The organism is Skermanella aerolata KACC 11604 (assembly GCF_000936425.1).
In the GTDB taxonomy this organism is placed as follows: domain Bacteria; phylum Pseudomonadota; class Alphaproteobacteria; order Azospirillales; family Azospirillaceae; genus Skermanella; species Skermanella aerolata.
In genome coordinates, this window is the sequence record NZ_AVFK01000037.1 from 1 (window position 1) to 57,671 (window position 57,671).

Consider the following 57,671-nt stretch of genomic DNA (forward strand, 5'->3'; position numbering starts at 1 on the left):
TCGCAACCAGGCCATGGGCAAAGGTCAATGTTTAATGCCGTTGGTATAATGCGTCCGTTGCATGGTAACACCTATCAGGTTATGCCAAGATGAAAGACTGGAAGCTGGCAGACTAGCTTCCGCGCCTGTCCGGATTTCATCTTGTAGGTGGAATTTCGGCAACCGATAAACACCTAGGGCCGCAGTCTTCCCTCAGCCGATTGATTTGATCTTGGATCGGCTAGGAATGTTGCGACACCTGGATAAGTAAGGAGGAGACGCAATGTTCTGGAAAAAGAATAATAACAACGCAAATGCAGCCCCGGCGAGCAAGGCACCGAGCTACAGTTCTGTCAAGATCCACCCCTCGGTCGACCAGGGTGTCGTCGCCGGTGCGCCGAATTTTGCCGGCGGGACTTTGCACTGCAAATGCGCCAGCAACCCTGTCGAGGTGAAGATCACGGGCAACTCCGCCCACAATCATGTCTGCGGCTGCACCAAGTGCTGGAAGCCGACGGGAGCCTTGTTCTCCATGGTCGCCGTGGTGCCGCGCGACAACTTGAAAGTGACGGCAAATGCCGACAAGCTTCAGGTAGTCGACTCGTCGGCGGCGATCCAGCGGCATGCCTGCAAGGAGTGCGGCGTGCACATGTACGGCAGGATCGAGAACACGGGCCATCCGTTCTACGGCCTGGACTTCATCCATACCGAACTGTCCGACCAGAAGGGCTGGAGCGCTCCGGAATTCGCGGCTTTCGTATCGTCGGTCATCGAATCCGGCGCCAAGCCCGACCAGATGGGCGCGGTGCGTGGCCGGCTGAAGGAACTGGGCCTGGAGCCCTATGACGCTCTTTCGCCGCCGCTGATGGACCTGATCGCGACCCATATCGCGAAGAGCAAGGGCGTTCTGGCGGCCTGAGGCCAGGCGCAGCGACCGGATCCAGGCATTGGTCTGGGGCGGGGGAGAAAATCCTTCCCCCGCCCCGGCTCCATGTCCGGACTGACTTCGCTCCGGTCTATTTTTCAGCGGCAATCGCGTCGAGCAGATCCATACCGTATTTGTCGGCGAAGGACTTGCGCAAGGGCTCCTCGACGACCTGACGAAGCTGTGTGGTGTCGATCTCCTCGATCACTTCCATGCCGGCCGCCTTGAGCCCGGTGAGGATTTCGGCAACCTGCTTTGCATTGAGGTCGCGCTGGTAGGTCGCCGTCTCACGCGCCGCCTCCACGAGGATCGTCTGGTACTCCGGCGACAGCTTGTCGAACTTCGGCTTGTTCATCACGAGGATGAGGGGCGAGTAGGCATGATGCGTGAGGGTAAGGTGTTTCTGCACCTCGTAGAACTTGGCTGCCCATAGCACCGGCAGCGGATGTTCCTGCGCATCGACCGCACCGGTCTCAAGCGCTGGGTAGAGTTCCGCATAGGCCATCGGCACCGGGTTCGCGCCCAGAAGCTGGAATGCCTGGATATGGAATGGATTCGGAGTGGTCCGGATCTTCAGGCCCTTGATGTCCTCGTGCGAGCGAATCGGATGCCTGCTGTTGGTCATCTCACGCCAGCCGTTCTCCAGGAACGCGAGCCCCTGGATACCGTGCGGGGCCAGCTTGTCGAGCAGGCCTTGGCCAACCTTGCCGTCGAGCACGTGATAGGCGTGCTCGGCATCGCGGAACAGGAACGGCAGTTCCAGCGCCGTCGTCTCCCCCACGACGCCGTTGAAGGTGGTCGATCCCGACTGAATGATCTCGATGCTTCCGCCCCGCAGCAGATTGAGCGCCTGCTGGGCCGGACCAAGCCCGCTGTTCGGAAAGATGCTGATCTCGATGTTGCCGTTGGTCCGCTCCTTGACCAGCTTGGCGAACCGGGTCGCCGCGAGATGCTGGGTGGAATCGACCGCGACCTCATGGGCAAGCTTGAACTTGTACTCGGCACCGAAGGCGGTGCCGGCGGCCAGCATGGCCATGGAGCCGATCATCAATGCCAGAAACTTCAAACCCTTTTCCTCCCTGTCGATGCGCCCGCCTGTTGCCGGCGGGTTTGGATGATTATACGCATGGTAGCATACGGTGAAATGGTTCCGCCGGGATCGGCTCAGGCGGCGGTCAGGACGACCTTGACGCTCTGCGAGCGGTCGAGGGCGAGCAGAAAGGCGGCGGGCGCTTCGCTGAGCGGGCGCTCGGCGGTCACCAGCTTCATCACGTCTACATTGCCCGACACGATCAGGGAAACCGCTTCCTCGTACTCCCTGCCGAAGCGGAAGGTGCCCTTGAGGTCCAGTTCCTTAGCCATGACGGCGTTGGCGGGGACCGGCATGGCACCGCCGGGCAAGTTGCCGATCTGAACCACGGTGCCGCCGCGCCGGACCGTGCCGATGGCCGATGCCAGGCCGGCGGCGGTGCCGGAGACTTCGAATGCGACTTCGTAGCCGCGCTCGGCCGCCAGGGCTGTCAACGGTTCGTCTCCGCCCGAGATATCGACGACGTTGTCGGCGCCGAGTCGTTCCGCGAAGGCGAGCGGGGCCGGCGCCACGTCGACGACAGCGACTTCCGAGGCGCCGGCAAGGCGCGCGGCCAGCATGGTCAACAGGCCGATCGGGCCGGCTCCGAAGATGATGGCCTTGCGGCCTTCGATGGCTCCGGCGCGGGCGACGGCGTGCAGGCACACTGCCAGCGGTTCGGCCAGGGCGGCGGCAGACCAGGACAGTTCCTTGGGGACCTTGATGCACTGGGCGGAGGTCGCATCGAACAGGGAGGCGAAGCCGCCCTGCATGTGCGGCGTCTTGGACGCGGACCCCATGAAGTAGATGTTCTCGCACAGGTTCTCGCGGCCTTCCCGGCAGCGGGTGCAGTGGCCGCACCAGCGGGACGGGTTGACCGCGACATGGTCGCCGACGTCGAGGCCGGTGACGCCGGAGCCCAATTCCACGATCTCGCCGGCGACCTCGTGGCCCAGCACTAAGGGGGAGGTCACGACGAAGTCTCCCGTGCGAGCATGCCGGAAGTAGTGCATGTCGGAGCCGCAGATGCCGCCGGCGCCGAAGCGGATGCGGACCATGCCGGGTTCAAGCGTGCCAAGCGGACGTTCGACCATCCGCAGGTCCTCCGCTCCAAAGAGCGTTGCGGCCAATGCAGTGTCGGTCATCGGATCATTCCCATGGTTTGAGGAAGCCACAAGGTCAGGATCGGGACGAAGGTGATCAGGATCAGGGCCACGAAGAGGGGGATCAGCCAGGGCAGGATCGCCATCGTGGTGCGCTCGACCGACAGCTTGGCGATGCGGGACAGGACGAACAGGACCATCCCCAACGGCGGGTGCAGCAGGCCGATCATCAGGTTGAGCGTGATGATGACGCCGAAATGGACCGGATCGATGCCGAACTTCAGGACGATCGGCAGCAGGATCGGGACCAGGATGGTGATCGCGGCGATGGTGTCCAGGAAGCAGCCGACGAACAGGACCAGCAGGTTGACCAGGATCAGGAAGACCCACTTGTTGTCGGTGATTCCCAGGATCAGGTCCGACAGGGTCTGCGCCGCCTGACCGACCGTCAGCAGCCACGCGAAGATCGAGGCAGCCGTAACGATGAACAGGACGGACGCCGTCGTCTCGATCGTGTCGAACGCCGCCTTGGCGAGCGTGCGCATGGTCATGGAGCGGTAGCGCACCAGTCCCAGGAACAGCGACCACATCACGGCGGCAACAGCCGCTTCGGTCGGGGTGAACCAGCCCATCGTCATGCCGCCGATCAGGATGATCGGGGTCATCAGCGCCATCACGGCGGACCAGTCGAAGTACCAGTCCAGCGCGATCAGGACGGCGAAGGAGATCCCCAGGGCGACGTTGAGCGACAGCCCGGCCCAGACCAGGCCGTAGACGATCAGCGGGAAGCCCAGGACGATGCCGACTTCCATCGACGCCTCGGCGATCCGCTTCCACTCGAACCCGGTATCGGCGCCCCAGCCGCGCTTGTAGGCGATCAGGGCCACGGTGCCCATCATCAGCACGGTCATGACGACGCCGGGCAGGATGCCGGCCAGGAACAGCGCTCCGATCGAGACGTTGGCCATCATGCCGTAGATGACGAAGGGCAGCGATGGCGGGAAGATCGGGCCGAGGGTGGCGGAGGCGGCGGTGACGCCGACGGCGGCCTCGACCGGATAGCCATGGTCCTTCATGGCCTTGATCTCGATCGTCCCGATGCCGGCGGCATCGGCCAGCGCCGTGCCGGACATGCCGGAGAAGATCACGGAGCCGATGATGTTGACCTGCGCCAGTCCGCCCTTCATCCAGCCGACCAATGCGACGGCGAAGGTGTAGATGCGGCCGGTGACGCCGGCGATGTTCATCAGGTTGCCGGCCAGGATGAAGAACGGCACGGCGAGCAGCGGGAAGCTTTCCACCCCGGCGATCATGCGCTGCGCCAGGATCACGTCGGGCGCCACGTCGTAGACCAGCAGGTAGAGCAGCGACGCCACGGCCATCGACACGGCGACGGGGATGCCGACGACCATGAGGACGAGGAAGGAGACGATCAGCAGGGTCATGGCGTCAGTCTCCAACTTCCATGAAGGCTTCGGGATGTTCGAGCACGGAGTAGCCGCGCCGCATGTTCTCGACCATCACCTGGATGGCGCGGACGCACATCAGGGCAAAGGCCACGACCACCGTGTAGAAGACGATGGATTTGGGCAGGTCGATCATTGTCATGCGTTCGTGGCTGATCAGCTCGGAGTATTCCCAGACCAGAAATGCCGCGTAGCCGAAGAAGACGATCCGGACGACATCGACCAGCAGCGAGAGCGCGCGGGCGAGCGGGGCGGGGATGTAGTGGTAGAGGACATCGACCTGGATGTGGCGCGACATGCGCACGCACATGATCGATCCGAAGAAGACCACGCCCACCAGCAGGTTGATCGCGGCTTCCTCGGTCCAGGCGAGGCTGTCGTTCAGCACGTAGCGGGTGAAGAACTGGACGAAGACGGCCAGCGTCATGGCCCAGAACATGGCCTGGGTAATCCAGTCCTCGATCGAATAGCGCGACAGATCGACCGCTTCCACCTGATCTTCGAAGGCGTGGGCGATTTCTTCGGCGGTGACGGCGGGGGGAGACGGCGGGTGCTGCGACACGGCCTGACCTTGCATGGTTTGGGGGCGGGGTCTGAGGGGCGGGTCTTGTGGGCTGAGGCGACGATGCCGGGAGGTCCCCGGTGATCCCATAGGCGCTGACTCAATACGTTCCTGCGCGTCACGCGGGCATTACGCTCCACTCTGCCGTCATGCCAAGACTTGATCTTGGCATCTCCTGGCGAAAGCGGACGTAAGGACTTCAACTCGAAGTCCGGATGTCACCCGCTCAGCTCCTGACGGGAGATACCAAGATCAAGTCTTGGTATGACGAAAACGGGGGAACGGCGTTAAGCCAAGTGCATGGGACTTGATCCGGGGACCTCCTCTCATCGACGCTCCAGTACGCGGCTGCTTACTTCACCGCACGGATGCGGTCGTAGTCTTCCTGCTTGTAACCGAAGTCGGAAAGCGGAACCTTGGCCAGCACGACTTTCTCGAACTCGGCCTTGTCGACTTCCTGAACGTTCAGGCCCTTGTCCTTGAAGGTCTGGACCAGGGCCGCTTCGCGTTCCTGCACGATCTTGGTGCCCCGAGTGGCCGCTTCCTGGGTGACTTCGGTGAAGATCTTCTTGTCCTCGTCCGACAGCTTGGCCCAGCGCCGGCCGGCGATGGTCGTGTTTACGTGGTCGGTGATGTGGCCGGTCAGGACGATGTTCTTCTGGACCTCGAAGAACTTCTTGGCCTCGATCGTCGTCAGCGGATTTTCCTGGGCGTCCACGGTGCCGTTCTGGAGGGCGAGGTAAACCTCCGCGAAGGCGATTGGGGCGGTGTTGGCGCCGCAGGCCTTGGGCATGGCGAGGTAGGCCGGGACGTCGGGCACGCGCATCTTGACGCCGCGCAGGTCTTCGCAGGTCTTGATCGGCTTGTTGGAGGTCGTGTGCCGGGTGCCGTAGTAGGTCACCGCCGTGATGTGGTGGCCGGAAGCCTTTTCATAGCCGGCCGCGAGTTCCTTGAAGATATCGCTCTTGGTATAGGCGATCAGGTGGTCGGGGCTGCGGAAGATGTAGGGGTAATAGGTGACGCCCATCGGCGGGTAGCTGCGCGCCGCGAAGCTGGAGCCCGAGGTGATGATGTCGACCGCGCCAAGGGTCAGGCCCTGGTTGAGGTCGTTTTCCTTGCCGAGCTGGGAAGCGGGGAAGACGGTGATCTTATAGCGGCCCTGGGTGCGCTTCTCGATCTCTTCGGAGGCCCACAAGGCTTCGGTGTGGAACGGCTCCGACGTCTCGTAGGCGTGGCCCCATTTCAGGGCGGTCTGGGCATTGGCCGGGGCGTTGACGGCCAGGGCGATGACTGCCGTGAAGACGGCGGTGGTGAGCTTAAGCACTTCTTTATACCTCCCTTTTACCTGACTTGCTTGAATGCGTCTTGTTTCGGTTCAGACGGGCAGTTGCCGCATGCTGGCGACGGCGGTCATCACGCCGCGTATCTCGGCCAGCCCACGCAGCCGCCCGATTGCCGGGTAGCCGGGGTGAGTTGCCTTACCCACGTCGTCCAACAGTTCGTGGCCGTGATCGGGCCGGAACGGAATGCGCCAATCTTCGGCACCGGTGTCGTGGCGGCGCTTCTGTTCTTCCAGCACCGTCGTCACGACCGAGACCATATCGACGTCGCCGCCGAGATGATCGGCTTCCATGAAGGAGCCGTCCGGCTCCTTCGAAACGTTCCGCAGATGGGCGAACTTGATGTGGCCGGCGAAGCGCTGGGCCAGGGCCGGGACGTCGTTATCGACGCCGGCGCCGAGCGATCCGGTACAGAAAGTCAGGCCGTTGGCTTCCGACGGGACCGCATCGATGATGAAGTCCAGGTCGTCGGCGCTGCCGACGATGCGCGGCAGGCCCAGCAGCGGGCGCGGCGGATCGTCGGGATGGATGCACAGGACGATACCGGATTCCTCGGCGGTCGGGACGACCTCGCGCAGGAAACGGGCGAGGTTCTCGCGCAGCGTCTCGCGCGTCATGCCCTTGTAGCGGTCGAGCATCCGGCGAAGTCCGGGGGCGTCGTAGCGATCGAAGGCGCCGGGCAACCCCGCCATGATGTTGGAGAGAAGCTGGCGCTTGTCGTCTTCCGACGCCTTGTCGAACCATGCCTTGGCACGGGCGATCACGGCGGGGTCGTGCTCGTCCTCGGCACCCGGCCGCTCCAGCATGAAGCAGTCGAAGGCGGCGTATTCATGTGCGTTGAAGCGGAGCGCGCGGGCGCCGCCGGGGAGCGGGTGCGCCAGTTCGGTCCGCGTCCAGTCGAGCACCGGCATGAAGTTGTAGCAGACGGTGGTGACGCCGCAGGCGGCAAGATTGCGGAGCGACTGGCGGTAGTTGTCGAACAGCGGCTCCAGGTCGCCCTCGCCCAGCTTGATCGGCTCGGAAACCGGCAGGCTTTCGACCACGCTCCAGCGCAAGCCCAGCGACGGGTCGGCGGCGATCAGGGCCTTCCGCTTCTCGATCTCCTCGACCGACCAGACGATGCCGTAGGGAATGTGATGCAGGGCGGTGACGATGCCGGTTGCTCCGGCCTGCCGGATCTGGGGCAGGCGAACGACATCCTCGGGACCGAACCAGCGCCAAGTCTGTTCCATGGTTTCAACTCACCGGGTCAGGAATTGGGGTCGAGGGATCGCACCGCGTCGCGGGCACCTGTCGCCTTCAGGCGGGCCAGGGCTTCGGTGACGACGGCGGCGAAAGTGGGATTTTTGGGCAGATCGTCGCCGAAGACTTCGCGGACACCGAGCAGGGATGCCGCATCCGGCAGTGTCTTCAGGCGGTCGGCCAGGGGATCGCGGACATCGATCGGCCGGCCCTTTTCATCGACGCCGCCGACATAGCGCATCCAGGCGGCGACGCCGAGGGCGAGGCGATCGAAGGGCTGGCCGGCGGCAAGCCGGTCGCGGATCGTGCCGAGCAGGCGTTGCGGCAGCTTCTGCGAGCCGTCCATGGCGATCTGCCATGTCCTGTGCTTCAGCGCGGGGTTGGCGAAGCGTTCCAGCAAGGCCGCCTTGTAGCGGGTCAGGTCGGCGCCGGGCGGCACGTCCAGCGTCGGCGTCACTTCATCGTCCATCAGGGCACGGACGAAGCCGGCGAACACGGGATCGGCCATGGCGTCGGAAACGGTCTGGTGGCCGGCGAGGTAGCCGAGATAGGCGATGCAGGAGTGGCTGCCGTTGAGCAGGCGCAGCTTCATCAGCTCATAAGGGCGGACGTCGCTTACCAGTTCGGCGCCTTCCAGTTCCCAGGCCGGGCGGCCGGCGGGGAAGTGGTCTTCGATCACCCACTGGCTGAACGGCTCGGTCATGACCGGCCAGGCGTCGGTGACGCCGAGCGCCATCGCCACGGTCTCGCGGTCCTCGTCGGTGGTGGCGGGGACGATGCGGTCGACCATGCTGCTCGGGCAGGCGACGGTGTCGGCGATCCACCGGCCAAGTGCGGGATCGCGCAACTCGGCGAACTGGCGGAGGATGCCGGCGGTGACCCGGCCGTTGTCCGGCAGATTGTCGCAGGACAGCACCGTGAAGGGGGGAGTGCCGGCCTTGCGGCGGCGGTCCAGCGCTTCGACCAGGAAGCCGGCGAGCGTCTGCGGCTGGCCGGGATTTGCCAGGTCGTGGCGGATGCCGGGATGGTCGCCGTTGAGCGCGCCGGTCGCCGGTTCGTGGCAGTAGCCCTTCTCCGTCACGGTGATCGTGACGATGCGGGTAGCGGGGCGGGTGAGGCGGTCCAGGACGGCGGCGGGATCTTCCGGCGCCACCAGCGTTTCGGTGATCGAGCCGACGACGCGGAGCCGGTCGCCGGACGCGTCGCGGACCGCCACGGTGTACAAGCAATCCTGCGGGGCAAGCGCATCGCGGGTGTCGGGGCTGCGCAGCGAGACGCCGCAGATGCCCCACGGGCCGGGGGAGCGGTTGAGACAATCGTCGGTGTAGACGGCCTGATGAGCACGATGGAATGCGCCAAGGCCGATATGGACGATGCCGGTTTCCAGGCCGGCGCCGGCTCCCGAAGCGCGCGGCTTCGCGATGGCCGGTGCAAGCGCTATCATCGTCCGCGCGTTCAGGCGCTGGCCGGTGGTCGTGGTGGATGCCACGGCGTTTCCTCCCCTTCCCTTGAACCCTGGGGACTGGCCCTGGGATCCCTGGCCCGCTTCGCGGTGCCTTCTTGCTCATTGACTGGTATGGTAGTATGTAAGAAACGGCTTGGCAAGAGTTGTTGCGCCGACTAGCTCCAAAGGAGCAAAAACGAAAAATGGATAACAAACGTGCGGGGGAGGCCGGTGATGCTCGACAGGATTGAGGTCAATTCGCACGAACCCGTGGCACGTCGTGTCTTCCGTGAGTTGCGCAACGCCATCGTCACGATGGGCATCCGTCCTGGGCAGGCGCTGTCGGAGCAGGAGATCGCGACGCGCCTGGGCGTCAGCCGCCAACCGGTGCGGGAAGCCTTCATCAAGCTGAGCGAGGCCGGTCTGCTGAAGGTTCGCCCTCAGCGCGGCACCTTCATCGTCAAGATCTCGATGAAGCAGGTGTTCGACGCCCGCTTCGTCCGGGAAGCGGTGGAACTGGCCGTGGTCCGCCGCGCCTGTGCCGAAATGACGGCATCCGGCATGGAGGCGCTGCGCGCCAACCTGGACGCCCAGCGGAAGGCCGCCACCGAGCTTGACCCCGTCCGCTTCATGGACCTGGACGAGAGCTTCCACCGCGACATCGCCCTGGGTATCGGCTGCGAATACGCGTGGCGGGTGGTCGAGGAAACCAAGGCGCAGATGGACCGAGTGCGCTATCTGAGCATCCCGCACGCGACCCCGGTCGAGCGGCTGATCGGCCAGCATCAGGCCGTCGTGGACGCCATCGCGGCGCAGGACGCCGACGCGGCGGAAGCGGCGATGCGCCGGCATCTGCGGGAGATCCTGACATCGCTGCCGGAACTGGCGGAACGCTTCCCAGATTTCTTCGAGCGGGATCTTGGTCCGGAAAGCGATCCGGCTGCGGCGACGACGCAGTAGCAGTCCCGGTCAGTCCCCGGGCTTGGTCGTGCGCGCCTTCGCGCGGGCGGCCTTCACCTGTGCCTCGAGGAAACGCACCAATCGCCTGATGCACGGGTCGTCGATAGGCTCGCTGACGATCAGCGTATGGCACCGCTCGCCCTTTTCGATCGTGATGGTGTATTGCCGGTAGTCGGCAGCCCCGGGGGCGGAGTTGCACTCCACCCGCTCAGGCCGTTCGAAGAACCCGCTGTCGGTCACCAGACCGTCCAGTTCGCTCGCGTCCTCCCTGGGAAGCTCGTCTGCCTCGATCGTGACCGGACGAGCGAGACCGGGGAAGTAAGCGATACCTCCACTGGTGGCGAATAGCACATGCATGCTATCAGGTCCTGTTCGTGTCATGCCGCATGCCTCGACAGCGTGATTTTCCGCCCATGCTATGCGCCGCCCGATCTTTGTTCAAACCATCTGTTTCTGAAGGATGCCGACTTCCATCCAGGCCTCGGTCACCGCGCGCTGCTCATCGCTTCCGATACCGTAAAGCCGTCCCGCCAGGGAAGCGCTGAGGGACGCGAACTCCACGAACTTCGCTTCGGACGTCAACCGGGGATCGCGTAAGGTCTCGTACCAGATCCGGCCCGCTTTCTCCCAGGCATAACCGCCGAGCGACGTCGCCGCCAGATAGAACGCCCTGTTCGGGATGCCGGAGTTGAGGTGGACGCCGCCGTTATCCTGCATTGTCTCGACGAACCGGTCCATATGGTCCGGCTGAGGGTCCTTGCCGAGAACCGGGTCGTCGTAGGCGGTGCCGGGCGCCTTCATTGAACGCAAGGCTTCCCCGACGACCTCCTGCGCAAGCAGGCCGGCACCGACCAGCCAGTCGGCCTGATCGGCCGTCTGGCCCAGTGCCTTCTGCTTGACCAGACTGCCGAAGACATCCGACAGATGCTCGTTGAGAGCGCCCGGCTGAAACATGTAGACAAGGGCGGCCTCGTCCTCGGTCACGCCATGCGCCAGTTCGTGGCCGATCACGTCGAGCGCCACAGTGAAGCGGTTGAACAATTCGCCGTCTCCGTCGCCGAACACCATCCGTTCGCCGTTCCAGAAGGCGTTGTTGTACTCCTGCCCGTAATGCACCGTCGCATTGAGCGGCAGGCCCTCGTCGTCGATGGAGTTCCGCCCAAAGACTTCCTGAAAGAAGTCGAAGGTATGGCCGAGGCCGTCATACGCCTCGTCGACCGCAGGGTCGGTGGTCGGCGCTCCTCCTTCGGCGCGGATGACCTTTCCGGGCAGCGTTTCGATGTTTTCGGCCGTGTAGATCGTCCGCTGCTTGACGGGCTTGAGGCCAAGGACCCGCCGGCGCCGGGCCGCTGGCGGCATCTGACCGCTCAGACTGATGCGCAACGTCCGAAAGGTCCCGTCCGAGGCCAGCGTCTGGGTGGCCGCCGCGCGCTGCGCTGGCGATCCGTGCTGCGAAATTTCAAGCAGCAGGTAAGGCGGCAGGATGCAGAAGATCGAGTGACGATGGTGCGGATAACGATTTTGACACATGGTTCGAATCTCCGGCCAAGTTCGGCGGTGGGCTCGGCGCCACACCGGCCATGTCGGTTTTCGGACTGCCTTGTCCTTCTCGGGACCGAGGCGCCAACCAGTTCAAGTCGAACATTTCCTGAGCGCCGATTGTTGCGGTAGCGGGATCGCGCAGAGTTCGAACCGGCCGGAGAATGTTGAAATCAAGTGCTCCTAAAAATTAATTTCTTACACTGTTTGTTTTTTTATTTTCCTATAGCCAAATAATTATAAAAGAGGGATGATGCGGCGTATCATAATCCCGGACTTTCCAGCCTTCGATAGACGACGTTGATACGACGTCGAAAGAGCTATTTCCGCCATCGGGCGCACGACGCCGAATCTGGAGAATTTTCATGGCCAAGGGTCAGAAGAAAAGCAATCGCGAGACCAAGAAGCCGAAGAAGGACAAGGCCGTATCGACCGCCCAGACATCCATCGTTCCAACGTCGGGCCGTCTGGTTCCGCCGAAGACTTCGGGACGCGTTTCCGGCTGAACAGCCTGCGGCCCTCTGGCCCGCGGACATCCGGGAAGAGAGCTTCATGCGCTCTTTTCCCTTGTCGCCGGGGCTGTGGAATGCGATTCGGCATTCACGAGGATGTTCCACCCTGGCAGATCGGTAATTCCCTGTCTTGAATACTGGTACGCCCCCGGCGTCTTCGCGGCTGATGACGGTCCGGCACATCACCAAATACCGCTACGCCACCCCGGTCAAGCTGGGCGAGCATCAGATGATGTTCCGCCCGCGCGAGAGCCATGACCTGCGGCTGGTCCGGACGCGCCTGACCATCTCTCCCGAACCGAAGACCCTGCGCTGGCTCCACGACGTCTTCGACAATTCGCTGGCGATCGCGACATTCGAAGGCCCGACATCGGAACTGGTGTTCGACAGCGAAGTCACGCTGGAGCACATCGAGGCGCCGCATCCCGACTATGCCCTCGCAACGGAGGCGCAGGTCTTTCCCTTCGCCTATTCCCGCGAGGAGCGGCTGGATCTTGTCCGAGCGCTGGAGCGCCACCATCCGGCGGGAGAGGTCGATCGCTGGGCCGCCGGCTTCCTGCCCAAGGACGGCAGGATCGGGACGATGGCGCTGCTGCGGAAGATCACGCTGGGCATCCGGGAGCAACTGACCTATTCGCGGCGTTACGAACGGGGCGTCCAAACGCCCGCCGAGACGCTGGCGAAGGGCACGGGGACGTGCCGCGACTACGCGTTCCTGATGATGGAAGGCGTGCGCTCGCTCGGCCTCGCCGCCCGTTTCGTAAGCGGCTACATCTTCGTGCCCGGTGCGGGCGACGCGCCGGTCAGGGGCGGCGGCGCCACGCATGCGTGGCTTCAGGTCTACCTGCCGGGCGCCGGCTGGGTGGATTTCGACCCGACCAACAGCATCATCGGCAATCGCAACCTGATCCGCGTGGCGGTCGCCTGGGCTCCGGCCCAGGCCTTGCCGCTATGGGGAACCTATACCGGGCCGGCATCGTCGTTCCTCGGAATGGACGTCAGCGTAAGCGTCCTGGACGAACCGGAGCCGGAACCATGACCACAATTGCCGCGTTGGCATGGATATCGCAAGAAGCCATAATAATAGCTGGAATGGCTGGTCAGAATTGACAACCCGGGATACGCCAGCAAAAACAACAAGGAGCCAGACCATGCGAATCAAGGTAGGATACGAGCTGGTCTACGAATGTCCTCAGCCGACGCCGATGCTGCTGATGCTGAACATTCATTATTCACGCGCGTCGGACATCGTGGTCCCGGACCACTTGGTGACCGACCCGCCCCTGCCGATCACCGCTTATCGCGACGGTTTCGGTAATTGGTGCAGCAGGATTGTGGCTCCCAAGGGCGTAACAAGGATCAGCACGTCCGCCGTGGTCCGCGACAGCGGCAAGCCCGACGTGGTCGTGCCGACAGCTCGGCAGCATACCCTGGAAGAACTCCCCGAAGAGGCGCTGGTCTTTCTGCTGGCAAGCCGCTACTGCGAAACGGAACTGCTCAGCGACGTCGCCTGGGAGTTGTTCAGCAAGACCGAACCCGGCTGGAACCGCGTGCAGGCGATCTGCGACTTCGTCCACAACCACATCAAGTTCGACTACATGCAGGCCCGGGCGACCCGGACGGCGTTCGAGGCCTACACTGAAAAAGTAGGCGTTTGCCGGGATTATGCCCATCTGGCGCTCACTTTCTGCCGCTGCATGAACATCCCCGCGCGCTACTGCACCGGCTATCTCGGCGATATCGGCGTGCCGCCGCCCTATGGCGTGATGGACTTCGCCGGCTGGTTCGAAGTCTATCTGGGCGGCCAGTGGTATACCTTCGATGCCCGCAACAATACTCCACGCATCGGCAGGGTCCTGATCGCGCGCGGCCGCGACGCGGTGGACGTGGCGCTCAGCACGACCTTCGGGCCGAACACGCTGACCGGGTTCACGGTGATCACCGACGAAATGCCGGACGCGGCGTGACTTTAACGGAGGCCGCGCCGTCCCATTAGGGACTGCCACTTCTGGCAAATTGTTTGTTCCTCGAACTGCTCCTTATCCTTCGTCGGGCACTCGGTATCGTGCTGAAACGAAAAGAGAAGAGCAGTCCTCGGGGGGAGAACGATCGCTATGGGAAGAATGGCAGCTACGGTCGCATCGACGCTTTGCCTGCTGATCGGCATGGCGCCGGTTGCGATGGCAAAGGACGGACGCGACGACGATGACGACGGCAGAAAGGGTCGGCCCGACAGGATCGAGGAGCAGATCCTCGGCAAGGTCCTGCGGGCCGACTATGACGGCCTCAGCAACGATCTGCTGACGGCGGGGCTGGGCGCCACGGGTCTGACGGGAGCCGCACCGGCAGCGGCGAACCCGGTGGCGCCGACGCCGGAAGAACTTCGCCGGCTCGCCATTTACAACAACTACCGGGCGCTGGTGGACGTATCGCCGGGGGGCGGTTACGGCACGCTCTACGGTCCGCTGGTCGGCGCCGGGGGCCAGGCGGCGGCCCGCGACGGCAAGATCGCCGGTACCGAGTATCTGGCGCTGCTGGACGGCAAGCACGGCGGCAAGCATGACGGCCACAGCGATGACGACGACGGCAACTCGCGGGTGACGGTGGCGCTCCAGGTGCCCGAAACCTTCGATCCCGCCAACGCCTGCATGGTGACGGCGACGTCGTCCGGCTCGCGCGGGGTCTACGGCGCTATCGGGACTTCCGGGGAATGGGGTCTGAAGAAGGGCTGCGCCGTCGTCTATGTCGACAAGGGGACCGGCACCGGTTTCTTCGATCTTCAGAACCGCAAGGGCTACACGGTCCAGGGCGAGTTCGTGGACGCTGACAGGACTGTCGAGCCGCTGAACTTCGACCCGAAGATCCCTGGCCGGGAACTGGAGCGCTACAACAAGGACAATCCCAACCGCTGGGCGATCAAGCACGCCCATTCGCAAGAGAATCCGGAAGAAGACTGGGGCACCGATACCCTCCGGGCGATCCAGTTCGGCTTCTACGAGTTGAACCGGCACTTCGCGGATGAAAAGGCGGCGCCGAGGATCACGCCGGCAAATACGCTGGTCATCGCGTCCAGCGTGTCGAATGGCGGAGCCGCGGCACTGCGTGCGGCGGAGGAGGACAAGAAGGGCTGGATCGACGGCGTCGCCGTTTCCGAACCGAACGTCAACCCGAAGCGCGACCGGTCGTTCACGATCCAGCAGGGCAGCGGGCAGCCGATCGCCGAGCATGGCCGTCCGCTCTACGACTACATCACGTTCTATACGCTTTACGAGGGCTGTGCCGCGGCGACCTCCGCGAATGCACGGGCGGCCAAGGTCTGCACCGATCTGAAGAGCCGTGGACTGATCAACAGTGGCGGTCCGGTGGAGGCACAGGCGGCCGAAGCTCAGGAGAAGATCCGGCAGCACGGCATCCTGCCGGAGCAGAACGTGCTGGCAGCCTTCTACTGGTCGGTCAACGTTTACCAGTCCGTCGCGGTCGCCTATGCCAACACCTATTCCCGATCCAGCGTGACCGACAACCTCTGCGGCTTCTCCTACGCCTTCGCCGATGCGACCGACAAGCCGGCCCCGCTTCCGGCAGCCAACGCGGCCCTGGCCTTCTCCGGATCGAACGGCGTGCCGCCGACGGTCGGCATCCAGTTGATCCGGAACGGCGTATCCGCGACGACGGTCGGCGGGGTGGCGGCCCCGATGGCCGATGTCGATGGCGCCGTCTGCCTGCGCAATCTATGGACGGCGGGCGACAATTCACGCAAGGGCGGCGATGACCGGAATCCGGCCAAGCGGCTGAGCAAGGGTGTGGAGGACGTGCTCACCACGTCAGCACTGCGCGGCAAGCCTGCCGTCATCGTCCATGGTCGTTCGGACGCACTGATCGCGGTCAACCACTCTTCCCGGTCGTATTATGGCTCGGCTTTGAAGAAGCGGCAGAACATCCGGTACTACGAAGTCACCAATGCCCATCACCTGGATGCCTTCAACGCCCTGCCGGGTTTCAACGCCGCCTTCATTCCCCTGCACGTCTACTTCATCGAAGGGCTGGACCGCCTTTACGACCACCTGAAGAGCGGCAAGCAACTGCCGCCCAGTCAGGTCGTGCACACGGTCCCGCGAGGCACCGGAGCGCCGCCGATCACGACGGCGAACGTTCCACCGATCGCAGAGACGGTGGCGGACAAGGACCGCATCACCTTCGACGGTTCGGTGCTGCGGATACCGGAGTGAGGTTGGGGGCGGGAGCGGGCTGCTGCCCGCTCCTTACGGCATTGTGAATGCGTGGCAAATAGTAGAAGCGGCTTCCAGCCGCTTTTACGTTTTTCAAAGCCGGCGTCCCATGAAGATCGTCCCCGCCACGGGTGTTTCATAGTAGGGGTCGATCGGCAGGAAGCCCGCTTTCCGGTACAGCGCGATCGCCTCTCCCATGGTCGGCAGGGTGTCCAGCCGCATCTCGCGATAACCGATCCGCATCGCTTCAGCGACGATGGCATCGACCAGCGCCTTGCCGAGCCCCATCCCCCTTGCCAGCGGTGACACGTAGAGCCGCTTCATCTCGCAGCAGCCATCCGGTGCGATAGGCCGGAGCGCCGCGCATCCCAGCGGTTCGCCGTCCATGCCCCGTGCGATGAGCAAGGCGCCGGACGGCGTCGCGTATTTACCGGGCAAGCCGGCTAATTCCGCTTCAAAGCCCTGGTATGACAGATCGATGCCGAGTGCCGATGCGTAAGCGGTGAACAGCCGCCTGATGGCGTCGAGATCGGCGGAAGACCCGCCAAGGTCCATGACGGGGACGATCTTGAAAGAAGCTTCGGACATGGCGCCACCTTATCGTCCGGCGCCGCTCCGGACAATGAAGATGCCGTCACTCCTGCAAAGCGGCCGCCGGCGCTGGGTCGGGCGTGTCGGTCCACTCGTACAGGTCCACCGGGGCGCCGCCGTTCATGACGAAGCGTTCGAAGGGGTATTCGTGGTGGACGGGGTGCTGGTCGTAGAACTTGACCTTGCGGTAGTTGTATTCGAGGTTCCGGTCCAGCATCCGGCGGACGTCTTCCCGCATTTCCCGATAGAAGATGCCGTCTTCGACCACGATGAAGCGCGGCCGGCTGTCGAGTATCCGTTGCATCTCGACGGCGGGGTCGACCCAGGGGCAGCCGTCGCGGCCGGGATAGTCGAAGTTCGGCAGGCCGGTGAAGGAGAAGCGCGTCGGGCTCTCGGCGCCGGTCAGGAAGTAGATGGCAGGCTGGAATCCGACGACGTAGAGCTTGTCGTCCGGCTGAAGCAGCGGCTTGAGGTCGGCCGCGACGCGGCGCGGCGTGTCGCCGGCCCAGGCGTCTCCCGCCAGCCGGTCCTTTACGATGTAGATGCTGTGCATCAGCGGGTGTTTGGCGACGGCGTAGACGGTGATGCCGCCGAGGACGGCCAGGAAGGCAGCCCTTGCGCGCCGGCGCGGCAGGTGGATCAGCAGGCCACGACCCAGCGCCAGACCGGTCAGCAGGCAAAGCGGCGGCAGGAATTGCAGGAAGTAATGGTCCGATGCGATCCGCAGGAAGATCTGGCACAGGATCACCGCGACGATCCAGATCGTCAGGAACAGGACGGCGCGCTTCTCCCGGCCGTCTACCGTCAGCCAGCGGGCGGATACGGCCGCCACGACGGTCCCGATCCAGATCGGGGCCTGCTCCGACATGGCGCGGAAGCCGGCATCCCATGAGATCGGACGGGTAATCCCGTAGAAGACGCGGTGCGCTTCGACATTGGCGGCGAACCAGGCATCGGCATTGCCGGTGATGGCATAGAGCAGGATGACGCCGATGGTGGGAACCAGCGCCATGACGCCCAGCATGATCAGCGGCTTCAGGCTGGCGCGCAGGTTGGCCGTGACGTCGCGGAAGGTAGGTGTGGTCAGAATGAAGTAGCCGGCCAGGAAGGCCAGCATGTCGAAGATCACCGACTGCTTGATCTGGATCGCAATACCCAGGATCAGCCCGACCCCCGCCATCAGCGCCATTCCTGGACGCTCGCCCCGGACGACGGGGCGCAGCACCAGCAGGAGGGCGAGGACGGCGCAGGCGTTCTGGAAGATCTCCCCCTGGAATGCCATGCCGCCGTCGGCAAGGCTGAAGATCAGGTATCCCAGTCCCGCGACGATCCCGATCGCCCGTCGTCCGTCCGGGAACAGGAGAGCCGCTACCCGGCTGAGCATCCACGCGGTCAGACCGACGATCACGCTGGCCCCGATACGGGCTGCGATTACCGGATCGACCGGCAGCATGGTGAACGGGGTCGCCAAGGCGAATAGACCGAATGGCTTAAGGTCACAAACAGTCGTGTAAGGCATATGGCCGCGAGCGAATTCCGCGCCCATCAGGAGATACATGCTTTCATCGTAGTTGAGTACCGAATAGAGTAGAGCAGGTGATCTCAGAAGGATGGCACCCAGGATGAAACTAAAAAACACGAAACTTTCGTAACGCAAATGCCGGTTTCTGTTTTCGTTTATACTCATATCGCCCGCTTTCAAGAAAAGGCCACATTTATGCGTGTCGGCACCCGATAACTACCATCCGCCCGGACCGTTGAAGACAAACAACCGTAGTAGCCCTCCGATGCAAATATACTCATATCGAGTGATCATTAGATTGTTACAGGCACAAGACGGTTGTGATTGTGTTTCGATGGGAAACGCCTGATCACGGATAGCATAGCCGCTCGATAGGACATCGGGGACAAACAAACAGTCGGAAAATTATTACGGAATAAAATTCAAAAACGTGAACAGTGCCGTATTCACTGAAGCAGCCGAGACATTTTTTCGACAGGTACTTTCGGAATGGAACAGTAAGCCCCAATGTCGGGTTTATCGCGACATGAATTGCGGGCTGCCGGCATCGGATAGGAGGTTTCCATCCGAATAGATCCCATGTCCGCTGTCGGAAAACCAAGATACAGGAAGTTCGTATGAGTTGGGCTGGACCCTTTCAGATCGAGATTGGCAAGACACGATACAGCACCCCGCCAAAGTACTCTCATTCCACATCCCCGTCAGACAACGAAGACACGATTCCCCTGGTGTGTTTCTCGCACCTCCGGTGGAACTTCGTTTATCAGCGTCCGCAGCATTTGCTGTCTCGGTTCGCAAGGGACTACCGGGTCTATTTCGTCGAAGAGCCTGTCGATAGCGAGAGTCGGACCGCGTGGCTCGACGTTCGGACGGATGAAGGCGGTGTCCGCGTCGTCGTTCCCAAGCTGCCCGAAGGCCGCACGGTCGAGCAGACGAACGAGACGCTGCGCACGCTGCTGGACGACTTTTTCGCCGCCGAAGGGATCGTCGATCCGGTGCTCTGGTACTACACGCCGATGAGCCTAGATTTTACGGACCACATGAAGGGCCGCGTCACCGTCTACGACTGCATGGACGAGCTTTCCGCCTTCAAGGGCGCCCCACCGGAACTGATCGAGCGCGAGCGTACCCTGTTGGACAAGGCCGATCTGGTCTTCACCGGCGGCTACAGCCTGTGGGAAGCCAAGCGGTCGCTGCACGCCAACGCCCATCCGTTCCCGAGCAGCGTCGATGTCGCCCACTTCGCCCAAGCCCGTGCCGGCATGGCGGAGCCGGACGACCAGAAGGACATCCCCCATCCCCGGCTGGGCTTCTACGGCGTGATCGACGAGCGGCTGGATATCGCCCTGCTCGATGAGCTGGCGGCCAAGCGGCCGGACCTGCATCTCGTCATGGTCGGTCCGGTCGTGAAGATCGATCCGGCGACGTTGCCGAAGCATCCGAACATCCACTACCTCGGCCCCAAGGTCTACGACGAGCTGCCGCAGTATCTGGCCGGCTGGGACGTGGCCCTGATGCCGTTCGCGCTGAATGAATCCACCCGATTCATCAGCCCGACCAAGACGCCCGAATATCTGGCGGGCGGCTGCCCGGTGGTCTCCACCGCCATCCGCGACGTCGTCCGCACCTATGGCGACTCAGGCGTGGTCCGGATCGCCGGCACCGCCGACGAGTTCGCCGCCGCGATCGATGCGGCGCTTGAAGACGCCAAGGACCGGGACCGCCTGCTGCGCACCGCCGATGCGGTGCTGAGCGACATGTCCTGGGACAAAACCTGGAACGAGATGAAGGAGAAGATCGAATGCGCGCTTTGACGCCTAATGGTTCCGCCAAGGGAGCAGTAGTTGCCATGCCGAAGCGGACCAAGTTCGCCAACACGCGTTCGGGTTTTGACTATCTGATCGTGGGCGCCGGCTTCGCCGGCAGCGTGCTGGCCGAGCGGCTGGCGACCGAGCTGGACAAGCGCGTCCTGCTGATCGACCGCCGTCCGCACATCGCCGGCAACGCCTATGACCACTACAACGACGCCGGCCTGCTGATCCACCGCTACGGTCCGCACATCTTCCACACCAACTCGACGCAGGTGGTCAACTACCTGTCGCGCTTCACCAAGTGGCGTCCGTACGAACACAAGGTGCTGGCCCATGTCGACGAGCAGCTGGTGCCGATCCCGATCAACCTGACCACGCTGGAGAAGCTCTACGGCCTGAAGCTGACGCCGGAGGACGCGGAAGCGTTCCTGAAGTCCAAGGCCGAGCCGGTAGCCGAGATCCGCACGTCGGAAGATGTCGTGATCAACTCGGTCGGGCGGGAGCTGTACGAGAAGTTCTTCCGGGGTTATACCCGCAAGCAGTGGGGCCTTGACCCGTCGGAGCTGGACAAGTCGGTGACCTCGCGCGTGCCGACCCGGACCAACACCGACGACCGCTATTTCGGCGACAGCTTCCAGAGCATGCCGCTGCACGGCTATACCCGGATGTTCGAGAACATGCTCGACCACCCGAACATCAAGGTCATGCTGAACACGGACTTCGAGGAAGTCCGCAACGAGGTCCAGTACGACAAGCTGATCTATTCCGGTCCGATCGACGAGTATTTCGACTTCCGCTTCGGCAAGCTGCCCTACCGGTCGCTTCAGTTCCGCCACGAGACGGTGGACCAGGAGAACTTCCAGCCGGTCGCGGTGGTGAACTATCCGTCGGAAGACGTGGCCTATACCCGGATCACCGAGTACAAGCACCTGACCGGTCAGGTGAATCCCCGGACCAGCCTTACCTATGAATATCCGGCGGCCGACGGCGACCCGTACTACCCGGTGCCGCGTCCCGAGAACGCCGAGCTGTACCGCAAGTATCAGGCGCTGGCCGATGCCACGCCCGACGTGACCTTCGTCGGCCGCCTGGGCACCTACCGCTACTACAACATGGACCAGGTCGTCGGTCAGGCGCTGGCCCTGTTCAAGCGGATCGAGGAGACCGAGAAGGCCGAAAGCGGTCTGGTCAGGGCTGCCCGTGGCATGGCCCGGATGAACGGCACCGTCCACGCCGAAGCGGCGCAGGGCGTCGGCGATTGAGCCGGGAGAAATCGCAGATGCATAGACCTGAGCTTTTCAACAGCTTCTTCATGGGCGGGTTCGAGTGCTCGACCCACCGCCGCCACGACGGGCGGCGGCTCGACCTGATCGAATCGACCGGTCACGGCAAGTTCTTCGCCGAGGACTTCGGCACCATGGCCGGTCACGGCATCCGGACGGTTCGCGACGGCCTGCGCTGGCACCTGATCGAACCGACGCCGGGGCAGTTCGACTGGTCCAGTTTCCTGCCGATGCTGCATGCCAGCCGGGCGGCTGGGGTCCAGCCGATCTGGGACCTCTGCCACTACGGCTGGCCCGACGACATCGACATTTGGCAGCCGAACTTCGTGGACCGCTTCGCCAAGTTCGCGGCGGCGGTAGCACAGGTGGTCAAGGACGAGACGTCGGAGGTGCCGTTCTACGCGGCGATCAACGAGATCTCCTACTGGGCCTGGGCTGGCGGCGATACCGCCAGCTTCAACCCGATGGCGCGGGGCCGGGGCACGGAGCTGAAGGTCCAACTCGTCCGGGCATCGATCGCGGCGATCGAAGCTGTCCGCAACGTCGATCCGCGCGCCCGGTTCGTCCAGATCGATCCTGTGATCAACGTGGTGCCGAAGGGTCCGGGCGACAGGGGCGGGGCCGAGGGCTACCGGCAGGCGCAGTTCCAGGCTTGGGACATGCTGGTCGGCAAGATCTGGCCGGGGCTGGGCGGCAAGCCGGAATATTTGGATACGATTGGGGTTAACTACTACTCCGACAACCAGTGGTACTTCAACGGTCCGACCATCGAGCGCACCGATCCGGCTTACAAGCCGTTCCGGGAGCTGCTGGCGGAAACGCACAAGCGCTACGGCAAGCCGGTGCTGGTCGCGGAAACCGGAGCCGAGGGCGATCCGCGCGCGTCCTGGTTCAAATATGTCTGCGACGAGGTCGCGGCGGCGCTGGAAGCCGGCGTTCCGGTCGAGGGCATCTGCCTCTACCCCGTGCTGGACTATCCCGGCTGGGCGGACGACCGGCACTGCGCGACTGGTCTGCTCGGGCATCCCGATGCGGACGGCAAGCGGGTTGTGCATGAGCCGCTGGGCGAGGAGTTGGGCCGGCAGCAGGCGCGGTTCGCGCGGCTGATGGCGGATGATGGATTGAAGACCGACGCTGCGTGAGTTGAGACGGGGGGGACATGGTTGTTGGGCCACGGCCCAACCTACAGGCTCCTGCTTGGTAGGTTGGGCCACGGCCCAACAAGCACGTCCTCCTTAATCCAATCACCGAAGGATTTTGTGTATGTCAAACCGGCCCATGACAAGCCGGCCTCTTCCCAGTACCCCGCTGAGCTTTCTCATGCGGTATATCCGCGCGCGCCGATGGCAGTTCGGCGCGCTGTTCAGCGTGATCGTGGCGGGGGCCGCCTGCGCCGTGCTCGTGCAGTACGGCATGAAGCTTCTAGTCGACGCGATGGCCTCCCCCGATCGCATGGCGGCGGATGTCTGGACCCCGCTGATGCTGTTCCTGGGGTTGATCGCCATCGAGAACGTGATGTGGCGGTCGGGCGGCTGGCTGGGGGCACGGACCATCGTGGCGACCGGCGTAGATATGCGGCTGGACCTGTTCCAGCACCTGACCGGCCACCCGATGCGCTACTTCAGCCAGCATTTCGCGGGCTCGCTCGGCAGCAGGATAACCGCCACCGCCAATGCGGCCGGCATGATCCTGCGCAGCCTGACCTGGAGCATTGTGCCGCCCTGCACCGAGATCATCGGCGCCGTGATCGTGCTGATGACGATCGACTGGCGGATGGCAGTGGCGCTGGCCTGCTTCGTCGTGATCGTGGCGCTGGCCATCGTCTGGTTTGGCGTGCGCGGGCGGGAAGTCCATCATACCTTCGCCCATCAGGCATCCCATGCCGGCGGCCAGTTGGTCGATGTCGTGTCCAACGTCTGGACGGTCAAGGCGTTCTCCGCCCGCCAGCGCGAGCGCGACCGGCTGGCCGGCGAGCTGGGAATGGAAGCCGCTTCTGAAACCCGGAGCTGGATGTATCTGGAGAAGGCGCGGCTGCTGCACGACGCCTGCCTGTGGATCATGGCCGGTTCCATGTTGCTGTGGGCGATCATGCTCTGGCGTTCGGCCACGATCTCGCCGGGCGACGTTGTCATCATCAGCGCGCTGACCTTCCGTATCCTGCATGGGTCGCGCGATCTGGCGTTGGCGCTGGTCAATACCTCCCAGCATATGGGCGTCATCACCGATAGCCTGCGCGTCATCGCGCAGCCGCATGGGCTGGACGATGTCGGCGACGAGCGCCCGCTGCTGCCGGGTGGCGGCGAGATCGAGTTCCGCGACGTCTCGTTCACCTATCCGGACGGGCGTCAGGTCTTCGACCGCTTCAACCTGAAGATCGAGCCGGGCCAGAAGGTCGGGCTGGTCGGACCGTCCGGTTCCGGCAAATCGACGCTGATCAGCCTGATCCAGCGGCTGGATGACGCCCAGGGTGGCGGCATCTATATCGACGGCCAGAAGGTGACGGATGTCGGGCAGGACAGCCTGCGGTCCCGCATCGCCGTGGTGCCGCAGGAGATCGCGCTGTTCCACCGCTCGATCATGGAGAATATCCGCTACGGCAAGCCGGACGCGACCGACGAGGAAGTCATCGCCGCCGCCCGTCATGCCTGGTGTGACGGCTTCATCCAGGAGCTTCCGGACGGCTATAACACGATGGTCGGCGAGCGCGGCGTGCTGCTGTCCGGCGGCCAGCGCCAGCGGCTCGGCATCGCCCGCGCCTTCCTGAAGAACGCCCCGATCCTGATCCTGGACGAGGCGACCTCGGCTCTGGATACCCAGTCGGAGCAGGAAATCCAGTTGGCGCTGGAGGAACTGGTGCGTGGCCGGACCGTGCTGGCGGTGGCTCACCGTTTGTCGACAGTGGCGAACTTCGACCGGATAGTGGTACTGTCCGAAGGCCGGATCGTCGAGGACGGACCGCCGGCTGTCCTGCGGCGTCGCGGCGGAGTGTTCGACGGCATGTGGCGGCTCCAGGCCGATAGCTTGGTGGAGGCCATGCGGCTGGACGCAGCGGAGTAACCCCCCGTACGGGGTATTGCATTTCCCCATCGCCGATTGTTTGCAGGAACAGGCGGAGCAGCAAGGCTGCTCCGCCTGAACTGTTATGTATTTATCGGAATTCTGGAGATAATCGTGCAAACATCGGCTCAGCCGCACTCTGCGGGAGGCGAGTATATCGCCACGGATGCTGTCACGGATCGCGAAGACCGGAACCGCAGGATCAAGGCGATCGTCGGCGCTTCTTCCGGTAATCTGGTGGAATGGTACGACTTCTATGCCTATGCCTTCACCTCGATCTACTTCGCGGCGGCGTTCTTCCCAAGCGGTGACCGTACCAGCCAGTTGATGGCGACGGCCGGCATCTTCGCCGTCGGCTTCTTCATGCGGCCGCTGGGCGGCTGGCTGTTCGGCTATATCGCGGACCGGCACGGCCGCAAGAACTCGATGGTGATCTCAGTCCTGCTGATGTGTGCCGGCTCGTTGATGATCGCGGTGCTGCCGACATATGCGACGATCGGGGCTGCGGCGCCGGCGCTGCTGCTGGTGGCGCGGCTGGCCCAGGGCCTTTCGGTCGGCGGCGAGTACGGCACGGCGGCCACATATATGAGCGAGGTCGCGGATCGAGACAACCGGGGCTTCTACTCCTCGTTCCAGTACGTGACGCTGATCGGCGGGCAGCTTTTGGCCTTGCTGGTGCTGGGAGCGCTTCAGCTTATCCTGTCGCCCGACGAGCTGAGGGCCTGGGGCTGGCGCATTCCCTTCGTGATCGGGGCGGTTACCGCCGTGGTCGCGATGTATCTGCGGCGGTCGTTGCAGGAAACCGCATCGACCGACGACATGAACCGGAAGGAAGCGGGATCGCTGCTGGAACTGCTGAAGCACCGGCGGTCCGTGCTGATCGTGCTCGGCTTCACGATGGGCGGCTCGCTGTATTTCTACACGTTCACGACGTATATGCAGAAGTTCCTGGTCAACACTGCCCATATGGCGGCCGGCACGGTCAGCGTCGTGATGACGGCGGTGCTGGTGATATACATGCTGCTCCAGCCGGTGTTCGGGGCGATTTCAGACCGGATCGGGCGGAAGAACAACATGCTGCTGTTCACCGGTCTGGCGCTGGTCGGATCGGTGCCGCTGCTGACCCTGCTGGGACAGACGACCAACCCCTATGCCGCCTTCGGCCTGGTGATGGTCGGGTTGGTGATCGCCAGCTTCTACACCTCGATCAGCGGCGTCGTTAAGGCGGAGTTGTTCCCCAGCACCGTGCGGGCGCTGGGCGTCGGCTTCACCTATGCGGTCGGTAACGCCATGTTCGGCGGCACTGCGGAATACGTGGCGCTGTGGTTCAAGTCGGTCGGCAACGAGGGGGCCTTCGGCTGGTATGTAACGGCCCTGATCGCGGTAGCGCTGGTGGCTTCGCTCCTGATGCCGGATACACGGCGGAACAGCCACCTGGACGGAACTGCCAACTGGTAAAACAACCCTGGTGAAATAACCTTAAGGTGAGGACTTAAGGACACGCTGTGCCCGAAGTGCAACGCTTGGTAGGCACAATGTTGACGTATTCAAGTGTCACTTTCCTATTGATCTGACCTTGGAGTAGGGTCCGCCAGCGAAAAAAGTGATCACCTGTCCCTTAGGGTTGCCCGCAGTGAGACGTGGATCACAGTAAATTATCATTTGGTCGGATAAAGATGCACCGCCGCGCTGTTACAGAACAGGACGGCGCGGTGTTGAAGCATAGAGGCAGGGTCAAAAAAATGGGGAGTGACATGGCGCAGTACAGACTGGAGAACATCCTCACCCAGGAAATTCCCGATGGTCTGCTGATGGACATCGCTTACCATTGGCAGGCCAACGACAACCGGTTGCTGGATACCCGTTCCGTCGGTGGTCTCCACCGCGACCATTCCTCCAGCTGGGAAGTCCCGGTGCCCAAATCCGGCTTCAAGAGCCCGCCGCACTGACGGGCTTCCGCCGACATGGCAAGCGACGGCGACGAGCCTATTCCCGATTCTAAGCTGACGCGCACCAAGGAACGCTGGGCACGCGAAGGCCGGTTTCTGACCGGCCGGGACGCGCGGCCGGATGCCGACCGGCTGCCGCCGGGTCAGCATCTGGTGCGCGACTGGCCGGTGCTGGACCTTGGACTCCACCCGACCGTATCGCAGGAGCGATGGCGGCTTCACCTGACCGGGGCTGTCGATAACCCGCAGATCTGGGACTGGGCGCGGTTCATGGACCAGCCGCAGACCCAAGCCCGATCCGACATCCACTGCGTGACCACGTGGTCGCGCTACGACAACGACTGGCAGGGAATGACCACCGCCGACCTGCTGGTGGCGGTATCTCCGCGCGCCGAGGCGCGCTTCGTCGTGCTGCATTCGCACGACGGCTACACCACCAACCTGATGCTCGAGGATTTCGCCGCTGAGGGGGCGATCCTGGCGCATTCCTGGTCCGGCAAGCCGCTGTCCCAGGAACACGGCGGCCCAGCGCGGCTGGTCGTGCCGCACCTGTATTTCTGGAAAAGCGCCAAGTGGATCGAACGAATCGAGTTCCGCACCGCCGACGACCCCGGCTTCTGGGAGGTGCGAGGCTACCATAACCGGGGCGATCCCTGGAACGAGGAACGGTATTCCGAGCCGGAGTGAGCGGCGGGCGCTTTGCCGCTTAACCCAGATCCAGCGCCGGCAGGTCGAACTGGGTGCGGGCGAGCTGGTAGTACATTCCCGTGTAGTTGTTCTCCTTCAGGAATTCCTTGTCGGTCAACTGCTGGTGCGTGCCCTGTTCCTGGACCTTGCCGTCGCGGATGAAGCAGATGCGGTCGCTGTCCATGACGGTGGTCAGGCGGTGGGCGATGGTGATCGAGGTGCGGTTGACCAGGACGGTTTTCAGTTCCTGGGTGATGCGAGCTTCGGATTCGTTGTCGAGCGCGCTGGTGGCTTCGTCGAAGATCATGATCTTGGGACGGCGGTAGAGCGCGCGGGCGATGCCGACGCGCTGACGCTGGCCGCCCGACAGGCCCATGCCCTTCTCGCCGATGCGGGTCTGGTATCCCAGTGGGAAGTTGATGATGAAGTCCTCGGACCCCGCCATCTTCGCGGCTTCCAGCACCGCCTGCATGTCCGGCTCCGGGTCGCCCAGCGCTATGTTTTCCGCCACGGTACCGCCGAAGATGAAGGTGTCCTGAAGCACCACGCCGATGTTCCGGCGGAGCGAGTTCAGGTCCATCGTCTTGATGTCCTTGCCGTCGATCGTCAGGTCGCCGGACGTCGGCTTGTAGAAGCCAAGGACCATCTTGGCGATCGTGCTCTTGCCGCAGCCGGACGGGCCGACGAAGGCGACGTGTTCGCCGGGCGAGATCGTCAGGTCGAAGCCGTGCATCACCGACCGCTTCTGGTCGTTGGTGTTGTAGCTGAAGTTGACCTTGTCGAACTTGATCTCGCCTTCGAGTTGGCGGACCTGGGTCTGGATCTTGTCGGGGCTTGAGATCGTCGCATGCTCCGACTTGACGTTCAGCACGTCGCCGACGCGGTCGATGGCGATGCGGACTTCCTGAAGCTCGTTCCACAGATTGACCATCTGCGTCACCGGGCCGGTGACGAGGCCCATCAGCATGTTGAAGCCCATCAGCTCGCCGATGCTCATTTCGCTGTTCATCACCTGGTTGGCGCCGATCCACAGCACGGCGATGCTGGACGCCAGGGTAGCCAGCTTGAACAGGCTGTTGGACATCAGGCTCAGCTTCTGCTGGCGGAAGCTGCGGTTGACGTTCTCGACGAAGGCGTTTTCCCAGCGGGCACGGGCGAAGTATTCGTTGCTGGTCGCCTTCAGCGCCTCGATCCCGTTCATGGACTCGATCAGATAGGACTGGGACTGGGCGTTGGTGATGAAGATTTCCTGGGCGATGGCTTTGATCTTGGGCGTGAAATACACGACGATGCCGATATAGATCGGGATGAAGAATACCACGATCAGGCTGAGCGGGACCGAGTAGGCGAACATCATCAGGAAATACAGCACGATCATCAGCGTGTTCATCAGCACGGTGATGGTCGAGCCGGTCAGGATGGCGCGGATCTTCTGGTTCTCGCCGAAGCGGGCGAGGATTTCGCCCTTGTTCTTGGTCAGGAAGAAGTCCATCGGCAGGCTCAGCACATGCCGGTAGAACTCCGACATCAGCCGCATGTCCAGCCGCGACGTGGTATGGGCCAGCAGCAGGCTCTGCACGACGGACATGGCGGTGGTCAGCACCGCGACCAGCACCATGCCGCCCAGCATCATGTTGAGCAGGCCGACGTCGTGGTGGACGACCACGTTGTCCACGATGGTCTGGACGAACAGCGGCGAGGCCAGACCCAGCACGTTGATGACGACGGCGGCAAGCACGGCTTCGCCGTAGTATTTCTTGTACGGCAGGATGTAGTTGACGAAGTGGCGGATGGAGGACTTGGCGTCCTCCTCCTTCTCGAACTTGACCGTCGGCTCCAATGCTATCATCACGCCGCAGTCGGGCCGCTTGTCGACCACGCCGGCGACATCGGCCGAGGTCCACGACGTCAGGAACTCGTCGCGCTTGACCTTGCGGATGCCGCCCGCCGGGTCGGCGATCTCGACCTCCTTGTCGGAGACCTTGAGCAGGACGATCCAGTGATAGCCCTGCCAGCCCAGGATCGCCGGCAGCCGCACGGTCTTCAGGCTGGCATAGGGAATCGAGTAGCCCTTGGCGCGGAACCCCAGCGTCTCGGCGCCCCGGATGATCGCGTCGGGCGTCGTCTCGTCGGTGTTGAGGCCGGTGACCTCCTGCATCTGGCCGAGCGTGAACTTGCGGCCGTAGAACCCCATGACCATAGCAAGGCAGGCCGCCGCCGCGTCGGCCTGGGTGTTCTGGCGGACGACGGCGAGCTTGGTGGTCTCCTTGACCTTCGACGTCGCGCGGAACTCGTCCTCGCTCAGGCCTTCCGCCAGCTTGATGCGGAGATCGACGCCCTCGGCGCGCTTGCGCGACGCGATCTCGTCGGCTTCCAGCTGCTCGACGTCGCGGGCGCGCTGGATCAGCCGCTGCTGGAGTTCGGGGTTGAGGTTGAGAATGCGCTCGACCGTCTGCTGGTAGATCACCAGCACGGTCGCGTCGGTCACGGCGCGGGCGGTATAGGTCTGGATGCCGCGCGGCGTGCGGCGGGGCAGGGCTCCCATCTCGCCGAACAGGGTGCCCCGGCCGCAGCGCGACAGCGAGATCGGATCGCCCGTGATCGGCGCCCGGATCAGTTCCAGCGTGCCGCTCTCCAGGAAATAGAGGCGCGGGTCGTTGTCGCCCTGGTTGAAGACGGCGGCTTCGGCGCGGATGCGCTTGACGCCCATCTTCGACAGCATGTCGGAGAATTCCTCCGCCGTGTAGTTGGCCCCGCCGAGCAGCGTCCGCAGCCGCTCGCCGACCTCGACCAGACCGACATAGCGCTTGAAATGCTCGTCGACGATCCGGCTTTCGCTGACCAGCAGCCGCGCCCGGTCGGCGCGCAGGCATACCAGGGTCATGGCGGTTTCGGCCACGACCTGATACGGCCACTTCGTTTCTTCCAGCAGGGAGGTCTGGCCGATCGTGGCGCCGTCGCCGATCAGGCCGACGCTGATCAGCTTGCCGCCGGTGTTCTCCTTCAGCCGCGCGCTGCCGGCATGGATCACGTACATGCCGTCGGCGGCGGCGCCCTGGGTGAACAGCTTCTTGCCGGCCGGGACCTGCCGGACCTCTAGCAGCAGCTCGATCGCGCGCTTCTCGGCCGTGGGCAGCACGTTGAACAGGACGTGCGTTTCCAGCACCGAGCGGATCGCTTCCAGCGCGGCCGTGTTCCGGACGGTTTCGATCGCGGTGTCCATGTCAGCGGTCTCCGGTGCCGGCAGCGGCGGAAGGGTGGGCCGTAAGATCGAAGCGAACTGGAACGGTCATTCTTCCGCCACCTGAAAGAAGCGCGATGCGGGCGCGAAGAGCAGTTCGATGAAGCGTTTCTCGCCCGTCTTGACCTCGCCGACGCCTTCCAGCCCGATCTCCAGGGCCTTGGAAACGGTGGCCTTGCGGGCGGTGATGGTTTCAAGCTCCAGCGCCACGGTGATCTGGTACATGGCGTTAGGACCGCTTGGCTTGGTCGCGATGTCGGCGATGACGCCGTGCTGGATGCCGTATTCCTGGTAGGGATAGGCGAAGTACTTGATCTGGACCTTCTGGCCGCGCTTGATCTTGCCTATGTCCTTGTTCTGCACCATGACATGCGCTTCCAGCGGCGCCGTGTTGCGGACCACGGTGAACATCGGCGTGCCCGGATTGATGATGGCGCCGCGCGGGATGTTGACCGCCGTAACGATGCCGTCCTCCAGGCTGCTGTAGATGGCCTTGTCGGATTCGTAATGGACGCCGGGAACCAGTGTGCGGGACTCGGCCAAACGCCTGTTCAGGTCAAGTATCCTGTCGGAGATCAGCTTCTGGTCGCGTTCCCGCGACTGGCCGAGGTTGGCGATCTCGTTGTCCAGCCGTTCCTGGGAAAACGTCTCCCGCAGCCGCTGCCGTTCGCCCTTGGCGGTTTCCAGGGCGAGGCGGACGTTCTGGATTTCCGCTTCGGCATTGCCGACCGCGCGCTGAAGGTCGCTGACCCGCGCCTGGGCGCGCTGGAAATCAACCTGCGGGATGTCGCGGTTGGCGAAGAGTTCCTGCTTGACCGACAGGTCGTGGCGGGCGTTGCCGAGGTCCTCGTCCAGGCCCATGCGGGTGCGCTGCGCGGTCTGCACCTGGATCTCGATCTGGCGGATGCGGTTGTCGATGGCGCCCTGCTCGGTCGCCCGCCGCTGCGACAGGTTGCGCCGGTCCAGTTCGAGCTGGTTGGAACGGAACTCGTATTCCTTGAGGGACTCGCGCTCCTGTAGCTGCAAGTCGTCGATCTGGCGCTGGAACGCCTCCTGCTCGGGGGTGGAGGCCGCCCGGATCTTCTCCTGGATCGTCGCCAGCGGATCGCCGGCCGACACGATCGAGTTCTCCGCCACTTCGACGCTCTCGACCAGCCCGCCGCTGACCGCCTGGATCGTCACCGCCTGCCGCTGGAGCGTCAGCGGGGCCATGACGATGATGTCCTTCGACGCGAAGAACGAATAGACCAGCATGGCGAGCGCCGAGATGAACATAAGGTACACCGGCCCGTGCAGGACGAAGCCATGCGCCGAATACAGCAGCGTGCCCGCCGGGATCGGGTGCCGCTGCTTGCCGGAGCCTGCGGAATCGATCCTGACCGGCTCGCTCTTCCTGCCCGCCGGGGCCGCCGCATCCGCCTTTCTGGCAGCCGCCACCTTGCTTGCCATCGTCGTATCCGCACCGCTCCCTTGTGCCGTCGAACGCCGCCCACGGGGGCGGAGCGACAATTTGGCCTAAATTGTCTCAAGGCCGCATCATTGGGGCTTTCTGCTGAAAGGATGATTAACGCGGGCTGCTATCCCCTGAACGGATGCGGTAGAACGGCGGCGCAGACGGGCGGGCGGGACTCATAGGCGACAGGCCGGCGGCACGATCCGCTGAACCTTGAGGTCGAAGCCGGGCGTGGCGGCGGCGGGGTTCCGCCGTGCCACCGCCAGCAGGTGCCGGTCGGTCGGCTGGAGCTGGGCGAAGGACCATCCCGCCGCCGTGTCGTCCATGTCCGGGGCCAGCACCAGCCGGGCGGAGGACCCGGCATCGCCGCCGTCGCGCAGGAACCAGAACTTGTCCAGCGGGATCGACAGGCCCATTCCGCGCGCCTTGATATAGGCTTCCTTGAGCGTCCAGTAGGTGAAGAAGCGCGACGCCTGGGCGTCGGCGGGCAGGGAGGCGATGTCGACGGCCTCCAGGGGAGCCATGAAGCGGTCGGCGATCTCCAGAAGGTCGCCGGCGCGGTCGATGGCCTCGACATCGACGCCGATCTCGCCGCTGTGCGTGACGGCACAGGCCACCAGTCCGCGCGTATTGGACAGGTTGAAGCGCAAGTCCGCGACCCCGGTGTCGGCGGGTGCGTCGATTTCCGGCCGTCCCCATGCGTTGGCCCGGAAACGCCAGCCGGTTGGGGCCATGCCGGCGTAGCGGGACAGGACGGTGCGGCACAGGGCGCGGGTGATCAGGTATTCGTGCCGGGCGCGCTCGTTGAGGAAACGGTCGTGGCGGGCGCGTTCGTCCGGCGACAGCAGCCCGATATAGGCGTCGATCGCGGCGGCAGCCGCTATGTCGTCCGACAGCGTGTACCAGAGATGGACGGCATCGGGGTCAAGCGGGGGGCCAAGGGGAAACCCGACGGGGGGGCCAAAGGGCTGGGTCATGGCGGGATGATAGTCCGGCGCACGGCGTGCTGTAATGCGGCTTTTCCGCTCGCGCGCATAGGTTCACAGTCCAAATGAAATCGGTAGCGGAAACTGAAGTACAAAGCACGATTACGTCATAGGACCGCCTCACATAAACCATAATTTAATGAATATATCATCTCTTTTGAAACAGAACAGGCGGGGGTCTTGCGTAGCCTTTTCCAGGGGCGTATCAGGACGGGACGCTGCGCTAGACCCACATATTTGTTCCAGGGAGCTGAAATGTTGACCGATACCGATTGGATCATGCACGCCAAGGCGACGCGCAGCATGGCGTCGCGAAGCCTGCGCCAGGGCGAGACCGAAGTTGCCCAAAGGCTGTTCCAGGCCGCGACGCAGATGGAGAACATCGCCCAGATGGCTGCGGCGAATCCGAACACCGGCAACGTCGTGAAACTGACGACGATGACGGAAATCGCACGGCAGGACCTTGCCAAGGCAGACCACTCCCGCACCGATGCTTCCCGCAAGCTCTCCAATGCGTCATAGGACCGCTGCTCCGCGCTAGTCCTTTGGTCCAGTTCCACCACGCCGGCCTACTCTGATAGGCCGTTTCATTTGCCTTCCGTCTCATATCTAACTATTGGTTGCGCGATGGTGATCGGCACCGGATAGCCATGGAGGCGGTGTGGCTCAGCGCGCATATCTCAGCTTCATTGCCGCACTGCTGCCGATCCTGACGTTTTCAGCCGTCATGGTATTCGTGCTGAACGGCTTCCAGGAACATAACCTCGCCCGCAACATCCAGGACGGCGCGCGCGCCGCCGCCTCGGCGATGGACGTCGAGATCACCCGCAACCTCAGCGCCCTGGAAGCCCTGGCGCTTGGGGCACGCCTTGACGAACCGGATGGCGTCGAGCGGCTCTTCGCCCATGCGCGGGACATGATGGCGGCGCATCCGGACTGGATCAACGTGGTCCTGAGCGATCAGGACCGCCCCGTGTTCAACCTGATGCATGGCCTGAAGCACGGATTGTCGGTGGATCCGTCGTCGTTGCCGCCGCTGCTCGATCCGGACGCGATGAGGGAAGTGATACGGACGGGCCAGCCGGTGGTCAGCGGGGTGATCGTGGAGCCCGACCGCTACCCGGAACCCTTCGTGTCGTTCCGCGTGCCCGTCCGGTCGGGCGATCCGCGCCGTGCTTCCCACGTGCTGGCCGTCGGCATCCGGGCCTGGGCCTTCCATGACCCGCTGAAACTGGACGAACTGCAATCCGGCTGGTCGCTGTGCCTGATCGACGGCAACCTGCGGATCATCACCCGTACGGTCGCGGCCGGGCCACTCGACCGGGACATTGGCCGGCAGGCCAACCCAACCCTGGCAAAGGGGCTGGAGCAGCCGCAGGAGGCGTTCCCGGTCCGGGGGCTGGAGGGTGCGGAATACCTGACCAGCGTCAACCGCATCAAGCGCGCCGGCTGGTTCGTCACCGCATCGGTTCCCTTCGCCGTCGTCGGCCGCACCAACCGGCTCAACCTGGCGCTGGCCGCCGGAAGCGGTCTCCTGGCGCTGGCGATCGCGGCCGGGCTGGGAACCTCGCTGATCGCCAGCATCCTGAGGAGCCACGCCGCCGAGGCCCGGCTTGCCAGCCTGGAGGCCCAGCAATTGGCGGAGCGCCGGCTGAACCGGATCGCCGCCGACATTCCGGGCGCCATCCTGCGCCGCGTGCTTCATCCCGACGGCAGGATCAGCTTCCCCTATTTCAGCGAAGGGGGACGGTCGCTGCTGAACCTGGGCCGTGATGCCCGGTTCCGGCCCGGCGACATCGAGGAAGTGGCGGAGAGGCTGATCGCACCGGAAGACCGGCAGTGCTGGATCGAGGCGATCCGCAGATCGGCCTGGACGCTGGAGCCGATATCGATGGAGTTCCGCGTCGTCAGCGCGGAGGGTGTGAAGACCTGGATCCGCAGCATCGCCCGGCCCCATCGCGAGCAGGACGGGACGGTGGTCTGGGATGCGGTGGCGCTGGACGTCAACGACCTCAAGCTGACGCAGGCGGAACTGGAACTGCGGCTGGCGGAGAAGGACACCCTGTTGCGGGAAGTCCATCACCGGGTCAAGAACAACCTGCAAGCGATCTGGGGAGTCATCCAGGTAGAACGCAGCCGGCTGTCCGACGCCCAGGCGCGCGACCGGCTGGAAGTCATCGGCCATCGCCTGAGCGTGCTGGGCGCCATACACCAGCAGCTTTACGCATCCGACAACCTCCAGCGGATCGACTGTGCCCGGAACCTGGAGGAACTGGGCCTGCGTCTGGCCGACCTGCATGGCCGCGACGGGATCTCCATCATGGTCGATGCCGATCCCGTCTTGTGCGACCTGGATACCGCCTTGCCGATCGGCCTGATCGCCAACGAACTGATCAACAACTGCTACCGGCACGCTTTCCCGGCCTGCGCCTGCGGCGATGCCGGCGCTGGTGGAAACTGCGGCGGCGGCGGCAGGATCGAGGTGTCGTTGCGGGACCTTGACGACGGCATCGAACTGGAGGTGACAGACGACGGGGCGGGCATGACGCAGGCGCAATCAGACGGCATCGGCACGATAATCGTGCAGGCGCTGGCAGGCCAGATCGACGGCAGGGTTTCCACCGTGACCGGCGCCACCGGCACCACCGTCACCGTCCTGATCCCGAAGTTCTCGGCGCAAACCTGACGGGTGCGCCGAACCTTCCGGAAGGAAGCGGAATATTCAGGCGGCGCGCGGCATGTCGGGACCGCCGTCCGGGCGGCCGTTAGGCCGGCGCAGGGCGATGATCTTCGCCGGGGCACCCGCGCGGCTATCGTCGGCACGCCCGAAGCGCACGGCTTCGGCGATCTCGTACCGCTTGATCCCCATGTCCGCCAGCAACTCGTCCGGCAGACGGTTGAGGGTGCGTTCGGCGCGCGATATCGCATCCAGCTTGATCAGGCGCGCCAGCATGGAAGTCACGCCCGAGAACAGATGCCGCCGGGGCGCGCGGGTCTTGGCATATGCAGGGTTCAAAGTAACGAGGTTCATTTGGCAACTCCTTGGTCCGAGCGGCACTTTGACCTCGGCTGATTTCCAAAGAGTTGATGGTGAACGGCGCGCCTGAGACAAAGTTGTGGCATCGCTTCGGAACCGTTCGCGATAGGGTCTACTCCTCGAAGCGACTCGTAGGATCCCGGTCGCGGTCGTATCGCCTCCTGAGCGGAAACGGCGGCAACCAGGACTCGCGGCGGACGATCCAGCTCTCGTAGGTCGGCATCAGTTGGTCGGGATCATCAAGGGAACCCAGGTTCACTTCGATTTCGTCCGCGCTGCGGGCGAAGACGGACGAGCCGCAGCGGGGACAAAAGAACCGCCCGGCATAATCGCGTGTTTCGCCATCGATCGTCACCGCATCCTGAGGAAACACCGCGGCAGCGTAAAACAGGGCTCCGTGGTGCTTGCGGCAATCCAGACAGTGACAAAGGCCGACCCGATACGGGCGTCCCGTCGCTACGATACGGACGTTGCCGCATAGGCAACCGCCGGTGAAGCGATCCATGCCGCGTCTCCTCCTCAAATCATGTGGCCGGGCTTCTTAGAACGGTGTGCACCGTCGTTTCAACTGCCCGTCCGGGCAGGGACGCGGCTTCCTTCCGTGGCCGTTCCTTGTGCCAGCCAAAAACATGGTTTGCCGCCCGGGTTCATGCATGTCCTGGCCCTGTCGTTGGGTACACCAGTATGTATTGCTTGGCAGACCGTCCCGCCGAGAGAGCAAATCATCGGTTCGGTGGTCGTCAGGTTTGATCATTGAAAAGTTCGCACAGCTATGAAGCTTGACCCTATACGATTCTAAAAGTAGTAGAGAGTGAATTCATATCTCCGCGCCTTATGCGGAGCACACAGAATAGTATGCAACTGGTACTGGCGTAATTATTAACCGAATTAGTTGGAAGCTTGTGCCCGCCATGCCAATCATTGATAGCGACGATGCGGATCTGGATCTGCTCGATCTGCTTCTTGACGACGATATCGGTGAGCAGACGCCCCACTCGAAACGCATTCCGCATCTTGGGCTGACGCGGGCACCGCTCTCCTATCAGCAGCGCAGGATGTGGTACCTGCACCGGCTGGACGAAAGCGCCGCCTATACGATCTGCCTGGCTTTCCGGCTGGGCGGGACGTTTGACCCGGCGGCTTTCGCGGCAGCCATCGCCGACATCGCGGCACGCCACCCGATCCTGCGGACCCGGTACGAAGAGGGTGACGGCGACGGCGTGCAGGTGGTCGACCCTGCCGGGCCGGTAGCGATCGATCTGCGCGACTGGCGCGGCTCGGCCGACGATCGGGACGCGCTGACCGCCGCCATCCGGGAGGAGGCGGCCAAGCCGTTCGACCTTGTGCGGCAAGGACCGCTGCGGGTATCGGCGATCAGGACGGCCGACACATCGACGGCCGTCGTCATGACCATCCACCATATCGCGGCGGACGCGTGGTCGCTCGGCATCCTGTCGTTCGACCTGCTTCAGGCCTACCGGGCACGGCTTGGCGGCAAAACTCCGGCGCTGGCGCCGTTGCCGATCGACTACGCGGATTTCTCGTCCTGGCAGCGCGAGACCTATGGCGCGGAACGGCTGGGCGGCGAGCTTGCCTATTGGCGCGACCGGCTGTCGGCGCTGCCGGTGCTGGAACTGCCGACTGACAAGCTGCGTTCGCGCCTGCAAAGCTTCAACGGCGCGCTGGTCCCCTTCATTGTGGACGCCGATGTGACCGGCCGGCTGCGGAAGCTGGCGTCTGGCGCGCGGACGACGCTGTTCACGGCGCTGATGGCGGCCTTCCAGGTTCTTCTGGCCCGCCACTGCCGGCAGGACGACGTGCCGGTCGGGACATCGCTGGCCAACCGTGACCGGCTGGAGACTCAAGCGCTGGTCGGTTTCTTCGTCAACATGGTGGTGGTGCGGGGCGACCTTTCCGGAGATCCCGGGTTCGGGCAACTGCTGGAACGGCTGCGCGGTCTGGTGCTGGAAGCCTTCGACAACGCGACCTTGCCGTTCGAAATGCTGGTAGAGCAGCTGGACCTGCCGCGCGATACCAGCCGCAACCCGCTGTTCCAGGTCGCCTTCACGCTGTTGGACGCCACGCCGCCCGAAGTGGAATCCGGCGGCTTCACGGTGGAGCCGCTGCTGACGCAGGAGGCGGCGCGCTTCGACCTGGAACTGTTCGTGCGCGAGCAGGGCGGCGAACTGGCCGGCGTCTTCGCGTACAATACCGACCTGTTCGAAGCGGAATCGGTCCGCCGGCTGGCCCGTCAGTTCGTCACGCTGATCGGTGCCGCGACGGCGGCGCCGGACGTGCCGGTGTCGCGCCTGCCCTTGCTGACGGAACGCGAGCGCGCGGCCCTGCTGACCACGCCGAAACTGGCGGCGGCCGCATTCGTGGACGGCGTCCACGACCGTTTCGTACGCCACGCGCTGGGCCGGCCGGAGGCCGTCGCCTTGCGCTGGAACGACCGGCGGCTCCGCTATGGCGAGCTGGAGCGGCGGTCCGCCGCCATCGCGGGGCGGCTTCAGGCGCTTGGGATCGGCACCGGCGACCGGGTCGCCCTATGGTTCGAGCCGTCGTTCGACATGCTGGCCGGCGTGCTGGGCGTGCTGCGGGCGGGTGCGGCCTATGTGCCGCTCGATCCAGGATATCCCGCCGACCGCGTCGCCCATGCGCTGGCCGACAGCGGCGTGCTGGCGGTGCTGGCCACCGTCGGGCTGGCACCGAAGGTGCCGGCCGGACCGGAAGCGGGAGCGCCGGCCGCTCCCGTCGTCATGGTGGAGGACTGCGGCGAGGCCGATGCGGCGGCGTTGCGTCCCGTGACGGTGGGGCCGGGAGATCTCGCCTATGTGATCTACACATCGGGATCGACCGGGCGGCCGAAGGGCGTGCTGGTCACCCATGGCAACCTGACGCGGCTGTTCGACGCGACCGATCCGTGGTTCGGGTTCGGCGAGCGCGACGTCTGGACGCTGTTCCACTCCTATGCCTTCGACTTCTCGGTCTGGGAGATCTGGGGTGCGCTGGCCTATGGCGGCGCGCTGGTGATCGTCCCGCGCGAGACGGCACGGGCGGCGGACGCCTTCTACGACCTGCTGTGCCGCGAGAAGGTGACGGTGCTGAACCAGACGCCGTCGGCGTTCCGCCAGCTGATCCAGGCGGAGGACGCCGACCCGCGCGAGGCGGAGATAGCGCTTCGCCATGTCGTGTTCGGCGGCGAGGCGCTGGATCTGGCGAGCCTCGAACCCTGGCTGGACCGGCACGGCGACGCCGAGCCCCGGCTGATCAACATGTACGGCATCACCGAGACGACGGTGCATGTGACATACCGTCCGATCGGCTGGCGCGACGTCAAGCGCCGGCTGGGCAGCGTGATCGGGGAGCCGATCCCCGACCTGTTCATCCGCCTGCTGGACGACCACGGCGAGCCGGTGCCGCCCGGCATGGTCGGGGAAATCTGGGTCGGGGGAGCCGGAGTGGCGCGCGGCTACCTCAACCGTCCCGAACTGACGGCGGAGCGCTTCGTCGACGACCCGGTGGGCGCCGGCAGGCTCTACCGAAGCGGCGATCTGGCGCGGGTCACGCCCTCGGGCGACCTGGAATACCGGAGCCGGGCGGATACCCAGGTCAAGCTGCGCGGGTTCCGGATCGAGCTTGGGGAGATCCAGGCCGTCCTGTCGGACCATCCCGCCGTCGGCGACGTCGCGGTGGTTCCGCACGGTGAGGGGGACCTGAAGCGGCTGGTCGCCTATGTCGTGCCGCGTCCCGGTGCCGAGGTCGATTCCCAGGTGGAAGACGAGGGCTGGCGCGCCACCTTCGACATGATCTACCAGGGCGGCGGGGATCACGCTGATGGTGACGCCGGGGAATTCGACATCTCCGGCTGGAACGACAGCTATACCAATACGCCGATCCCGGCATTGGAGATGCGGTCGTGGCTGGACGAGACGCTGGCGCGGCTGCGGAGCCTGGCACCCCGGCGGGTGCTGGAAATCGGTTCCGGAACCGGAATGATCCTGTTCGGGCTGGCGCCCGAGGTCGAGCATTACCACGGCCTGGACTTCTCCGGCCCCGTGGTCGAGCGGCTGAAAGCCGGTGCTGCCCAGCGGGGCCTGGACCACGTCACTCTGGAGCACCGGGAAGCGGCCGATCTGGACGGCGTTCCCGGCGGCTTCGATCTGGTCGTCATCAACTCCGTCGCCCAGTACTTCCCCAGCCGCGCCTATTTCATGACGGTGGTCGACGGGGCACTGGCCCGGCTGAAGCCGGGCGGGCGGCTGTTCCTGGGCGACCTGCGCAACCGCGTCCTGCTGCGGGCCTTCCACGCCGACATCGCGGTGGCGACCGGGGCCGGCAGGACACGCGGCGAACTGGCGCGCCGGCTCGAGCGCGCGGTGGCGCGCGAGAAGGAGATCCTGGTCGATCCGGCCTTCTTCGCTGCGCTGGCCCGGCGTCCCGGCATCGCGGGCGTCAGCACACTGCCGAAAGCCGCCGAGGGCGACAACGAGCTGACGCGCTTCCGCTACGACGGGATCGTGACGGTCGCGGGCGGCGACAGGGTTGCCGGTACCGCCGATGTCGCGGTCACGCCATGGCCGGACGGGGGCGACATCGGGCTGCTGAAGGAACGCCTGTCCAGCGCCGGCGCCGCCTTCGGCTACTCGGCGATGCCGAACCGGCGGCTGGCGCGGCCCCTGGCCGCGATTGCCTGGATCGACGGCGACGGTGCTCCCGACGTGGTGCTGGACGTCCCGCCAGCGGACTGCGAAGCGGGACTGGACCCCGCCGTCGTGACGGCGGCGGCGCGGGTACGCGGCTGGGAAGCGGCACTGAGCTGGACGGCGGATGTGGAGGACGGCAGCTTCGACGTGCTGTTCCACCGTCCGGGTGAGCCGGCGCCCGGCGTGCCGCTGACCGCGGCGATTCTGGAGCCGGTGGAATACCTGAACGAACCGGCTCCCGCCGACCCGCGCGGGTCCCTTGAGCCGGCGTTGCGGCGGCATGCCGCCGCGCGCCTGCCGGAACATATGGCGCCGGGGGCCTTCGTGTTCCTGGACCGCCTGCCGCTGGGACCGACCGGCAAGCTGAACACGCGCGCCTTGCCGGAACCCGGTGACGACGCGGCGTCGTCGCGGGCGTCGGCGGAACCGCCGCGCACGCCGCTGGAAAAGTTGGTGGCGGAGATCTGGGCCGACGTGCTCGGTATTCCGGCGATCGGTATCCGGGACAACTTCTTCGAGGTCGGCGGGCACTCGCTGCTGGCGACCCGCGTCGTCGCCCGCGTCAGGGCGGAGCTTGGCGTCGATGTCCCGTTGCGCCTGCTGTTCGAGCGGCCCGATGTCGCCGCTTTCGCGGCGGCGCTGGCGGAACGGCTGGGTAATGCTGCACCGGTGGAAGACGAGGCGATTCCGCCGGCCGACCGGACCAAACCGCTGCCGCTGTCCTATGCGCAGCAGCGATTGTGGTTCCTGGACCGGCTGCTGCCGGGCAGCGGCGCCTACAACGTGGCGCTTGGCCTGCGGCTGGACGGCGACCTGGACGAAGGCGCGCTGCGGCGGGCGCTGACCGCCGTCATCGGACGGCACGAGAACCTGCGCACCCGCTTCCCGGTCGAGGATGGGCGTCCCCGGCAGGAGATCATGCCGCCGTTCGAGGCGCCGCTGGCCGTGCTCGACCGCTCCGCCGACCTGGGGGAGGTCGCAACGGTCGAGGAACTGGGGCGGGCGCTGCGTCCGCTGGCGCTGGAAGCGATCGATCTCGACAAGGGGCCGCCGCTCCGGCTGACGCTGGTGCGGCTGGCGCCACGCTCCGCCGTGCTGGTGGCGGTGCTGCACCACGCGGTTACCGACGGCTGGTCGATGGGCGTGCTGGCGCGCGAAGTGACCGAGCATTACCGGGCGGAGACCGGTGGAAATCCTGCCGGTCTGAAGCCGCTGGCACTCCAGTATGCGGACTTCGCCGCGTGGCAGCAGCGGACGCTGGCCGGCCCTGTGCTGGAACGGCTGATCGGCTACTGGCGCGACCGGCTGGCAGGGGCGCCGGAGGTCCTGGAACTGCCGGGCGATGGGCCGCGCGCTGGCGGGACCGACCGGCCGGCGCGCAGCCTGCGCTTCCGCCTGGATGCCGGACTGACCGGTGCGCTCCGCTCGCTGGCCCAGCGGCATCAGGCGACCCTGTTCATGGCGCTGCATGCCGGTTTCGCGCTGCTGCTGTCGCGCTGGAGCGGGCAGACCGACGTGGTCGTCGGAACCCCCATCGCAAACCGCACGCGCGAGGATCTGGCGGGGCTGATCGGCTGCTTCGTCAATACGCTGGCGCTCCGGCTCGACCTGTCGGGCAATCCCAGCGGCGGCGAGTTGATCGGGCGGTCGCGGGCGGCCACGCTGGACGCCTACGCGCATCAGGACGCGCCGTTCGAACTGGTGGTCGATGCCCTCGGGCTGAAGCGCTCGCTGACCCATACGCCGCTGTTCCAGGCCATGATGGTGCTTCAGAACGCGCCCGGCGGGCTGCTGGAACTGCCGGGGCTGACCGTCACGCCCCTGGCCGACGAGGCGAGCGCCGCCCGCTTCGACGTCATGCTGACCATGGTCGAGGACGCGGGCGGGATCGACGCCGTGCTGGAATGCGACGCCCATCGCTTCGGCGCCGCGACCGTGGCGCGGCTGGCCGGCCATTTCCGCACCCTGCTGGCTGGGCTGGCCGGCAACCCCGCGGCCGAGGCGGGGCGGCTGCCGCTGGTTGCGGATAGCGGGAGTGGTTCGGTCCAGGTGGACGGGGCGGCGGCTCCGCTGCCCGAAGGAGCGCTGGCAACCCTGCTGACAGTGACGAAAGATGACGCTTCGGGACCGCTGTGGCAGGTGCTGGGACGTCCGGCCGCCGGTGTAAGTGCCGCCGTGCTGGACGGGGAGGGGCAGCCGCTGCCCGCCGGCCTGCCCGGCGCGCTCTGGATCGGCCAAGCGGATGGCCGCCTGCGTCCCGCCGACATCGTCGCCCGCTGGACTGACGGCGGCGCGCTGGAACGGCCGGTTGCGGCACGGGAGCCTGCCGCCGCTCCGGTGGTTGCAATGTTCGTTTCCGGTTCAGGCAATCCGGGAGCGACAGAGGCGGCCCTGCTCGACCTGTGGTCCGCCGTGCTGGAACGGCCGGTGACGTCGGTCGATGCCGGGTTCTTCGAACTGGGTGGGCACTCGTTCCTGGCGGTGCAGTTGATCGCGAGGGTCGAGGCGGCGTTCGGCTGCCGCCTGCCGCTCGCCAGCCTGTTCACGGGAGGCACCGTCGCCGCCCAGGCGGCCCTGATCGACGCGCAGGCATCGGGAACCGGGGCCGACGAGGTGCTGGTGACGCTGCGGGCGGCGGGAGAGTGCGGCACGATCCTGCTGCCGCATGAGATTTCCGGGCATGTGCTGGCGTATCAGCCGCTTGCGGCGGCACTGGCGCAGGGCTGGCGGATCGTCGGGCTTCAGGCGCGCGGGCTGGACAACACGCGCCCGCCGCTCGACAGTCTGCCCGGTATGGCGCGTGCCTACGCGGATGCGCTGGAGTCCGCCAAGCATCCCGGCCCCTTCGTGGCCGTCGGATATTCCTACGGCGCCGCCCTGGCGGGTGAGCTGTCGGCGGAATTGGCGGGACGGGGTCACGCCGTTCCCTTCGCCGTGATGATCGACGCGCTGCCCGATCCGCAATCCTGGGTTGTTGGTGTCGTTCCGGAGGACGATGCGGGCCAGTTGCACTACATGGTCCGTGCGGTCGAGGCCTCCATCGGGATCGAGCTTGGACTGGACGCCGCGACCCTCCGGCAGTTCGGCCCGGAGACGCGGATTGATCTGGTGCATCGGCGGCTCACGGCGACCGGTGCTTTCGGCGGTGCGATCGGGCGCGATCAGGTCGCCGGCATGCTGGCGGTGTTCAGGGCCAACCTTGCGGCGTTGCGCTGCTTCCAGCCGGCCCGCATCCCCGTTCCCGTCCATGTCTGGGCGACCGACTCGCTGGCCGCCCGGCCAGGCCTACCCGGCGATCTCGGCTGGTCGGGTCTGACCGACCAACCGGTCACGGTTCACCGGATCGGCGGCGACCATCTGACCGTCGTCAAGGAACCGCTGGCGGCCGAGCTAGCCGCCGGCATCGGCCGGCTGCTGGCCCGCCAGCCGCCTTGATACCCATGCGTCCCCTTCGAGGCGCCCCGCAGCGGCGTGCCGTCTCTGACCCGCAGCATCGCCTTCATCTTTCGCAGTCGAGACAGACACCATGCCCCGCCCGCTCCGCATCGCCCAAGTGGCTTCGATCATCTTCCCCGTTCCCCCGAAGAAATACGGCGGGACCGAGCGGGCGATCTCCTATCTGACCGAAGCACTGGTCGCGGCTGGCCAGGACGTCACACTGTTCGCCTGTGGCGACGCCGTCACCTCGGCTCGGCTGATAGCATCCCGGCCGCAATCGCTGAGTGGGGCGCCGATCGCCAACGCGCTGCCTCATTTCGCCGCGCATTTCGCGATGGTGCGCCGGCATCTGCACGAGTTCGACATCGTGCATTTCCACGACGAGGGGATGCATTTCCCCTGCTTCATGGACATCGCGGAGCGTTCGATCACGACTTTCCACATGCCGCTCGGCTCGCCCGACATGGACGTGCTGTACCGTGCGGTGCCGGAGATGCCGCTGGTGTCGATCTCCGACAATCAGCGGAAGCCGATGCCGGATGCGCGCTGGGCGGGGACCGTCCATCACGGGATCCCGGCCGGTCTCTACGACTTCCACCCCGGACAGGGCGAGTATCTGGCCTTCATCGGCCGCTTCTCGGAAACCAAGCAGCCGCACGAGGCCATCAGGATAGCCCTGGCCGCTGGCTGGCCGATCAAGCTTGCCGGCAACCTCTACGATCATGACCGACCCTACTGGGATGCCAAGGTCGGCCCTTACCTGAGCGACCCGCGCGTCGAGGTGCTGGGCGAGATCGACGATGCGCAGAAGAACGACCTGCTTGGCAACGCCCGCGCGCTGCTGTTCCCGATCGATTGGGAAGAGCCGTTCGGCCTGGTCATGATCGAGGCCATGGCGACGGGAACCCCCGTGATCGGCTATCGTTTCGGCGCCGTTCCGGAGGTGGTCGACGAAGGGGTGACGGGCTTCGTCGTCGACGGCGCCGAGGCCGCCGTCGAAGCCGTCGGCAGGCTCGGTGCGCTCGACCGGGCCGGTGTCCGCCGGCGGTTCGAAAAGCGTTTCAGCGCCGACCGGATGGCGGCGGCCTATCTCGACATCTACCGGGAGAGGCTGCGGGCACTGTCACGCTGAAGCCGTATCGGGGAATGGGATGTCCCGATCGTCCAGACTGCTCGACCTGATCCAGCTTCTGCGGTCGCACCGGCGGCCGGTCAGCGGGCAGGTGCTGGCCGACAGCCTGGGCATCAGCCTGCGCACGCTGTATGGCGGTTCGACAGGGTGCGGGTGGTGATGACATGGTGCGAGTTGCGGCCCTCGGGACCGTCCGACCTTAGATAATGGCTCTCAGGGACGGAAGTAGCCCTGGGGTTTGGCCGCTGCGTCGATGGCGCGGCGATACCCAGGCCTGGCTCATGTGGTGGATGCCGTAGTAGCGGGTGGTGTCGGGGTGGACAGTGTTTGTTGGGCCACGGCCCAACATTTGTCGACCACCGGTCAAACTCTACGGATCCTATTATGCCAACATTATTAATCATTGACCGTTCCGGAGCGTTAGATGTCGGGCTGAAGAGGCCCGACCTACGCCAGCGTGCTCTTGTAGGTCGGGCCTCTTCAGCCCGACACCTTTGCCGGAACTTACCGGTCAAGCTTCAATGCAGTTGGTATTGTAAGATGCGGCGGGACTCTGCACTGAAAACTTTGCCTTCACCTTGGCGCGGTGAAGCGCAATGCCAGCGCCATCAGGGGTTTGGCCGCCGCGTCGATGGCGCGGCGCAGCGGCGATACCCAGGTCTGGCTCATGTGGTGGATGCCGTAGGAGCGCGACGTGTCGGGATCGACGGCGACCTTGCCGTCGATTTCCGCCGGCGTTCCCGGCTCGAAATACCAGTAGGGGCAGATGCGGGTGTCGGGATCGGTCTCGGCCGCGCTTTTCCGCACACTCGCCGTGAACAGGCGGGGACCAGTGCTGGTGGCGACGAACAGGGCGTCGGCGTCGATCAGGAAATCCAGGAACCTGCGCGGCGGTCGCTTGTGGTTGGCCGAAAGTCCCTCGAAGATGACCGGCCAAAGGGCGTGCCCGGGCCGGCTGCCGATTATGGCGTTGTTGTAGCCGAGCGTTCGCGACAGCATCAGCGAACAACCTTCCACTACGGTATCGATCGGCTTCAGGCTTTCAATGTCGGCATCGACATAGACGCCGCCCAGGGTGTTCAGGATGAAATAGCGTACCGCGTCGATGCGCTGGATGTTGAAGGGATAGCCGTCATAGACCGGCAGGAACGCCGGATAGTTCTCGACCATGAAGTCGCGCATGGCGGTTTCGTTCCACAGGTGGAACGACCAATCCGGATGGTTGACGCGCCAGCCCTCGCTGAAGCGGCGGAACTTGTCCGGCATCTGCGCCTCGCCCTGATACCAGATCTGGTGCAGGATGCGCGGGATGCCGGCGGCTTGCGGATCGGAGTCCGTCATGAATAGCTGGCTCCGCCGTCCACCAGCACGACGCGGCCGGTGAAAAAATCGCATTCCACGATGAAGCGCAGAGCCGCCCAGATCTCCTCCGGCCTGCCCATCCGGCCAAGGGGGACGTCGGCGATCATGTCGGCGCGGGCGGCTGCGGCGAGGCCGGCTGCCATCGGCGTGTCGATCAATCCCGGCGCTATGCCGCCGACGCGGATGCCGTGCCGCGCCAGCTCCAGCGCCCAGGTTCGGGTGGCGGCGTCCAAGCCGGCCTTGGCGGCGGCGTAGTTGCCCTGACCGGGATTGCCGGCCCCGGTGATCGAGGAAATGTTGACCACCAGTCCCGGAGCGACACCGTTTTCCAGCATCAGGGTGACGACCTCGCGCGCCATCACGTACGCACCGGTCAGGTTGGTGTCGATCACCGACTTCCACTGGGCGCTCGGCATCTTGCGGACGAAACCGTCGTCCTCGCGCAGCGCCAGCAGCCCGTCGCGCAGGATGCCGGCATTGTTGACCAGCAGGTTGGGCACCCCAAAGCGCTGCACCGTCGCGGCCAGAAAGCCCCGGATCGAAGCTTCCTGCGTGACGTCGAGCGGCGCCGTCTCGACCCGGCCGGGCAGGCCGCGCGCCTCGTCCGCCAGCGTCGCCAGTCCGTCGGCCTGGATGTCGCCGGCCATCACGCGCGCCCCGGCGCGCGCCAGTTCCAGGGCGAAGCATCGCCCCAAGCCCTGGGCGGCGCCCGTCACCACGGCGGTCACACTATCGATGCGCATGCTCTCACCAGCCTCTCGTCATGCTTGATTGCCCGCTGCGGACTGCTTGCGGGACCGCCGCAGCGCTTCCTTTTCCTCGGGCGTCAGGCTGAGCAGGCGGATATAGGCCTGTGCCACCTTGGTCGCCCGGCCCGGCGACGCTTCCCGCCCGCGCAGCAGGGCCGCCTGGGCCGCGACGGTCGGCGCCTCCAGGAACTCCCGCAGACGCAGCGCCGTCTGGAACACGCGCTCGATGCGGGCGTGGATGCGCATGGCGACCAGCGAGTGACCTCCCAGTTCGAAGAAGTCGTCCTCCACGCCGACCCGGGCGGAGCCGAAGGCTTCGGCCCACAGGCGCGAGACCGCGTCCTCCACCGGATCGCGCGGAGCGACGCGGGATACGGTCGCCTCGATCACGACGCTGGACAGGGCCTTGCGGTCGATCTTGCGGTTGGGCGTCAGCGGCAGTTCGGCTAGCACGCGCCAGACCGTCGGCACCATATAGCCGGGCAGGCGTGCCAGTGCCTGCTCGCGCAGAACCGGCACTTGGGGTTCCGGCGATCCCGCCGGCACGACCAGGTTGGCGACCAGACGCGGTTCACCCTGGCCGTCGCGTCCGATCACGACGACCGCCTCGGCGATGCCGGGAAGCTCGCGCAGTACCGCCTCGATCTCGCCAAGCTCGATCCGAAAGCCCCGGATCTTGGCCTGATTGTCGAGCCGGCCGAGCATCTCGAAACCGCCGTCCTGCCGCCGGGCGGCCCTATCGCCGGTCAGGTAGAGCCTGTCGCCGGGAAGGCCCGCGAAGCGATTGGGCGGGAAGCGGTCCGCTGTCAGGTCAGGCCGCTCCCAGTAGCCCTGCGCCAGCCCCAGGCCGCCGATGGCGAGTTCGCCCGGAGCATCCGCCGGGGCGGTGCGACCAAACACGTCGACCACGGCCAACCAGGTATTGCGGAGGGGACCGCCGACGACGCCGGCCTCTTCCGCCAAGCCGACCGGACGGGCGGCCGACCAGATCGTGGTTTCGGTCGGTCCGTAGACGTTCCAAAGCCGAACGCCCTTGCCGAGCAGGGCCGCCGCCAGATCGGCGGGCACCGCCTCGCCGCCGCACCAGCCGGCGAACTCCGCCGGCGGCGTCCAGCCGGCTGCCAGCAGGAGCCGCCACGTCGCGGGCGTCGCCTGAAGGACGGTGCCGCCGTGCCCGGCGATCAGTTTCGCCAGGGCGTCGCCATCGACGGCGGTCGCCGTTCCCGACAGGATCAGCGTCGCCCCGGCGCAGAGCGGCAGGAACAATTCCAGGGCGGCGATGTCGAACGACAGGGTCGTGACCGCCGTCAGACGGTCGGCGGACGACAGGCCGGGCCGTTCCAGGAAGCTGTCGACGACGTTGGCGAGACCCTGCCGCGTCACCGCGACACCCTTCGGGCGACCGGTCGAGCCGGAGGTAAAGATGACGTAGGCGAGGCGGTCGGCCTCGTACGGGTCGTCCTGAACCGCGTCGCTGGGACCGGCCAGCAGGTCTTCCAGCGCCAGCACGCTGGTGGTGCCCGGCGGCACGTGGTCCAGCAGGCCGCGATTGGCGACGACGGCGGCAGGCTTGCCGTCCTCGACCATCAGGGCCAGCCGTTCCGTTGGGAAGGCGGGGTCCAGCGGGATATAGGCCGCACCCGCGAGGTGGACGCCGACAAGGGCCGGCAGCAGGTCGGCGGTGCGCTCCAGGAACAGGCCGACGCGGTCGCCGGCGGTGATGCCGCGCGCGGCCAGACCCGATGCCACGCGCCGGGCACGGATTGCCAGCTCGCCATAGGTCAGGTTGCCGTCTTCCGCGATCACCGCCAGCCGATCCGGGTCGGCCGCGGCACGGTCGAGGATGCGCCGGTGGACCGGAGCGCCGACCGGGCCGAAGCTGCCGGAGACGGTCGCGACCGCCGGTTCGGGCGGCAGCTCGGCCAGCGTGGTCCGGCCCGGGTCGGCCAGAGCCTCCAGGACTCCGGTGAACTCGGCCAGCAGCCCGTCCGCCCCTGCGGCGTCCAGGCGGGTGCTGTCCCACATCAGTTCCAGCCGCAGGCCGTCTCCCGGCAGGACGTAGAGGCTGAGTGGATAGTTGTTCTGCTCCCGCGCGGTCACGGCGCCGACCGCCAGACCGCCGGAAGCGCGCACGCCGGACGAGACCGGATAGTTCTCGTAGACCAGGATCGCCTCGAACAGCGGTTGCTGGCGGGGCCGGCCGCTCCAGCCCTGGATATCGACCAGCCGGCTGTCCTGATACGTCGCCAGATCGGCGAAGCCGCGCTGGAAGGCGGGCAGCCAGTCTGCCAGCTTGGCGGCGGGGTCGAGAACGGCGCGGACCGGCAGCGTGTTGATGAACATGCCGACGAGGCTTTCGGCGCCGGCCAGATCTTCCGGCCGGCCGGAGACCGTAACGCCGTAAAGCACGTCCAGTGAGCCGGAAAGGCGTCCGAGGGTCACCGCCCAGGCGGCATTGACCAGCGTGCTCATCGTGACGCCGTAGCCGCGCGCCGCTTCGGCCAACTTGCGCGTCAGGACCGGCGGAACTTCCTGGTGACGGGCGGCCATGCCGCTGCCGTCGCCGTGCCGGCGTCCGGCCGATGGGAAGGAGGGTTCCGGCGCGTCGGCCAGCCGCTCCCGCCAGAACGCATCGGCCAGCGCCGGATCGGCGGCAGCCAGCCGGGCGATGTGGCGGCGATAGCCGTGGTCTTCCCGGAGCGCCGCCGGCCGGCCTTCCGCGACCGCGGCGAGGGCGGTCATGACACCCTGGAACACGATGGGCATCGACCAGCCGTCGAGCAGCAGGTGATGGTGGCTCCAGACCACCTGCCACGACGCCGTGGATATCAGCGCCAGCGTCACCCGCATCAGCGGGGCTTCGGCGGGATCGAAGCCCCGGCGGCGGTCTTCCGCCAGGAAGCGGTCGAGGGCGGCAGCCTGCGCCGCCGCATCCAGTCCGCGCCAGTCGAGGACGGCGACCGGCATGGCGACCGAGCGGTGGATGCGTTGAAGCGGGCGGGCCAAGCCCGACCATGCGAAGGAGGCACGCAGGTTGGGCCATGCATCCAGCACCGCCTGCCATGCCAGCGTCAGGGCCTCGGCGCCGAGCGGCGTTTCGAGCCGGGCGGTGACCTGCTGGACATAGACGCCGGAACCGTCCGCCGCATCGACGGTGTGGAACAGCATGCCTTCCTGCGCCGGCGTCAGCGGGTAGAGGTCGACGATATCGGCATCACCGAGCGTCGCGGCCAGGGCCTGGACGCCGGACGCGTCGGCCGGGAAACCGGCGAGCGGGAAGTCGGATGGCGTCCAGGCCGCCCGCGCCGCGGTCTCTTCCACCACGGCAAGGCGCTCGACGGCGGCGGCAAAGCGCTTGGCCAGTGCGTCGACGGTGTCGGTGCCGTGCAGGAGGGGAACGTGGATCCAGCGGAGCGTCAGCCTGCCGCCGACGACGGCGGCGACCAGTTCGACAGCATGACGCCGGGGCGCTTGCGGGTCGATGGTGTCGCCGACGGCCTCAATCGCCAGCGTGAAGGGACCTTCGACGGCGAAGCTGCCATCGACCTGACCCAGATAGTTGAAGGCGATGGACGGCACTGATCCGGACGCCAGCGCCCGCGACTCGTCGCCTTCGCCCAGCCAGCGCAGCAGGCCGTAGCCGACGCCACCGTCGGGAACGAGCCGAAGGCGGTCCTTGATCCGGGCGACGGCGCCGACGATGCCAGCGTCCTGACCGACCGGAAGCCGGATCGGGTACAGCGCGGTGAACCAGCCGACGGTCGAGGCGAGATCGACATGCTCGACCAGTTCCTCTCGGCCATGGCCTTCCAGAGCGATCCGAAGCTCGCCGGCACCGGTCAGGGGAGCCGCCGCTTCGGCCAGCGCCGTCAGCAGGATTTCCTGCACGCTGGCGCGCAGCCACCGGGGTGCCGTGCGCAGCAGCAGGTCGGTGACGCCTGCTTCCAGCCGGGTTTCGACCGTCCGCGCGTCGCCCTCGACGGCGGGGGCGTTTCCGATGGCCGGCAGGTCCAGGGCAGGGCCGGTAGCTTGCTCCAGCCAGAACGCGGCCTGGGCGGCGATGCGCGGGCTGACCGTGGCGGCCTGGAGGCCGCGTGCCCAGCGGCTGAACGCGGGCGTGGCGGCCGGAAGCGGTGCCACCGGAGAGGTCAGGGCGGCCCCGAAGTCCTGGATCAGGATGCGCCAGGAAACGCCGTCAACCACCAGATGATGGACGATCAGCAGCAGCCTGGGCTTCTCGGGGGCCGGCATCCTGTACATCACGGCACGGAAGAGAGGACCTTCCGTCAGGTCGAGCGACCGCTGCGCCGCATCCGCATGGGCCAGCAAGTCCGCCGCCGGGTCGGCGGCCCCCGCCAGATCGACGACTTCGACGGTGGGAAGCCCGGTGGGCCGGCCAAGCTGCTGCTCCCAGCCGGCGGCGGTCCGGCGGAACCGCAGCTCGAAAGCGTCGTGGCGCGCGGTCGCCGCCGCCAGGGCATGGCGCACATTCTCGACCGTCAGCGCGGGATCGAGCGCCAGCAGGACGGCATGGTTCCAGTGTTCCGGATGGGGCGGCGGATCGGCGAAGAACCAGCGTTGCGCCGGGGTCAGCGGCACCGGGCCGGTCGAAGGCTCGTCGGATACGGTCGGATGAGCAGCCTTTGCTGCCGAAACGATGCGCGCAAGATCGGACAGGACGGGATGGCGGAAGACCTGCTGGAGCGTCACCGTCAGCCCGCGCGTCCGGGCATGGGCCACGACCTGGAGACTCAGGATGCTGTCGCCGCCAAGGGCGAAGAAATCGTCATCGGCGCTGACCGTCGGGGCCGAAAGCACGGCCTGCCAGATCAGGGCGAGTTCCAGTTCCACGCCGAGTGCCGGCGTCCGGAACGGCTTCGCCCTGGAGCCGCCAGCCTGCTGTGCCGACGGTTCGGGCAAGGCGGAGCGGTCGATCTTGCCGCTGGCCAGGAGCGGCCAGACCGTCACTTCCCGCCAAAGGCTGGGCAGCATGTAGTCGGGCAGACTGTCGCGGGCATGAGCGTTCAGCTCGGCTTCCCAGCGGGGGGATGCCGGCTCGACATAGGCGATCAGGCGGGGCGCTCCTCCCGGACCGGGACGGACGGTCACCGCCGCACGGCGAACGGCGGGATGACGCTCCAGCACCCGCTCGACCTCGTCCGGTTCGACCCGGTAGCCGCGCAGCTTGGTCTGGCGGTCGATACGGCCGAGATATTCCAGCCCGCCGTCGAAGGTCCGCTGAACCCGGTCGCCGGTACGGTACAGCCGGCCGCCGGGCGCGGCACCGAAGGGATCGGGGACGAAGCGGTCGGCCGTCAGGTCGGGCGCTCCCCAATAGCCACGCGCCAGCCCGGCGCCGCCGACATAGAGTTCACCGGGAACGCCGTCCGGCACGGGGACAAGGTCGTCGTCCAGGACGTACAGGTGCGTGCCGTCGCGCGGGCTGCCCAGGGTCGCGGTATCGCCGGCCTCGAACCCGGCAACCAGCCGGGCGGAGCATTCCACCGTCGTTTCGGTCGGACCGTAGAGGTTGACGACCTCGACGGGGAGAAGCTGCCGGAGCTTTTCGACCAGGGCGGTCGGCAGCGCCTCTCCCCCCACGGCCACGCGCCGCAGGGTACGGCACGCCTTGAAACCGGGTTCCCGCAGCAGCAGGTCGAGCTGGGTCGGCACCAGATGCAGCAGGGTGACGCCGCCGGCCGCGATTTCGTCAGCCAGATAGCCGGGGTCGCGGTGCCCGTCCGGCTTGGCGAGAAGCAGCGTGGCGCCCGACATCAGCGCCGCCCACAGCTCGTCCACAGAGGCGTCGAAGATGACCGGCGTCTTCTGGAGCAGGATGTCGGCGGGTTCGACCGGGTATGTCCGGAGGAACCAGGCCATGTGGGCCGACAGCGCCGCATGGGAAACGGCGACGCCCTTGGGTTTGCCGGTCGAACCCGATGTGAAGATCAGGTAGGCGACGGCTTCCGCATGGTCCTCTACCTCCGGCGCCGTCCCGGGCAAGCCGGCGATGTCGAGGGCCTCGGCGGCAAGGTCGAGGACGACGGTGCCGGGCGGAACGGCGACCCCGCCGGTCCCGCCGGCGACCACCAGGACGGTGGGCCGGCAGGTTTCCAGGGTCGAGCCGAGGCGGGCGGGCGGCAGGGCGGGATCGAGCGGCACATAGGCGCCGCCGGCCTGGAGCGTGCCGAGCATTGCGGCGACGAAGGCGAAGGAGCGCTCCAGCATCAGGGCGACCGGGCGGTCGAGTCCGGCGCCGCAGGCCAGCAGCCGGTGAGTCAGCCGGGCGGAGGACGCGGCCAGTTCGCCGTAGCTCCAGGCATCGCCGCCGCTGACAACGGCGGTGCGGTCCGGCGTAAGCCCGGCATGGCGCAGGACGGCGCGGTGGACCGGCACGTCGGCGGACGGCGTCGGGGCCGCTCCGGCTCCGATCCGCAGCAGCGCGTCGATCCGTCCGGGCGCCAGCAGGTCGGCATCGGCGAACGGCAGGTCCGGCGCTTCGGCCAGGGCCGCCAGCGCGCCGGCCAGCAGGTCGGCCGCCGTTTCGGCGAAGGCGTGGGGGAACTGCCCGGCATCGTAGCCGATGCCCAGCCGCAGCGGCCCGCCGCCGGCATCGTCGCTGAAGCTGACGCTGAACGGGATATCGATGTCGTCGAACGACTTGGTGTCGAGCAATTCGATATCGCGGAGGCCGGCTAGCCCCTGGTAGACGTGGAAGTTGACGAAGTTGAAGGACGTCTCGAACAGGACACGGCCGCCGGCGATCTTCCGCAGTTCCGCCATCGGCAGGCGGCGGTTCGGCAGCAGGGCGGCCTCGCTCCGGTGGACCGCGCGGGCAAGGTCCAGCCAGCTCCAGCGGCGCTCCAGCTTCAATCGGAACGGCAGGGTGTTGAGGAACAGGCCAAGTACCCGGGTACTGTCCCGATCGTCCGGCCTGCCGTTGGTCACGAGACCGGTGACGATGTCGCCAGAGCCCGCCAGCAGTCCCAGCACCCGCAGATGGGCCGCCAGCAGCAGCGCCTTCAGCGGCAGCTTGGCGGTGCGGGCGATCTCCTTCAGGCCCGTCTTGACGCCGAGCGGCAGCTCGCGGTCGAGCTTGCCGGGCGGACGCGGCGCGTCGGCCGGCCGTTTCAGGCGCGGCAACGTGATGACCGGCAGGTCCGACAGGGAGGTTTCCCAATAAGCGCGTATACCGGGATCGATAAGGGCCTGACGCTCCAGCGCCACGAAGTCGCGGAACCGTGTCGACGGCGCCGCCGGCAGCTTGCCGACGCCCCGGCCCAGCCGGTGAAGGTAGCGCTGGATCCATTCCGCCTGGAAGGTGGCGACGCTCCAGCCGTCGAGCACGGCATGGTGGAAGCCGACGCTGAGATGGATTTCGTCGTCGGCGATCAGATGGACGTCGATCCGGCCGCAGGGAGCCTTGCTCCAGTCGTAGCCGCGCCGCCGTTCCGCCGCGACGTGCTCCGCCAGCTTCTCCTCCCGCGCTTGGGCCGGCAGCCCGCGCAGGTCGGTGACGGTCAGCGGCGACGCGACCGAGGCATGGACCAGTTGCAGCGGCTGCGACGCCGCCAGGAGGTCGAAGCTGGTGCGCAGCGCGGGATGGATCGCGATGGTCTCGACCAGGGCCGCTTCCAGGGCCGCGACATCGACCGTGACGCGCAGGCGGAACAGGAAGAGGTCCTGGTAGAGCGATTGTTCGGCGTCGAAATCGCCGTGGAACAGCATGCCGGCCTGGAGCCGGGTCAGCGGATAGGCGTCCTCGATCCCGGCGGGAAGCAAGAGGCGGTCCGCGTCGGATATCAGGGCGAAGGGGGCGGGTTCCGGCAGGGCCGCCGCCTTGGCCGCCTGCGGTCCCGTGTCGATCGCGGCCGACAGGCGGCGCACCGTCGGGTTGGTGAAAAGCTGCTGCAGGGTGGCGACGACGTTCTTCTCGCGGGCCAGCGCCACGACGCGGATGCTGCGGATGCTGTCGCCGCCAAGCGTGAAGTAATCGTCGTCGAGGCCGACGCGCTCCACGCCGAGTGCTGTGCCCCAGGCTTCGCACAGGATGCGCTGGGTCTCGGTCTCCGGTGCGGCATAGGCCAGGGCGGAACCGGCGCGGGCATCGTCCGGGTCGGGCAGGGCCGTCCGGTCGATCTTGCCGTTGACCGTCAGCGGGAAGACGTCCATCAGGACGAAGGCTTCCGGCACCATATGGACGGGCAGGCGGTCGCGCAGGAACTCGCGCAGATCGTCCGCGCCGGGCCGGGTCGCGGGAGCGGGCCGTCGTACCGCCAGCCACGCCACCAGCCTGCGCCCGCCGGGTCCTTGCGGGGCGAGCACCAGGGCTTGCGCGATGGCGGGGTGGCGGGCCAGTGCCGCTTCGATCTCGCCGGTCTCGATCCGGAAACCGCGCACCTTCACCTGATGGTCGCTGCGGCCGCAATACTCGATGTCGCCATCGGCCAAGCGCCGGGCCAGATCGCCGGAGCGGTAGAGCCGGACGGTTCCGGTATCGCTCGGGACCTCGACGAAGCGCTCCGCCGTCAGGTCGGGGCGGTTGAGATAGCCGCGCGCGACGCCGGCGCCGCCGACGCAGATCTCGCCGACCCTCCCCGGCGGTACCGGATGGCCGTGCTGGTCCAGGATCTCGATGGTGAGGTCGGGGATCGGGCGGCCGATGACGCTGCGGCCGCCGGCGGCGATGTCGGCGCGCCGGATCGGACGGTATGTCACATGCACCGTCGTTTCGGTGATGCCGTACATGTTGATCAGGTCGGGCGCACGGTCGCCGCGCCGCTCGACCCAGCCGGCCAGCATGGCGGGTTCCAGCGCCTCGCCGCCGAAGACCACCGTGCGGAGCGCCAGATCGGCAAGGGCAGGGCGGGCCGCGTCGGCGGCGATGAGCTGGGCAAAGGCGGAGGGCGTCTGGTTCAGCACCGTGACCCGCTCGCGCTCCAGCAAGGTGAGGAAGGCGTCGGGATCGCGGGAGACGAGCCAGGGGACGACGACCAGCGTGCCGCCGTGAAGCAGTGCTCCCCAGATCTCCCAGACGGAGAAATCGAAGGCGAAGGAGTGGAACAGCGTCCAGACGTCGCGCTCGTCGAACCTGAACCACGGATCCGTCGCCGAGAACAGGCGGAGGACGTTGCGGTTGGTCACCGCGACGCCCTTGGGCGTGCCGGTCGAGCCGGAGGTGTAGATGACGTAGGCGATATCGTCCGGATCGCTCGCAGGAAGGGGGAGGGCGGGCGCCGTCTCTCCGGCTTCGTCATCGATGCGGATGACCATTAGGTTGGCGGGTCCGGCGGGCAGGCGGCCGGCCAGATCCGCCGCCGATATCACCACCCTGGCGCCGCTGTCCTGGACCAGGAACGCCAGCCGTTCCGCCGGATAGGCCGGGTCCAGCGGCAGATAGGCGCCGCCCGCCGCCACGACCGCGAGCATGGCGGCGATCAGGTCGGCGGACCGCTCCAGGCAGATGCCGACGGGCTGGTCCGGCACGACGCTGGCGGCACGCAGGCGACGGGCGAGCGGGGCTGCGCGTCCGGCCAGTTCCGCATAGGTCAGCCTGACATCGCCGTCGACGACGGCGATACGGTCGGGGAACCGCGCGGCAACGGCGGCGAACGCCTCGCGCAGACCGGGGGCCGGCAAGGGCGCCTCGGCAACGGGTGCCGCGAATTTCGCCCTGGGAAGCAGCCCGATCGCGGCAACCGGCTGGGCCGGATCGGCGGCCATGGCGGCCAGGACATGGGACAGGTGGTCGAAGATGCCGGCCGCCGCCGGTTCCGGGATGCGTTCGCGGTCGACCGCCACCTTGAAGGTCAGCGACTCGCCTGGAACGACGATCAGGGTCAGCGGGTAGTGGGTCTTCTCGATCAGGAAGGCGTCGCGGATCGCGATCTCCGGCACGGCCTCGCCCAGCTTGTCGCCCAGCGGGAAGTTCTCGAAGGCGAACAGGCTCTCGAACAGCGGTTCGCCGCGCGGCACCCGCGACCACGACTGGATGTCGGTCAGGCTGCAATGGTCGAAGCGCTGGACGCCGAGCTGACTGTCCTGAACGAGCTTGAGCAGGTCCGTCACAGGCCGCGCCGCGTCGATCCGGACTCGGAGCGGCAGGGAGTTGACGAACAGCCCGACCATCCGCTCGGCGCCGGGCAGGTCGGCCGGGCGGCTGCTGAGCGTGATGCCGAAGGTGACGTCGTCAGTGCCGGCGTAGCGGCTCAGCACGATGCTCCAGGCGGCCTCCACGACGCTTGCCAGGGTGACGCGGGAACGCCGCGCCAGATCGCCGAGCGCCGCCGTCAGCACCGGG

37 protein-coding genes (1 of these 37 running past the window's edge) are annotated in these 57,671 nt (G+C 66.0%); 18 read left to right on the forward strand and 19 right to left on the reverse strand.

Annotated elements, in window-relative coordinates; all coding sequences use genetic code 11:
- The first annotated feature begins 262 nt into the window (after positions 1-262).
- Positions 263-898: an S-(hydroxymethyl)glutathione synthase gene (gene gfa / locus N826_RS30140; protein WP_044435092.1), complete on the forward strand. Its 636-nt coding sequence runs from the start codon at positions 263-265 to the stop codon at positions 896-898.
- A 97-nt stretch (positions 899-995) separates the two neighbouring features.
- On the opposite strand, the gene N826_RS30145 is transcribed toward gfa, so the two are convergent.
- The 7 genes from N826_RS30145 to N826_RS30175 all read right to left on the reverse strand — a co-directional run bounded on the left by N826_RS30145 (position 996) and on the right by N826_RS30175 (position 9,175).
- On the reverse strand, positions 996-1,970 hold the full coding sequence (locus N826_RS30145; RefSeq protein ID WP_211099422.1) for a TRAP transporter substrate-binding protein: 975 nt from the start codon (positions 1,968-1,970) through the stop codon (positions 996-998).
- Positions 1,971-2,068: 98 nt separating this feature from the next.
- Positions 2,069-3,118 carry an L-idonate 5-dehydrogenase gene (locus tag N826_RS30150; RefSeq protein ID WP_044435094.1) on the reverse strand — a complete coding sequence of 350 codons (1,050 nt, stop codon included), beginning with the start codon at positions 3,116-3,118 and terminating at the stop codon, positions 2,069-2,071.
- Positions 3,115-4,521, reverse strand: a complete 1,407-nt coding sequence (locus N826_RS30155; RefSeq protein WP_044435096.1) for a TRAP transporter large permease — start codon at positions 4,519-4,521, stop codon at positions 3,115-3,117. Before N826_RS30155 ends, N826_RS30150 begins: the two co-directional genes overlap by 4 nt.
- Positions 4,522-4,525: 4 nt before the next feature.
- Positions 4,526-5,104: a TRAP transporter small permease gene (locus N826_RS30160; RefSeq protein ID WP_044435145.1), complete on the reverse strand. Its 579-nt coding sequence runs from the start codon at positions 5,102-5,104 to the stop codon at positions 4,526-4,528.
- A 352-nt stretch (positions 5,105-5,456) separates the two neighbouring features.
- Positions 5,457-6,428, reverse strand: a complete 972-nt coding sequence (locus N826_RS30165) for a sialic acid TRAP transporter substrate-binding protein SiaP (protein WP_044435098.1) — start codon at positions 6,426-6,428, stop codon at positions 5,457-5,459.
- Positions 6,429-6,479: 51 nt separating this feature from the next.
- The gene (uxuA, locus tag N826_RS30170; protein WP_044435100.1) at positions 6,480-7,676 is read right to left on the reverse strand and encodes a mannonate dehydratase; all 1,197 of its coding nucleotides are present in this window, start codon (positions 7,674-7,676) and stop codon (positions 6,480-6,482) included.
- Between the two features lie 17 nt (positions 7,677-7,693).
- On the reverse strand, positions 7,694-9,175 hold the full coding sequence (locus N826_RS30175) for a mannitol dehydrogenase family protein (protein WP_244619716.1): 1,482 nt from the start codon (positions 9,173-9,175) through the stop codon (positions 7,694-7,696).
- Between the two features lie 189 nt (positions 9,176-9,364).
- On the opposite strand from N826_RS30175, the gene N826_RS30180 reads away from it, so the two are divergent.
- Positions 9,365-10,090 carry a GntR family transcriptional regulator gene (locus tag N826_RS30180; protein WP_044435102.1) on the forward strand — a complete coding sequence of 242 codons (726 nt, stop codon included), beginning with the start codon at positions 9,365-9,367 and terminating at the stop codon, positions 10,088-10,090.
- A 9-nt stretch (positions 10,091-10,099) separates the two neighbouring features.
- On the opposite strand, the gene N826_RS30185 is transcribed toward N826_RS30180, so the two are convergent.
- Both N826_RS30185 and N826_RS30190 read right to left on the reverse strand, forming a co-directional pair.
- Positions 10,100-10,447: a protealysin inhibitor emfourin gene (locus N826_RS30185; protein ID WP_044435104.1), complete on the reverse strand. Its 348-nt coding sequence runs from the start codon at positions 10,445-10,447 to the stop codon at positions 10,100-10,102.
- 81 nt (positions 10,448-10,528) lie between these two features.
- Positions 10,529-11,620: a M4 family metallopeptidase gene (locus tag N826_RS30190; protein WP_044435105.1), complete on the reverse strand. Its 1,092-nt coding sequence runs from the start codon at positions 11,618-11,620 to the stop codon at positions 10,529-10,531.
- A gap of 374 nt (positions 11,621-11,994) precedes the next feature.
- Between N826_RS30190 and N826_RS44445 the strand changes: the two genes are divergently transcribed.
- From N826_RS44445 to N826_RS30205, 4 genes are all read left to right on the forward strand, one after another.
- Positions 11,995-12,135 carry a hypothetical protein gene (locus N826_RS44445; protein WP_169789438.1) on the forward strand — a complete coding sequence of 47 codons (141 nt, stop codon included), beginning with the start codon at positions 11,995-11,997 and terminating at the stop codon, positions 12,133-12,135.
- A gap of 172 nt (positions 12,136-12,307) precedes the next feature.
- Entirely contained in the window at positions 12,308-13,180 is an 873-nt protein-coding gene (locus N826_RS30195; RefSeq protein WP_044435106.1) for a transglutaminase family protein, read from the forward strand.
- A 112-nt stretch (positions 13,181-13,292) separates the two neighbouring features.
- Positions 13,293-14,108: a transglutaminase-like domain-containing protein gene (locus N826_RS30200; protein ID WP_044435108.1), complete on the forward strand. Its 816-nt coding sequence runs from the start codon at positions 13,293-13,295 to the stop codon at positions 14,106-14,108.
- Between the two features lie 147 nt (positions 14,109-14,255).
- A complete protein-coding gene (locus N826_RS30205; RefSeq protein ID WP_147041102.1) occupies positions 14,256-16,367 on the forward strand; it encodes a 3-hydroxybutyrate oligomer hydrolase family protein in 2,112 nt (703 codons plus the stop codon).
- Positions 16,368-16,460: 93 nt separating this feature from the next.
- Here the strand turns inward: N826_RS30205 and N826_RS30210 are convergent, their stop codons facing one another.
- Both N826_RS30210 and N826_RS30215 read right to left on the reverse strand, forming a co-directional pair.
- Entirely contained in the window at positions 16,461-16,955 is a 495-nt protein-coding gene (locus tag N826_RS30210; protein ID WP_211099423.1) for a GNAT family N-acetyltransferase, read from the reverse strand.
- A gap of 46 nt (positions 16,956-17,001) precedes the next feature.
- Complete coding sequence (locus N826_RS30215) at positions 17,002-18,429, reverse strand: hypothetical protein (protein WP_147041103.1); 1,428 nt, start codon at positions 18,427-18,429, stop codon at positions 17,002-17,004.
- 830 nt (positions 18,430-19,259) lie between these two features.
- On the opposite strand from N826_RS30215, the gene N826_RS30220 reads away from it, so the two are divergent.
- The 7 genes from N826_RS30220 to N826_RS30250 all read left to right on the forward strand — a co-directional run bounded on the left by N826_RS30220 (position 19,260) and on the right by N826_RS30250 (position 27,267).
- The gene (locus N826_RS30220; protein ID WP_244619717.1) at positions 19,260-20,294 is read left to right on the forward strand and encodes a glycosyltransferase family 1 protein; all 1,035 of its coding nucleotides are present in this window, start codon (positions 19,260-19,262) and stop codon (positions 20,292-20,294) included.
- Positions 20,295-20,329: 35 nt separating this feature from the next.
- Positions 20,330-21,553, forward strand: a complete 1,224-nt coding sequence (gene glf / locus N826_RS30225) for a UDP-galactopyranose mutase (protein WP_052832289.1) — start codon at positions 20,330-20,332, stop codon at positions 21,551-21,553.
- A gap of 17 nt (positions 21,554-21,570) precedes the next feature.
- Positions 21,571-22,716, forward strand: coding sequence for a glycoside hydrolase family 1 protein (locus tag N826_RS30230; protein WP_044435116.1), 1,146 nt, complete (start codon positions 21,571-21,573; stop codon positions 22,714-22,716).
- Positions 22,717-22,894: 178 nt separating this feature from the next.
- Entirely contained in the window at positions 22,895-24,631 is a 1,737-nt protein-coding gene (locus tag N826_RS30235; RefSeq protein WP_244619718.1) for an ABC transporter ATP-binding protein, read from the forward strand.
- A gap of 114 nt (positions 24,632-24,745) precedes the next feature.
- Positions 24,746-26,089, forward strand: coding sequence for an MFS family transporter (locus tag N826_RS30240; RefSeq protein WP_308518313.1), 1,344 nt, complete (start codon positions 24,746-24,748; stop codon positions 26,087-26,089).
- Between the two features lie 296 nt (positions 26,090-26,385).
- A complete protein-coding gene (locus tag N826_RS30245; RefSeq protein WP_044435120.1) occupies positions 26,386-26,580 on the forward strand; it encodes a hypothetical protein in 195 nt (64 codons plus the stop codon).
- A 15-nt stretch (positions 26,581-26,595) separates the two neighbouring features.
- Positions 26,596-27,267, forward strand: a complete 672-nt coding sequence (locus tag N826_RS30250) for a sulfite oxidase-like oxidoreductase (protein WP_044435122.1) — start codon at positions 26,596-26,598, stop codon at positions 27,265-27,267.
- A 19-nt stretch (positions 27,268-27,286) separates the two neighbouring features.
- On the opposite strand, the gene N826_RS30255 is transcribed toward N826_RS30250, so the two are convergent.
- The 3 genes from N826_RS30255 to N826_RS30265 form a co-directional block, all read right to left on the reverse strand.
- The gene (locus tag N826_RS30255) at positions 27,287-30,490 is read right to left on the reverse strand and encodes a peptidase domain-containing ABC transporter (RefSeq protein WP_044435123.1); all 3,204 of its coding nucleotides are present in this window, start codon (positions 30,488-30,490) and stop codon (positions 27,287-27,289) included.
- Positions 30,491-30,556: 66 nt separating this feature from the next.
- Positions 30,557-31,957 carry a putative HlyD family type I secretion protein gene (locus N826_RS30260; protein WP_044435125.1) on the reverse strand — a complete coding sequence of 467 codons (1,401 nt, stop codon included), beginning with the start codon at positions 31,955-31,957 and terminating at the stop codon, positions 30,557-30,559.
- 180 nt (positions 31,958-32,137) lie between these two features.
- Positions 32,138-32,938 (reverse strand): 4'-phosphopantetheinyl transferase family protein, encoded by an 801-nt coding sequence (locus N826_RS30265; RefSeq protein ID WP_044435127.1) that lies wholly within the window; start codon positions 32,936-32,938, stop codon positions 32,138-32,140.
- Positions 32,939-33,202: 264 nt separating this feature from the next.
- On the opposite strand from N826_RS30265, the gene N826_RS30270 reads away from it, so the two are divergent.
- The gene (locus N826_RS30270; RefSeq protein WP_044435129.1) at positions 33,203-33,469 is read left to right on the forward strand and encodes a hypothetical protein; all 267 of its coding nucleotides are present in this window, start codon (positions 33,203-33,205) and stop codon (positions 33,467-33,469) included.
- 139 nt (positions 33,470-33,608) lie between these two features.
- The gene (locus tag N826_RS30275) at positions 33,609-35,633 is read left to right on the forward strand and encodes a sensor histidine kinase (protein WP_044435131.1); all 2,025 of its coding nucleotides are present in this window, start codon (positions 33,609-33,611) and stop codon (positions 35,631-35,633) included.
- A gap of 36 nt (positions 35,634-35,669) precedes the next feature.
- On the opposite strand, the gene N826_RS30280 is transcribed toward N826_RS30275, so the two are convergent.
- Both N826_RS30280 and N826_RS30285 read right to left on the reverse strand, forming a co-directional pair.
- Positions 35,670-35,978, reverse strand: coding sequence for a DUF1127 domain-containing protein (locus N826_RS30280; RefSeq protein ID WP_044435133.1), 309 nt, complete (start codon positions 35,976-35,978; stop codon positions 35,670-35,672).
- A 118-nt stretch (positions 35,979-36,096) separates the two neighbouring features.
- Positions 36,097-36,489, reverse strand: coding sequence for a GFA family protein (locus tag N826_RS30285; RefSeq protein WP_044435135.1), 393 nt, complete (start codon positions 36,487-36,489; stop codon positions 36,097-36,099).
- A gap of 406 nt (positions 36,490-36,895) precedes the next feature.
- Between N826_RS30285 and N826_RS30290 the strand changes: the two genes are divergently transcribed.
- The 3 genes from N826_RS30290 (at position 36,896) to N826_RS42120 (ending at position 45,420) form a co-directional block, all read left to right on the forward strand.
- Positions 36,896-44,125, forward strand: coding sequence for a non-ribosomal peptide synthetase (locus N826_RS30290; protein WP_052832290.1), 7,230 nt, complete (start codon positions 36,896-36,898; stop codon positions 44,123-44,125).
- 91 nt (positions 44,126-44,216) lie between these two features.
- The gene (locus N826_RS30295) at positions 44,217-45,260 is read left to right on the forward strand and encodes a glycosyltransferase family 4 protein (RefSeq protein ID WP_044435137.1); all 1,044 of its coding nucleotides are present in this window, start codon (positions 44,217-44,219) and stop codon (positions 45,258-45,260) included.
- A gap of 19 nt (positions 45,261-45,279) precedes the next feature.
- On the forward strand, positions 45,280-45,420 hold the full coding sequence (locus N826_RS42120; RefSeq protein ID WP_211099424.1) for an HTH domain-containing protein: 141 nt from the start codon (positions 45,280-45,282) through the stop codon (positions 45,418-45,420).
- A 413-nt stretch (positions 45,421-45,833) separates the two neighbouring features.
- Here the strand turns inward: N826_RS42120 and N826_RS40670 are convergent, their stop codons facing one another.
- The 3 genes in view from N826_RS40670 to N826_RS30310 are tightly spaced (at most 18 nt apart) and all read right to left on the reverse strand, a layout consistent with a single transcriptional unit that may run on beyond the window.
- Complete coding sequence (locus N826_RS40670; RefSeq protein WP_052832292.1) at positions 45,834-46,601, reverse strand: glycosyltransferase family 32 protein; 768 nt, start codon at positions 46,599-46,601, stop codon at positions 45,834-45,836.
- On the reverse strand, positions 46,598-47,365 hold the full coding sequence (locus N826_RS30305; RefSeq protein ID WP_044435139.1) for an SDR family oxidoreductase: 768 nt from the start codon (positions 47,363-47,365) through the stop codon (positions 46,598-46,600). The genes N826_RS40670 and N826_RS30305 overlap by 4 nt, the downstream gene beginning before the upstream one ends.
- An 18-nt stretch (positions 47,366-47,383) precedes the next feature.
- Positions 47,384-57,671 carry the 3' portion of a non-ribosomal peptide synthetase gene (locus tag N826_RS30310; RefSeq protein WP_052832293.1) on the reverse strand. 776 nt of this gene lie beyond the right edge of the window, so only the last 10,288 of its 11,064 coding nucleotides appear in the window; the start codon falls outside the window, past its right edge; the stop codon is at positions 47,384-47,386.

What these genes read in the sequence shown, in the direction of transcription:
- gfa (WP_044435092.1), top strand. Translation starts at nt 263, where the DNA reads ATGTTCTGGAAAAAGAATAATAACAACGCAAATGCAGCCCCGGCGAGC.
- N826_RS30150 (WP_044435094.1), bottom strand. Translation starts at nt 3,118, where the DNA reads ATGACCGACACTGCATTGGCCGCAACGCTCTTTGGAGCGGAGGACCTG.
- N826_RS30155 (WP_044435096.1), bottom strand. Translation starts at nt 4,521, where the DNA reads ATGACCCTGCTGATCGTCTCCTTCCTCGTCCTCATGGTCGTCGGCATC.
- uxuA (WP_044435100.1), bottom strand. Translation starts at nt 7,676, where the DNA reads ATGGAACAGACTTGGCGCTGGTTCGGTCCCGAGGATGTCGTTCGCCTG.
- N826_RS30180 (WP_044435102.1), top strand. Translation starts at nt 9,365, where the DNA reads ATGCTCGACAGGATTGAGGTCAATTCGCACGAACCCGTGGCACGTCGT.
- N826_RS30185 (WP_044435104.1), bottom strand. Translation starts at nt 10,447, where the DNA reads ATGCATGTGCTATTCGCCACCAGTGGAGGTATCGCTTACTTCCCCGGT.
- N826_RS30190 (WP_044435105.1), bottom strand. Translation starts at nt 11,620, where the DNA reads ATGTGTCAAAATCGTTATCCGCACCATCGTCACTCGATCTTCTGCATC.
- N826_RS44445 (WP_169789438.1), top strand. Translation starts at nt 11,995, where the DNA reads ATGGCCAAGGGTCAGAAGAAAAGCAATCGCGAGACCAAGAAGCCGAAG.
- N826_RS30195 (WP_044435106.1), top strand. Translation starts at nt 12,308, where the DNA reads ATGACGGTCCGGCACATCACCAAATACCGCTACGCCACCCCGGTCAAG.
- N826_RS30200 (WP_044435108.1), top strand. Translation starts at nt 13,293, where the DNA reads ATGCGAATCAAGGTAGGATACGAGCTGGTCTACGAATGTCCTCAGCCG.
- N826_RS30205 (WP_147041102.1), top strand. Translation starts at nt 14,256, where the DNA reads ATGGGAAGAATGGCAGCTACGGTCGCATCGACGCTTTGCCTGCTGATC.
- N826_RS30210 (WP_211099423.1), bottom strand. Translation starts at nt 16,955, where the DNA reads ATGTCCGAAGCTTCTTTCAAGATCGTCCCCGTCATGGACCTTGGCGGG.
- glf (WP_052832289.1), top strand. Translation starts at nt 20,330, where the DNA reads ATGCCGAAGCGGACCAAGTTCGCCAACACGCGTTCGGGTTTTGACTAT.
- N826_RS30230 (WP_044435116.1), top strand. Translation starts at nt 21,571, where the DNA reads ATGCATAGACCTGAGCTTTTCAACAGCTTCTTCATGGGCGGGTTCGAG.
- N826_RS30235 (WP_244619718.1), top strand. Translation starts at nt 22,895, where the DNA reads ATGCGGTATATCCGCGCGCGCCGATGGCAGTTCGGCGCGCTGTTCAGC.
- N826_RS30245 (WP_044435120.1), top strand. Translation starts at nt 26,386, where the DNA reads ATGGCGCAGTACAGACTGGAGAACATCCTCACCCAGGAAATTCCCGAT.
- N826_RS30250 (WP_044435122.1), top strand. Translation starts at nt 26,596, where the DNA reads ATGGCAAGCGACGGCGACGAGCCTATTCCCGATTCTAAGCTGACGCGC.
- N826_RS30255 (WP_044435123.1), bottom strand. Translation starts at nt 30,490, where the DNA reads ATGGACACCGCGATCGAAACCGTCCGGAACACGGCCGCGCTGGAAGCG.
- N826_RS30260 (WP_044435125.1), bottom strand. Translation starts at nt 31,957, where the DNA reads ATGGCAAGCAAGGTGGCGGCTGCCAGAAAGGCGGATGCGGCGGCCCCG.
- N826_RS30265 (WP_044435127.1), bottom strand. Translation starts at nt 32,938, where the DNA reads ATGACCCAGCCCTTTGGCCCCCCCGTCGGGTTTCCCCTTGGCCCCCCG.
- N826_RS30270 (WP_044435129.1), top strand. Translation starts at nt 33,203, where the DNA reads ATGTTGACCGATACCGATTGGATCATGCACGCCAAGGCGACGCGCAGC.
- N826_RS30280 (WP_044435133.1), bottom strand. Translation starts at nt 35,978, where the DNA reads ATGAACCTCGTTACTTTGAACCCTGCATATGCCAAGACCCGCGCGCCC.
- N826_RS30285 (WP_044435135.1), bottom strand. Translation starts at nt 36,489, where the DNA reads ATGGATCGCTTCACCGGCGGTTGCCTATGCGGCAACGTCCGTATCGTA.
- N826_RS30290 (WP_052832290.1), top strand. Translation starts at nt 36,896, where the DNA reads ATGCCAATCATTGATAGCGACGATGCGGATCTGGATCTGCTCGATCTG.
- N826_RS30295 (WP_044435137.1), top strand. Translation starts at nt 44,217, where the DNA reads ATGCCCCGCCCGCTCCGCATCGCCCAAGTGGCTTCGATCATCTTCCCC.
- N826_RS42120 (WP_211099424.1), top strand. Translation starts at nt 45,280, where the DNA reads ATGTCCCGATCGTCCAGACTGCTCGACCTGATCCAGCTTCTGCGGTCG.
- N826_RS40670 (WP_052832292.1), bottom strand. Translation starts at nt 46,601, where the DNA reads ATGACGGACTCCGATCCGCAAGCCGCCGGCATCCCGCGCATCCTGCAC.
- N826_RS30305 (WP_044435139.1), bottom strand. Translation starts at nt 47,365, where the DNA reads ATGCGCATCGATAGTGTGACCGCCGTGGTGACGGGCGCCGCCCAGGGC.